Annotated in this window: 44 protein-coding genes (1 of these 44 running past the window's edge); 40 read left to right on the top strand and 4 right to left on the bottom strand. The window is 44.1% G+C overall.

What is annotated here, in order from left to right; translation table 11 throughout:
- On the bottom strand, positions 1–599 hold the 5' portion of the coding sequence (sufC, locus tag AC1DBT_RS05395) for a Fe-S cluster assembly ATPase SufC (protein ID WP_006303075.1). Its footprint begins 184 nt before the window's first position; the window shows 599 of its 783 coding nt (coding positions 1–599); it begins with the start codon at positions 597–599; its stop codon lies off the left edge, out of view.
- Positions 600–1,002: 403 nt separating this feature from the next.
- Between sufC and AC1DBT_RS05390 the strand changes: the two genes are divergently transcribed.
- From AC1DBT_RS05390 to AC1DBT_RS05340, 11 genes are all read left to right on the top strand, one after another.
- Positions 1,003–1,398, top strand: coding sequence for a Spx/MgsR family RNA polymerase-binding regulatory protein (locus tag AC1DBT_RS05390; protein ID WP_480018915.1), 396 nt, complete (start codon positions 1,003–1,005; stop codon positions 1,396–1,398).
- Between the two features lie 236 nt (positions 1,399–1,634).
- A complete protein-coding gene (locus AC1DBT_RS05385; RefSeq protein WP_480018914.1) occupies positions 1,635–4,841 on the top strand; it encodes a PD-(D/E)XK nuclease family protein in 3,207 nt (1,068 codons plus the stop codon).
- Positions 4,831–8,604, top strand: a complete 3,774-nt coding sequence (locus tag AC1DBT_RS05380; protein ID WP_480018913.1) for a UvrD-helicase domain-containing protein — start codon at positions 4,831–4,833, stop codon at positions 8,602–8,604. The genes AC1DBT_RS05385 and AC1DBT_RS05380 overlap by 11 nt, the downstream gene beginning before the upstream one ends.
- A gap of 43 nt (positions 8,605–8,647) precedes the next feature.
- Complete coding sequence (gene dnaE, locus AC1DBT_RS05375) at positions 8,648–12,556, top strand: DNA polymerase III subunit alpha (RefSeq protein WP_480018912.1); 3,909 nt, start codon at positions 8,648–8,650, stop codon at positions 12,554–12,556.
- Positions 12,557–12,660: 104 nt separating this feature from the next.
- Positions 12,661–15,375, top strand: coding sequence for an NAD synthase (locus tag AC1DBT_RS05370; RefSeq protein WP_480018911.1), 2,715 nt, complete (start codon positions 12,661–12,663; stop codon positions 15,373–15,375).
- Positions 15,376–15,460: 85 nt separating this feature from the next.
- Positions 15,461–16,111 (top strand): crossover junction endodeoxyribonuclease RuvC, encoded by a 651-nt coding sequence (ruvC, locus tag AC1DBT_RS05365; protein ID WP_006303082.1) that lies wholly within the window; start codon positions 15,461–15,463, stop codon positions 16,109–16,111.
- Entirely contained in the window at positions 16,111–16,755 is a 645-nt protein-coding gene (gene ruvA, locus AC1DBT_RS05360; protein ID WP_480018910.1) for a Holliday junction branch migration protein RuvA, read from the top strand. The genes ruvC and ruvA overlap by 1 nt, the downstream gene beginning before the upstream one ends.
- Positions 16,755–17,861, top strand: a complete 1,107-nt coding sequence (gene ruvB / locus AC1DBT_RS05355) for a Holliday junction branch migration DNA helicase RuvB (protein WP_480018909.1) — start codon at positions 16,755–16,757, stop codon at positions 17,859–17,861. The genes ruvA and ruvB overlap by 1 nt, the downstream gene beginning before the upstream one ends.
- A gap of 89 nt (positions 17,862–17,950) precedes the next feature.
- Positions 17,951–18,343 carry a hypothetical protein gene (locus tag AC1DBT_RS05350; RefSeq protein WP_480018908.1) on the top strand — a complete coding sequence of 131 codons (393 nt, stop codon included), beginning with the start codon at positions 17,951–17,953 and terminating at the stop codon, positions 18,341–18,343.
- Positions 18,344–18,544: 201 nt separating this feature from the next.
- Positions 18,545–18,748, top strand: coding sequence for a cold-shock protein (locus AC1DBT_RS05345; protein ID WP_006303086.1), 204 nt, complete (start codon positions 18,545–18,547; stop codon positions 18,746–18,748).
- A gap of 170 nt (positions 18,749–18,918) precedes the next feature.
- On the top strand, positions 18,919–20,115 hold the full coding sequence (locus AC1DBT_RS05340) for an MFS transporter (protein WP_480018907.1): 1,197 nt from the start codon (positions 18,919–18,921) through the stop codon (positions 20,113–20,115).
- Between the two features lie 84 nt (positions 20,116–20,199).
- Here AC1DBT_RS05340 and AC1DBT_RS05335 read toward each other — a convergent pair whose 3' ends face one another.
- Positions 20,200–23,007 carry a tetratricopeptide repeat protein gene (locus AC1DBT_RS05335; RefSeq protein WP_480018906.1) on the bottom strand — a complete coding sequence of 936 codons (2,808 nt, stop codon included), beginning with the start codon at positions 23,005–23,007 and terminating at the stop codon, positions 20,200–20,202.
- Positions 23,008–23,329: 322 nt separating this feature from the next.
- Between AC1DBT_RS05335 and AC1DBT_RS05330 the strand changes: the two genes are divergently transcribed.
- The 7 genes from AC1DBT_RS05330 (at position 23,330) to pepI (ending at position 33,738) form a co-directional block, all read left to right on the top strand.
- Complete coding sequence (locus AC1DBT_RS05330; protein WP_480018905.1) at positions 23,330–23,593, top strand: hypothetical protein; 264 nt, start codon at positions 23,330–23,332, stop codon at positions 23,591–23,593.
- Positions 23,594–23,719: 126 nt separating this feature from the next.
- Positions 23,720–25,078, top strand: coding sequence for a glutamine synthetase family protein (locus AC1DBT_RS05325; RefSeq protein WP_480018904.1), 1,359 nt, complete (start codon positions 23,720–23,722; stop codon positions 25,076–25,078).
- Between the two features lie 73 nt (positions 25,079–25,151).
- Entirely contained in the window at positions 25,152–25,826 is a 675-nt protein-coding gene (locus tag AC1DBT_RS05320) for a winged helix-turn-helix transcriptional regulator (RefSeq protein WP_480018903.1), read from the top strand.
- 185 nt (positions 25,827–26,011) lie between these two features.
- Positions 26,012–27,523 carry a S1C family serine protease gene (locus AC1DBT_RS05315; protein ID WP_480018902.1) on the top strand — a complete coding sequence of 504 codons (1,512 nt, stop codon included), beginning with the start codon at positions 26,012–26,014 and terminating at the stop codon, positions 27,521–27,523.
- 12 nt (positions 27,524–27,535) lie between these two features.
- On the top strand, positions 27,536–30,400 hold the full coding sequence (locus tag AC1DBT_RS05310) for a heavy metal translocating P-type ATPase (protein WP_480018901.1): 2,865 nt from the start codon (positions 27,536–27,538) through the stop codon (positions 30,398–30,400).
- Positions 30,401–30,468: 68 nt separating this feature from the next.
- On the top strand, positions 30,469–32,817 hold the full coding sequence (gene ligA, locus AC1DBT_RS05305) for an NAD-dependent DNA ligase LigA (protein ID WP_480018900.1): 2,349 nt from the start codon (positions 30,469–30,471) through the stop codon (positions 32,815–32,817).
- Between the two features lie 15 nt (positions 32,818–32,832).
- Positions 32,833–33,738: a proline iminopeptidase gene (pepI, locus tag AC1DBT_RS05300; RefSeq protein ID WP_480018899.1), complete on the top strand. Its 906-nt coding sequence runs from the start codon at positions 32,833–32,835 to the stop codon at positions 33,736–33,738.
- A gap of 422 nt (positions 33,739–34,160) precedes the next feature.
- Here pepI and AC1DBT_RS05295 read toward each other — a convergent pair whose 3' ends face one another.
- Entirely contained in the window at positions 34,161–35,081 is a 921-nt protein-coding gene (locus AC1DBT_RS05295; protein WP_480018898.1) for a 1-phosphofructokinase family hexose kinase, read from the bottom strand.
- 86 nt (positions 35,082–35,167) lie between these two features.
- A complete protein-coding gene (locus AC1DBT_RS05290; protein WP_480018897.1) occupies positions 35,168–36,019 on the bottom strand; it encodes a class II fructose-bisphosphate aldolase in 852 nt (283 codons plus the stop codon).
- A gap of 266 nt (positions 36,020–36,285) precedes the next feature.
- Between AC1DBT_RS05290 and AC1DBT_RS05285 the strand changes: the two genes are divergently transcribed.
- The 22 genes from AC1DBT_RS05285 to AC1DBT_RS05180 all read left to right on the top strand — a co-directional run bounded on the left by AC1DBT_RS05285 (position 36,286) and on the right by AC1DBT_RS05180 (position 57,542).
- Entirely contained in the window at positions 36,286–37,224 is a 939-nt protein-coding gene (locus tag AC1DBT_RS05285; RefSeq protein ID WP_480018896.1) for a hexose kinase, read from the top strand.
- Between the two features lie 335 nt (positions 37,225–37,559).
- Positions 37,560–38,339 (top strand): GntR family transcriptional regulator, encoded by a 780-nt coding sequence (locus AC1DBT_RS05280; RefSeq protein ID WP_480018895.1) that lies wholly within the window; start codon positions 37,560–37,562, stop codon positions 38,337–38,339.
- 301 nt (positions 38,340–38,640) lie between these two features.
- Complete coding sequence (locus AC1DBT_RS05275; RefSeq protein ID WP_480018894.1) at positions 38,641–39,345, top strand: triose-phosphate isomerase; 705 nt, start codon at positions 38,641–38,643, stop codon at positions 39,343–39,345.
- Positions 39,346–39,347: 2 nt separating this feature from the next.
- A complete protein-coding gene (locus AC1DBT_RS05270; RefSeq protein ID WP_480018893.1) occupies positions 39,348–39,869 on the top strand; it encodes a YjbQ family protein in 522 nt (173 codons plus the stop codon).
- Between the two features lie 170 nt (positions 39,870–40,039).
- Positions 40,040–40,324, top strand: a complete 285-nt coding sequence (locus AC1DBT_RS05265; RefSeq protein WP_061102989.1) for a PTS sugar transporter subunit IIB — start codon at positions 40,040–40,042, stop codon at positions 40,322–40,324.
- 79 nt (positions 40,325–40,403) lie between these two features.
- Positions 40,404–41,804, top strand: a complete 1,401-nt coding sequence (locus AC1DBT_RS05260) for a PTS galactitol transporter subunit IIC (RefSeq protein ID WP_480018892.1) — start codon at positions 40,404–40,406, stop codon at positions 41,802–41,804.
- A 173-nt stretch (positions 41,805–41,977) separates the two neighbouring features.
- Entirely contained in the window at positions 41,978–42,505 is a 528-nt protein-coding gene (locus AC1DBT_RS05255; protein ID WP_480018891.1) for a hypothetical protein, read from the top strand.
- Between the two features lie 40 nt (positions 42,506–42,545).
- On the top strand, positions 42,546–43,433 hold the full coding sequence (locus tag AC1DBT_RS05250) for a class II fructose-bisphosphate aldolase (protein WP_480018890.1): 888 nt from the start codon (positions 42,546–42,548) through the stop codon (positions 43,431–43,433).
- A 59-nt stretch (positions 43,434–43,492) separates the two neighbouring features.
- Positions 43,493–44,020 (top strand): PTS sugar transporter subunit IIA, encoded by a 528-nt coding sequence (locus tag AC1DBT_RS05245; protein WP_480018889.1) that lies wholly within the window; start codon positions 43,493–43,495, stop codon positions 44,018–44,020.
- 464 nt (positions 44,021–44,484) lie between these two features.
- Positions 44,485–44,940: a PTS sugar transporter subunit IIA gene (locus tag AC1DBT_RS05240; RefSeq protein ID WP_480018888.1), complete on the top strand. Its 456-nt coding sequence runs from the start codon at positions 44,485–44,487 to the stop codon at positions 44,938–44,940.
- Positions 44,940–45,242 carry a preprotein translocase subunit YajC gene (yajC, locus tag AC1DBT_RS05235; protein ID WP_480018887.1) on the top strand — a complete coding sequence of 101 codons (303 nt, stop codon included), beginning with the start codon at positions 44,940–44,942 and terminating at the stop codon, positions 45,240–45,242. The genes AC1DBT_RS05240 and yajC overlap by 1 nt, the downstream gene beginning before the upstream one ends.
- Before the next feature lie 200 nt (positions 45,243–45,442).
- Positions 45,443–45,925 carry a PTS N-acetylgalactosamine transporter subunit IIB gene (agaV, locus tag AC1DBT_RS05230; protein ID WP_311444298.1) on the top strand — a complete coding sequence of 161 codons (483 nt, stop codon included), beginning with the start codon at positions 45,443–45,445 and terminating at the stop codon, positions 45,923–45,925.
- A gap of 84 nt (positions 45,926–46,009) precedes the next feature.
- Positions 46,010–46,810 (top strand): PTS mannose/fructose/sorbose/N-acetylgalactosamine transporter subunit IIC, encoded by an 801-nt coding sequence (locus tag AC1DBT_RS05225; RefSeq protein ID WP_480018886.1) that lies wholly within the window; start codon positions 46,010–46,012, stop codon positions 46,808–46,810.
- Positions 46,800–47,867, top strand: a complete 1,068-nt coding sequence (locus tag AC1DBT_RS05220; RefSeq protein ID WP_480018885.1) for a PTS system mannose/fructose/sorbose family transporter subunit IID — start codon at positions 46,800–46,802, stop codon at positions 47,865–47,867. Before AC1DBT_RS05225 ends, AC1DBT_RS05220 begins: the two co-directional genes overlap by 11 nt.
- A gap of 71 nt (positions 47,868–47,938) precedes the next feature.
- The gene (locus AC1DBT_RS05215; protein ID WP_480018884.1) at positions 47,939–48,670 is read left to right on the top strand and encodes a GntR family transcriptional regulator; all 732 of its coding nucleotides are present in this window, start codon (positions 47,939–47,941) and stop codon (positions 48,668–48,670) included.
- Between the two features lie 47 nt (positions 48,671–48,717).
- The gene (locus AC1DBT_RS05210) at positions 48,718–49,887 is read left to right on the top strand and encodes an SIS domain-containing protein (protein WP_480018883.1); all 1,170 of its coding nucleotides are present in this window, start codon (positions 48,718–48,720) and stop codon (positions 49,885–49,887) included.
- 108 nt (positions 49,888–49,995) lie between these two features.
- A complete protein-coding gene (gene nagA / locus AC1DBT_RS05205) occupies positions 49,996–51,177 on the top strand; it encodes an N-acetylglucosamine-6-phosphate deacetylase (protein ID WP_480018882.1) in 1,182 nt (393 codons plus the stop codon).
- A gap of 23 nt (positions 51,178–51,200) precedes the next feature.
- Positions 51,201–52,013, top strand: a complete 813-nt coding sequence (locus AC1DBT_RS05200; protein ID WP_480018881.1) for an HAD family hydrolase — start codon at positions 51,201–51,203, stop codon at positions 52,011–52,013.
- 380 nt (positions 52,014–52,393) lie between these two features.
- Entirely contained in the window at positions 52,394–53,461 is a 1,068-nt protein-coding gene (gene pheS / locus AC1DBT_RS05195) for a phenylalanine--tRNA ligase subunit alpha (protein WP_480018880.1), read from the top strand.
- 40 nt (positions 53,462–53,501) lie between these two features.
- A complete protein-coding gene (pheT, locus tag AC1DBT_RS05190; RefSeq protein ID WP_480018879.1) occupies positions 53,502–56,012 on the top strand; it encodes a phenylalanine--tRNA ligase subunit beta in 2,511 nt (836 codons plus the stop codon).
- An 86-nt stretch (positions 56,013–56,098) separates the two neighbouring features.
- Positions 56,099–56,785, top strand: a complete 687-nt coding sequence (locus AC1DBT_RS05185; RefSeq protein WP_480018878.1) for a hypothetical protein — start codon at positions 56,099–56,101, stop codon at positions 56,783–56,785.
- A gap of 13 nt (positions 56,786–56,798) precedes the next feature.
- Positions 56,799–57,542 (top strand): GntR family transcriptional regulator, encoded by a 744-nt coding sequence (locus AC1DBT_RS05180; RefSeq protein ID WP_480018877.1) that lies wholly within the window; start codon positions 56,799–56,801, stop codon positions 57,540–57,542.
- Positions 57,543–57,671 lie beyond the last annotated feature (129 nt).

The following is a 57,671-nucleotide window of genomic DNA, read 5'->3' as shown; positions in this document are numbered from 1 at the left end:
ATCAACAAAGCACCGTCACACTGCGCGCGATATGCCTCGATACCTTTTGAAACAATCGCGAGTGCGTCAACGTCTAAGCCAGAATCGGTTTCGTCAAGGATTGCAAGCTTGGGGCGAAGCAATAAGAGCTGTAGCATTTCAACTTTTTTCTTTTCGCCGCCAGAAAAACCAACGTTAAGTTCGCGCGTTAAAAATGCTTCGTCCATATCAAGCTGTGACGAGATTTCAGAAACACGCTCACGGAACTTGCGTGCTGTTAATTTAAGCTCGGGACGCTTTTGGCAAATGGTGCGTAAAAAGCTATAAAGTGGCACGCCTGGAACTTCAACGGGAGCTTGGTAGGAGAGAAAAATGCCAGCAAGAGAGCGTTTGTCTGCGGTGAACTCGGTAATATCTTGATCTTCAAAATGAATAGAACCTTCTGTTACGTGATAAACAGGGTCGCCCATAATAACGTGACCAAGTGTTGATTTACCTGCACCGTTAGGACCCATCATCACATGGGTTTCTCCTGGCTTAATGGTGAGATTTATGTTATGCAAAATGGGTTTATCTTCTGTTCCTGCATGCAAATTTGAAACAGTAAGTAACTCGGACATGAGCGCCTCTTTCTTATATGCAAACGGCTAAACATCACTTATATGGACAATACTTGTATGTACATGGTGCGCGAATGTAATTGCACGCGCATAGTGCGTAAGCTTTTGCTTAAGCGTGATGTTTATGTGCGTAGTAGGTGACATATAGTTCTTCATCTATCGTACCCTTATCTGTAAACTTTAGTCGTGTTACATGTGGAGGTTCATTAAAGTTTTATAAGGCAAAGTCTGCAAAAGGAGCAACACCTGAAAATAAGGCGACGCCTGCAAAACTGAGTTTGGTGTGCAAAAAATTGTGGCGACATAATTGCTACAGGAAGGGTATCTATACAACGATGGACAAGCAATCCATAAACAAGCAAACAATAAACAATCATAGAGATATGAATTGAGGATGAGATATATGCAAACAGATTCAGCCCGTGTAACACTTCTTTGGTATCCAAGGTGTTCTACCTGCAAAAAAGCAAAGGCATGGCTTGATATGCATAAGGTAGACTACAAACTTCGTGATATTGTTGAGCAAAACCCCACGCCCGAAGAGTTGTCTTTATGGTTTGCGTGCAGTTCGTATGATAATCCGCGCCGTTTGTGCAATACCTCGGGTGTTTTATATCGCCAAATGAACCTTAAGGCACAATTAGATGCTGGTATGAGCACTCATGAATTATTTGAGCTTATGGGTACCGAGGGAAAACTGGTTAAACGTCCGTTATTAGTTGTTAGGTGCGATGAAAAAATAACGGCTGTTTGCGCTGGCTTTCGCGAAGAAGAATGGACGGGTGCGCTTAATTTGTAATTAAGGCTAATTTTGCTAAGACTACCGTTATGAGCTTATTTTTATGCGCAGCTTTGAGCTGCGCAATTTTTTTACGCGGAGCTTTTTACCCCACAAATTATCGTCACACAACTTTTTAAATAGCTAAATTCAATGTAGGTATAATTCTTGTCCGCCTCATGCGCTATCCTGTTACATAAAGAACAAAAATCATAACACGGTATTCAAGTGGTGCTGTGTATACATGAGGAGAACTTATGTTGCGTCCAACTATCTACAATGCTTTGCAACAACTTCTACGCGCGCAGCAAGACGTTGTTATTTTTGTGCCTTCGTTTACGATGCAAACAAAAGTTGAAGGTCTTATAGCTACATATCAGCAGCTGGCTTTAGGTATACGTATAACGCAACCTCGTGCGTGGGTTGAAGAACGCTGGAGTGTGTGGGGTAGCAAAGCATATCTTGCTATGCCTGCGTCTTTGCGTATGTATGCCATACGGTGTTTGCTTACAGGAAAAATTCCTTATGAACATACGCAAGATTTTGAGCTTGGCGCCAATAATGGTTTGGCAAGTGTGCTGGCAAAGCTTTTTGAGCGCGCCTTTGCACAGGTGGTTGCTTGTGATCCAAAAAATCCTGCATATACGCCTGCTCAACAAGAAATTATTACGCTTGCGCATGCATATCAAGCCTACATTCACGCACAAGGATATATCGAACAAACAGAAATGTTTGAATATCTCAGTGCGTCTTTTAAGCAGCACCATGTGCAGCTACCTCATATTTTTATGGTGGGTTTTGATACGCCCACACGTTTTGAGCAAGAACTTATGGCGCTTCTTTCACCGTGTACTCAGATAGAGTCTTTTACAACCGATGAATTTTTTGACGATGTGAGTGTTTGTGAAGAGTTGGCGCAGGTATCTCAACACATTTTTTCAAACGATGAACAAAGCGTTGCTTCAACGGGTGCGCTTGATTTTCTTTTTCCAACAGGTCCGCTTGCACGCCCGTCGCTTATTGCTAAGCGCGTAGAAGACCTTGCTCAAACGTGCAAAACTGTTGCAATTTCTGCTCCCGATGCATTCTATCTTTGGAAAGATTTAGCACCTCGGTTATGCAAGCAAGGAATTGGCGTTAAAGCCGAGCTTAGTTTTTCGGTGCTCGAAACGCAAACAGGGCGTGCAGTGTTTCAATTTTTACGCAGTGTAGCAACACTTATGCAAGCTGCAAAAACCTGGCCTGCTCCTACGCAGGGAGAAGAGGGAACATATCTTGCCATCCCACTTGATTCTATGTCGTGGTGGCCTCCAAAAGATCTTATAGACTTTTTAATGTCAGATTGTGCACATATGAGCATGTCAAACGTGTATCGTCTTGATAGGCTGATGCGTTCAAATCGGCTTCTTACACCAAGCGACGTATTAAAGTTGCTCCAAAATCCGCGCATGGTTTCTCAAAGTGTGGTAAGCGCTACGCATGAGCTGCTTAAAGGCCATGTTGCAGCTGCACTTGGAAAACTGGCACAGCCATACGTGCAATCGTTTGACGCGCGCACAACTGATGACTTCTATATTGATTCCATGAGCAATACCTGCACTATTTTTCAGCGAGAGCCTCATCCATTTGAGCAGAGTCTTGCATATAGCGTTCTTATGCACCTCAATGCACGTGTTAAGGAACTTAAAGAATTTTATGTATCAAGCGCCGCAGATTATTGTGTAGAAGATTTTCTTCCAAACTTTATCGAGGACGTACATCTTATTGCGCGTTCAATGACGTGTCGTGTGTATCCGTATATGCACCCATTAGCTAAGAAGGTGTCCAGCAACCATTCGCATAGTGATGAAAAAGCATCGTGCGATGACTCATCTACAAGCGAGCCTTTGTGTTGTGTGTATATTGCGCAGCCATCAGCGCTTGCGCTCCATCTTCCTGCTTCGTTTGGTGCAGTAGTGTTAAGTGGACAAACCTCACAGATGAGTCCGCTTCCTCGCCCGCTTGATCCACTTCAGCAACTTCTTATTGCATTTGATATCGAAAAACCTGTAACGCCACTTGCACGCGCGCGGCACGATTTTCGCGCGCTCTTAAGACTTGCCCAACATCATGTGGTTTTAGAGCGCACTTCGTTCGATGAATCTTCTCATAAGACGTATCCTTCGGTGATGTATACCGAGCTTTTAGCGTGTTATGGTCTTTCATCCTCTGAAGATAAGGATGTTCGTGCGCATTTTTCACATATGAGTATGAGTGAAACAGGCATTGCCCACATGATTTATTCCGGTGCGCGCCCCCAGGTGCTTGCTCAAGATGATCCTTTATGTGCAGGACAGGTAAGCAAAGACTATATTCCGTTGATATGTGTTTCGCCTATGGGTAGAAAAGCCGAGATTGCAGACAAACCTTTGCTTTCTGCGTCACAAATTGAGGCATACCTGCGTTGTCCGTATTTATGGTTTAATGAACGACGCTTAGGGCTAACCACACCTGATGCTGGATTTTCTCCTATGGAAGCAGGAACGTTTGTACATCGTGTGCTTGAGCTTGTTCATACCAAATTGCTTGATGAGGCGCAAAGTAAAAGCATGCATTCAGATGCGCTTTATACGATTGGAGCGCGTGCGAATGCACAGGTGCCAACGCGCGTAAGTAAGACTGCCGATGAGCATGCGCATACGCTGCTTGATCAGTTCTTTGATGAACATCTTCGTCATCAATACCTTAAGCAGAGTCAAAAAAGGTATAAACAACTGCAAATATTTGTACCGCATTGTTTGGAAGACGAGGGGCTGCTTAATCAAATACGTAAAGATTTACATTCGTTTCTTGATTATGAATCAGGGCTGTTTGAAGGGTTTGAGCCTAGATTTTTTGAACTTGGCTTTGGTAAAGGTGAGGCAACTGTTGAATATGCAGGCGTATATGTCAATGGTTCAATTGACCGCGTTGATGTAGATGCACATGGTAACGCGCTTATTATTGACTATAAGCATAAGTCAACCGATATGTTTTTACCGTCCTATGCGCTTTTTACTGCACATCCCTCTACAGATGGCACGTATGAACTGGCAGAACATATTCAAACGCTTATCTATGCACGCGTTTTACAAAAGCTCTATCCCAATTTGCATGTGGTAGGTGCGCTTTATGTTTCTACTAAAAGAAATCATGCGCTCTCAGGTGCTGTGGACGAAAACTTTATCGATCGTGTGTGCGGTTGTAATCGTGTGTCTCGCCAGCTTCGTCAAAGCATTGCGGTACCTGCCAATTTTTATAGTGAGTATAGTACGCTCACAGGTTTTCAAGGGGTTCTCGATGCAACCGAACATATGATTGCCCAAAAAATTACAGGCATGCTAGGCGGAAACATTGCGCCAGACATTAGCTCCCCCGAGCACATTCAAACATGTCCGTATTGTAAAATTGCTTATCAAAATGGAAGGATTCACCATGAAAACTAGCGGAGGCGTCACCGATGAAAAGAGATTAGACGAGCCCAACGATCAACAAAAACAGATCGTCACAACGCTTGCTTCTCCTTTATTTGTAGAGGCAGGTGCTGGATCGGGTAAAACTTATACGCTTATCAAACGCGTATTGTGGGCACTTACCAAGGGTTCAGGTCCAAACGGCACTGCATTTTTAGATGATGTATCGCAGGTATTAATTATTACCTTTACCCATGCAGCCGCTCACGAAATAAAAGAGCGCATTCGTTCTAGTTTACGCGAAGCTCATATGGTTCAACAGGCGCTTGAGGTAGATAATGCATGGATCAGCACGATTCACGGCATGTGTTCTCGGATACTTAAAACATATGCGCTTGACCTTGGCATAGATCCGCAATTTAGCATTGCGTCTGAAAACGATACCGTAAAGCTCATGCGTCGTGCTGTTGAAGATGTTTTAAGTGCTTATTATCATAAGCGTTTTGAGATTTCAGGTATGCGTTTATTGCTTGAGGTATATGAAATGGGAAGCATGGGCGATGCTTCCACGAAGTTTCAACCAACAGGGCTCTGCGCTGTAATCTCTACCATTTCTCGACAAGCAAAAATACACCCCCATGGGTACGACGATTTTACCAAGGTAGAGGATGTAACGCTTGAGCCACGAATTGATGACATCATAAGCGGTCTTACTACACTTTGTAACGCGGATGATATAACCGAAAAAGGTAAAGAAAAGCTTGCGCCTTGTATAGAATTTTGCTCGCGCGTGCAAAGCTGTTTTCAAAATCTTAATCAGACACTTGAGATTGACGCATCTGACGACGAAGTTATTGCCTCACGTAATGATATGTGCGCATGTTTGCAGGAGCTTAACACAAAGCTTCCCAAATCCGTTGGTAAGGCACATGCTCAAGAGCTTAAAACCCTTAAAGAAGATCTTGCATGCGCACATGATACCATACGGTTTTTGGTGCTTAACCGCGCGTTTGATTTGTGTGTGGACATAGCGCGGCATGTGGATGAGCGATATATGCAACTTAAGCGTGAATGTTCTATGCTCGATAATGACGACTTAATCCACGAAACCCTGCGCGTTATTAAACATAATTCTTACGTTGCAGAGCAGCTCACGAATCGCTTTAAGTTGGTTATGGTTGATGAGTTTCAAGATACCGATACGGCGCAATTAGAGCTTATTTCTTTACTGTCAGGAAAAAATGCTGAGCACCTTACCACAGTCGGCGATGCGCAACAGTCTATTTATGCATTTCGTGGTGCTGATGTTTCGGTATTTAGAAAGCGCGAAGCCACGTGTACGCACTCGCTTAAACTTAGTGTTAACTATCGAAGCCATAAAGATATTTTGTCTTTTGTTGATAAAGTATGCGATGCAGGAACTCCCAGCAATCCAAAACAAGGTCTTATTCAGCACTTTATGCACCTGGATGAGTATCCTGATCGTGAAGCTAAAGATAAAGATGGAGCTCCAGCTTATAAGGCCCATGATCTTCCTCGTTTGGATGTAGAAATGGTAAAAGCGCCTTTCAAACGCGATGTTTGTGCGCGTAAGGTGTTGGCCGCAGCGCTTGCACAGCGCATGTATACGTATGTAAAGCACGGTCAAAAGCCTTCTGATATGGCACTTTTAGTGCGCTCTGCAACAAATGTTGATGTATATTTAGATGCAATTCGTGCACGTGGTCTTAATTGTGTGGTAAGTGGAGGCTCTACCTTTACATCTGCTCCCGAAGTACAGGTTATGGCTCAGCTGCTGCATGTTTTAGCCAATCCGTGTGATACACAAAACGGACTTTTTGGTTTGTTGATTTCGCCGCTATTTGCTCTCGACGAACAAGACCTTTTGCTGCTTGCATCTATGAATCAGCCAACAAGTGATTTACCTGCAAAACGTCCGCTTGATCGTGGACTGGAGCATATGACATTTTACAAGGATATGCCTTGTTCTTTGCGTTTGCAGCGCGCTCACGATATTCTTATGCATGCACGTAATGAGCTTCCGTATAAAAGTGTTGCCGATGTATGTTTAGAGGTTGTTAAACAGTCGGGCTGGTTGTTGCGGCTCGAAAAAGCAGGTACGACAACTATTCCTGTACGTGCAAATATTATGGCTGCACTTAAATATATAGATGAACTTACCAAAGATTTGGGTTTAGGGGCAGCGCGTGCCGCTCAAGAGTTTGACATTTGGCTTTCTCGCTCAAAGATTGCGCCGGCGTCGCTTGCAGGCGATAATCAGGATTCAATTCAAGTTATGACGGTTCATGCTTCAAAGGGGTTGCAATTTCCGCTTGTCTTTTTAAGCGAATGGTATACCGAAGTGCCTGATGCTCCTCGTGTGATGTGTGTTCCTGTACCTAAGAGCTCAACAAAGCAGCCAGAATCTACAACAAAGCAACCACCGCACAGCGACGCACATTCCTCGTCTTTAGACACACAAGAGACCGCGGCACAGGTGGCGTGTATGTTGGTTCCGCCGAAATTAAAAAAAGCCAGCACACAGAACCATCAAAAATTTGATGAGGGGGTTGTAGAAGAACGTGCACCCAAGTGTTATAGTGAGTGGTTTGAGTATGGAAAACGTTTGGCTTCGCTTCGTGATCGCGAAGAAAGCGCGCGTATTCTCTATGTGGGCTTAACGCGTGCACGCGAAGCATTGATTGTTGGTTTGCCCCTTGTTTCGGTTAAAGATGGCTATCGTGATACGCTTGCTTTGCGCGTAGCTCAGGCTTTGGATATAGTGGATGAACAAGCAGGACTTCATCATAAGGCGTATGGTGGCTCTCAAGATGCTTCTGTTCGTGTGTTTGAGCTGCAACCCGATGATACAGATACGCTTGTTATTCGAGGAAATCATGCACTTGAAGAGCTTGAAGGCTATAAGATTCCTCTCAAACGTGAGCTTGTGAATAGCCTTAGTCTGCCGGTATCAGAAGCGTTCTCAACGAAGCACGATAAAAAGCAGGATTCACCGTGTGCAGACACACTTAAGATACAAGATGATAGAACGCATGCCAGCTCGATACCCTTTGAACTGTATGATACAAATTCTTCGCAGAAAATGTATGACATTATAATGCAGCGTGCGTCGGCTGATTTTTATAGTTTTTCTTCGATTAAAGACGCCATGGATCAAGATAAGCAGGCGTTTACCTCACGTGTTGATCAGCAAAAAGCAGATGTTGTGTCTGTTCAAGATGTATCGATGGATACTTCCGATGCCACACGCGCAACTGCACTAGGTTCGGCATTTCATCAGCTTGCACAAAGTATGGTAGAATCACACAACCTGTTTCCCTCAGATGAACACATTGCGCGCATGTGTGCGTATTGGAAGTTATCTGCTGCAAAAGAGAAACGGTTACGTGACGCGCTTTGGCGTTGGTGGAATTCTAACATTCGTCGTGAAGTTCTCACCTACGATACTATCCGTGCTGAAGTGCCGTTTTGTATCCAGCGTAGTTCTGTGTATGGGCGCTATTATCATGGTGCATTCGACTTATTAGCAACCTCTGCTTCGTCGCGTCATGCGCTTCTTATTGATTACAAAACAGGAGATTTGGGCTTGTCAAAAGAAGAGATTGCCGCACGTCACACATTGCAATCACAACTGTATGCCGATGTATTATTGCATGCTGGTTATACAAGTGTGACCTGTGCGTTTGTTTGCGTTGAGTTAGACGATGGGCATGGACAACCTTATGTAATTACAACAGATTACAGCAGTTGTGAGGGCAAAAACCTTTCTTGCTAAAAAGAAGGACATACAGCTACGATAGACGAAATTTGAGGAAATAATGGCTTTTGTTCATTTGCATAATCATTCGTTTTTTTCTGTTTTGGATGCATCAACTTCCATTCAGGATATGGTGGACGCAGCAGTTGCTCAACACATGCACGCGCTTGCGCTTACCGATCATGCATATATGTTTGGGATCCCAGATTTCGATTTAGCATGCAGAAAATATAACGATAATGCTGCCGATATGAAGCAGTACAAACACGACGTTGAATGCTATGAAAAACAGTGGGATAACAAAGAGCCTAAGGCAGATGACCCTGATGCTGCGCCTCACGATAGATGTCATGCACAATGGGAAAAAGATAAGCGCATTTGGGACGAAACGCATGATATTGAACGCGTTCGCGCGCAAAAGCCTGAGCCTCTCATTAAGCCTATTTTTGGATGTGAGGCAAACCTCATTCCTGATCAGTGTATCGAAAAAGGAACGCCACAAAAACGCTATCACCTAACACTTTTGGTAAAGAATGCTGTGGGCTACGTTAACTTAATGAAAATGATGTCACTTGCGGCAAACCAAATGATGTATTACAAGCCTCGTACTACGTTTGCCATGTTGGAAAAGTACCATGAAGGCCTTATCTGTTTAAGCGGTTGTGCGCATGGCATTATCGCTCAAATGATAGTTACGCAGCAATACGATGCCGCGCGCGCGTGGGCGCAAAAATTTAAAGCTTTGTTTGGTGATGATTTTTATCTCGAAATCCAAGATCACGGTGTTTCTTTGGATTCTTGGAACGGCATGTCCGAACAAATGATTGCACAACGCATTGTTCAACTGGGAAAAGAAGAAGGAATACCCGTTGTCGCAACTAATGACAATCATTATTTTCATCAAGATGACGTTGAAACGCGCGATATCTTAAGCTGTATTGGTGCCAACACCCACCTCGACGAAAATTACCAGTCAACGCTTCCTGGTTCAGAGTTTTATTTTAAGTCCGAAGAACAAATGCGCGCACTTTTTGCATGGGTTCCTGAGGCTGTAGACGAAAGCGTTCGCATAGCCGCAAAATGCTCGTTTGAACTTGACTGGACGCACATGTATCTACCTAAGTTTCCTGGTTTGCACGACGGCGAAACATCAGAGGAGCGTTTCCGGAGCGAATGCGAACAAGGTTTGGCGCGCAAATACGGCGAACAATGGCAAGACGTTACCATTAACGGCGTAAATGTAAAAGAGCGTTTTGAGTATGAATATGGCGTTATTTGTTTTAAGGGTTTTGCTGACTACTTTTTAATTGTTCAAGAATATGTTCGATGGGCAAAAGAGCATGGTATTGGTGTGGGCCCTGGTCGTGGTTCGGCGGCAGGTGCTATTGTTGCATATGCTATGGACATTACGGCATTTGACCCGCTTGAAAACGGCCTGATGTTTGAGCGTTTCTTGTCACTTGAGCGTACCGAAATGCCCGATATCGATATGGACTTCGACGATGAGCGTCGTCTGGAAGTTGTCCAACATGTTCGTGAACTGTATGGTTCTGATCGTGTTTGTCACGTTATTACGTACTCAACCATTAAGGCAAAACAGGCAATTAACGATGCTGCTCGTGTTTTGGGGTATCCTGTTGCAACTGCGCAAAAATTGTCGAAAATGGTTTCAAGTGACCCAAAGACTAAGTTAAAATTTGTGCTTTCAAAAACTGAAGGCAAAGAGGACATGTATAACCCCGATTTTGTGGACGCTTACCATAATAATGGTGATGAGCACCGCATTATTGATGCTGCGCGCTCTATTGAGGGCATCATTCGTGGCGAAGGCGTGCATGCCTGCGCTATTCTTATTGCACCAACACCTGTTAATGACCACGTTCCCACTAAGCTTGACACCAAAGGTGGCGTAGAAATTACCCAATACGAAGGACATTCCGTTGCGGATATGGGTCTGTTAAAGATGGACTTTTTGGGCTTGCGCACCTTAACCGTTATTTCTAAAGCACTTGATAACATTCGTGCTAGCTACCCCGACTTAAGCAAGCTTGATTCTTTGGGTGATGGAGTTAAAGCTTGCCTTAAACCAGGAGCTACTTGCATTGATATAGATCCGCAAAAAATACCTTTTACCGATCCGCGCATTTTTCAGTTGGTTGGTTCGGGACGAACTGCTGGCGTGTTCCAAATTGAATCGGAAGGCATGACAGCAACCATCAAAAATATGAAACCAAAAGAGTTTCGCCAAATTGTAGCTTTAATTGCCTTGTATCGTCCAGGACCTTTGGGTGCAGGCATGGTAACAAGCTATATTAACCGTATGAACGGTCGTGAACCTGTTGTCTTTTACGATGACAGACTTTCAGACATTTTGGACGAAACATACGGAACTATTGTATATCAAGAGCAGGTTATGCAGATTTCGGTAAAAATGAGTGGCTTTTCTAAAGGAGAGAGCGACTCTAAGATCAGAAAACCTGTTGCAAAGAAAAAAATCGCGCTTTTAACTAGTACCATTTTTCACTGGGAAAACGGTCGCGATGAAACAACGTATGACCATTGGATGAATGGCGCTTGTGCTAACGGCTATAAAAAAGAAGTTGCACAACGTATTTGGGACGACGTTTTGGAATTTGCGTCGTATGCGTTTAACAAATCTCACTCTGCAGGCTATGCTATTTTGGTTATGCAAACAGCCTGGTTAAAAGCATATTTTCCGCGTGAATATATGGCATCGGTGCTTACATCGTATATGGGTAAAACCAATAAAATTGTCCACTATATTAGTGCATGTAATCACGAGGGCATTAAGATTCTGCCTCCTGATATTAACGAGTCTGGTCGTGATTTTACGGCAACACCACAAGGAATTCGTTTTGGATTTGCTGGTATTCGCGGTGTTGGTGAAAATGTTGGTATTGTTATTATGCAAGAACGCAAGAAAAACGGACCATTTGCTAATTTGCATGATTTTGTAAAGCGCGTTAATTCTGCTCAGGCAAACCGCCGTGTTGTAGAAGCCCTTATCAAGGCTGGTGCGTTTGATTCGTGTGGATATCCACGCAAGCAGCTTATGGGATTTATTGATAAAAACAATCCTAAAAATATTATTGATGAAGCTGCACGTCACGAAAAAGATCGTTCGATGGGACAGTTGTCACTGTTTGATTATTTTGGAACGGTTGAAGGATCGGGATTTGAAGAAAAAATTCCTCCTGCAGATCCGCATGATCGCTGGGAAGACGGATTTATGCTTTCGCAAGAGCGTGAAGTATTAGGCATTTATGTTACCGACCACCCTCTGCGCCCGTATCAGGTTGCTTTGCGTCGTTCACGTGATTTTACCTTAAGTGAGCTGGAAGAAAGTAAAGAAGTTATTGATGAGCAAAGCGGCGCCACGCATTTAGAATATAAAGTTCCCGAAGGAAAGACAATACATTTAGCAGGTATGACAGCAACAGGTCTTATTCAGCGTCGCCTTACTAAAACGGGAAAACAGATGGCTATTGTTACACTCGAAGATATGGAAGGACAGATTCCTTTAGTTGTATTTCCTAAGGTGTTTGAAGATTCATCTGCGCTGCTTAAAGGTGAAGTTTTGGAGTCGCTTGACAGTAGTGGCGAAAATATTTTCATCAAAGTTACTGGTAAACTTGAGCGTGGCGAGCGAGGTAATCAAGTTATTGTAGAGACTTTGGCACCGCTTCAACTTTCGGGCGCAATTAACTCCATTCATGTTATAGAAGTCGGTCTTTCTACGTCCAAACTCTCTACACCTTATTTTGAAATGCTGCGAAGCGTGCTTGTGCGCTATCCTGGACTTGATAGGGTTGAGTTGCTGTACGAAAGTTCGGTACATGATATTATGCATATGGAGTTACCTCTTACGGTAGATGCGTGCGATCCGCTGCTCAAGGCCGAGATAGAGGATATGTTTGGTTCTGATTGTCGGGTGAGCGTGTTTATCTAAAGGGTTGTATGGGTGCTTGGTAAGAGTTGCGTAAGTTCAACGCATGATACCATGCTTACTCAAACGGTGTTATGCAGTGTTTGCATAAAGTTTTGGAGCGATTAATGAATATACTGATGGTACATACACGCCTTACTTGTTCAACAGTTGCCGAAATGCTCGCCAAGCTTGAAGAACTTGATACCTATGCCACACGTCATGCAGCTGATTTAATTATTGTTCCACGTAGTTTTACCAATGCATGCTTGAAAGTAGGTATAGCAGATCCATCTTCTTTGGCGCGATCTTCGCGCTGTGATGATTTAGATCTGCGTTTGCGCTGCTTGTATACCATGGCGCTCCATGTGAAAACACCTTTGTTAGCTCCTTGTGATTGGAGTTTTGTCTCGCGTGAGTATCCATGCGCATTTCTTCTTGAAGAGCGCTTGCCGCGTCGTGTTACTCGTTTTAGCTTGTGTCATCAAAGATTTGTGTGTACGTTTTCGCCGCGTAATTTAGATGCATACAAAAAATACGAGCCACATGGAATCATTGTGTTTGACGCACAACCACTTTCAACTGAGTCTGCGGATGAGTTTGTAAATGCGTCTGCACATACATCTTCAAGTGCGGCTGAAAATACGTCTTCATGTACGGCTAAAAACGAGGCTAAAAACGCTGCTACAGCCACGGTTGCAACTAAGCTCGCGCATGTAACGCCGTTTATGCAGGATGCTTCGATAACTCCTACCATATGTCCTGTATATGTAGTGCCAAGTATTGGTTGCATAAACAATAAACTTTATGCAGCACCAAGTTTTGTTTTGCAGCCACATGGAACAATGAGCGCGTATTGTGCACCCTTTGAACAGCGCATTTGTTTGTATAACACCAATCAATCGCCAACATCTAAAGACAAACTATCAACTCAAAAACTATCAACTCGTATTCAAAAAAATCCCGACTCTGCTTACATGCATATCTGGGATGCACTTTGTATGGGTATTCAGGATAAGTGCGCAACCTTTGGCACGCGCGAAGTTGTTTGCGTCATGGATGGTGGTCTTGCAAGTAGCGTGCTTGCTGCGTTATTAGTTGATGCACTTGGTGCTTTGCACGTGCACGCGTTGATTGCGCCTCGCGAATGCTCGTATGATTTTACATCTGCCAACACATTGGCAACTGCGTTAGGAATTGATGCTCGTACCTGCAACGATATGTCGTACGGTCAAGGTTTTAGAACGCTGCAAGAAAAAATACATGTTCGCGAAGGTGCGCTTGTTGGCTATGCACAAACATGGGCACAAACGCTTTCGGCTGTGTTGGTAAGTTCATGCGACAAGCTTTCGTATATGCTGGGTGCATACACACTTTTTGATACGTGTGCTCGTTTTGCTCCGCTTGCCGACCTCTTACGTTGCGATATCGAGCGTCTTGCGCGCGCACGCATGACTCGTTCGGTTCTTTTTTCAACCTGTGAATATAAAAATATTGAATATCAAAGGCTGCAAGAAAACCTGTCTGCGCTTGCTACCTGTGATGTTCGTACACTTGATAGTAACTTGCATGATTATCTTTACCGGCGAATATCAGCGTCTAAGCAGTCACACGCCACTCAACCTTGTGCTGCACAGCCCCGTGCTACGCAATCTTGCCCTACTCAAGAAGAAATCGACTTCTTTACGTTGTGTTTGAATAAACTTTCGAGTACGCTTGCCGCACCGTTTGATACATTCACGCTTTCTGATTGCCCCATCTCGGCATGCATTTTAACTGCTCAAGCCGATAATTTATCAGCTGCTCTGGTGCAAACAGGCCTGTCATCACAGCTGTTTCAAAAGATAGATCTGTCGTTGATAAAGGCTTTTCCTCGTTCACCTGAGTCTTTACTCAAATTGTTTGGAGCAGATGACGACGACGCAGATCCAGACGACGCAGAGGAAGATGACATAGACCCAGACGATCCATATCTCGATGATGACGACGATGATGAACTTGATGAGGACATCCTTTTGCGTCAAATTGGCGCGCGTGATGCGGATCCAAGCGCTGATAGGGATGTTATAAACCATGCACAATCCCTTAAAGCATGGCTTGAGAGCCATGGTTTTCAGACGCTTCCTGTTGCAGGTGGATTTATGACGGTGGGTAATGCGCGCGATATTGACGAAAACGAATTACGCAAGCTTTTGCAATCGCTTCCGGGCGATATAGATAGTCACATTATGCAGGCCAATATCGAAGTTCCAAGTGATTCTGTGAGCGACTTTGAAACATTTATGAAAGATATTCAGCGTGTGTTTGATAAAACGTCTGATGATTCACAAGAGCATACCTCAGACGACACTCAAAGCAATACATCGGATAAGACAATTGATAAATTTATCCGTGATCTGCAACATGCGTTTGGTCTCAAAAATAAGATGAACTCTCAAAAAGCAACTCGTGCACAGACGCGTCCGCAGGATCAGTCGATTCAAGATTTGGTGGATGATATTTTGAACGCGCGGCCGCTCTCACATGAAGAAAGCTTTTATATTTTAGATAACCAGCTTGATACGTTTGAAAATATGGAGTTTCGTGCTAACAGTACCCATCAGTCAAATGCACATGATGCCTCGTTTACCAAACTTATGAATAAAAAGCTTACCTCGGCGCATGCTGAGCGCCATTTGAAATTTATTTTGGGAACAGTGCGTGACTTTTGCTATGGTGGCGTGTTTTATAATCATGCGCAGCGTCCCACGCGTACATCTCATGCAAATGCATCATCTGTATCGGGTACGTCTTTGCAGATGACATATGAGTTAGATGACAATAATCCGTATTCCGAAAACTAAGTCCTTAAATCTCATCCACATTTTCAAAGAATCTGATATACTAGAACTAATGTTCCGGTTATCGGGATGATACTAAGGAGATAGCATGGTAATCCTAGGAATAGACCCAGGACTTGCACATACAGGATGGGGTATTGTGGAAACACGTGGGAGTGTATATCGCGCACGTGCGTACGATTGCGTGGTCACCACCTCTGCTCAGTCTTTGCCCGAACGTCTTGATGCTATTTATCAGGGAATTTCCTATGCTATTGAGCGTTATCAGCCAGTGCACGTGGCTATTGAAAAAATATTTTTTGGCGAAAATGTGCGTTCTGCCATAGATACGGCACATTCACGCGGTGCGGCACTTGTTGCGTGCGCTCGTGCAGGTGTTGTTTTGGGCGAGTATACTCCCATGCAGATTAAACAAGCTGTTGTTGGTACGGGTTCAGCCGATAAACGCCAAGTGATCTTTATGGTTAGAAATATTTTGAACCTCGATCACGACCCAAGACCCGATCACTGTGCCGATGCGTTGGCTGCGGCAATTTGCCATGCGAGTTTACTTCGTACGCAGCAAGCGGCATATCAAAGTGCTTCGGTAGAAATGCTTGAGCAGCAGCGCGCCGAAGCTCTTCAACACAAATTACAGGCTCGTGCGCTTACGGCAGCCGCAAGCAAGGCTCATTCCGATTATGCTCACGGCATTGGAAATGTTATGGATAAGACACGTCAGAGTAGGAGAAATAAATAATGATTGTTCAGCTTACAGGAACACTTGTTGAAGTCTTTCCAAACTCGGTGGTCTTAGACGTACAGGGCGTGGGTTATGAATTGGGAATTTCTGCTAATACGGCTGCCAATTTACCTGCATGTGGTCAAACGGCTGTTACGCTGTTAGTTAGAATGATCGTTAAAGAAAACGCTATGGAGCTCTATGGCTTTTCTTCACGCCAAGAACGAAACGCGTTTGATAGGCTGATTGGTATTTCGGGTGTAGGTCCTAAACTTGCGCTGGCGGTTTTGTCAACATATTCTTTATCAGATTTGGCAACAATTGCGCTGTCTGAAGACGTAACACGTATGGCACAGGTGCCTGGCGTTGGAAAAAAGAAAGCGCAACGTTTGCTTATAGAGTTAGCCGATGTGTTTGCAAAAGATGCCGAGCTTCGTATTTTGGCTTCTGCCGAGGAAAAGTCATCTGGCGCGTGCGCGCAATCACCGCAGCACAGCGTGCTTGATGACGCGCAATCGGCATTATTGGCTATGGGCTTTACACCTCAAGAAGTTGAGCTTGCTCTTAAACCGTATGATAAAAAAGAATGCAATGATAATTCATCGCTTACGGCACAAACCGTTATTACGCAAGCGCTTAAACGCTTAGGAGGCAGATTATAGTGTGGGTAGCAGACGAAGAAAACCTCTTTGCCGATAGCGCTTCAAGCATGCACTCGCATGCTTTACAGCACGAGCGCGAAACAGATATTCAAGCACATAACGCAGGAGCTTCGCGGAGCGTGGCGTGTGAACTTACCGAAGATGATTTAGATGTTGAGCGTAGTTTACGACCCGAGTCGCTAGGAGAATATTGCGGACAAACGCGTGTACGCGAAAACCTTCGTGTACTTATTTCTGCTGCAAAGGATAGGGGAGAAACCCTCGATCACGTGCTGTTTTCGGGTCCTCCCGGTTTAGGAAAAACAACACTTGCCTCAATTGTTGCTCATGAAATGGGCGCGCGCCTTAAAACAACGTCTGGTCCAGCAATTGCCAGAACAGGTGATTTAGCTGCTATTTTGACAAATCTTCAAGAGGGAGATGTCTTATTTGTCGACGAAATCCATCGCCTTAATCATCAGGTAGAAGAAGTTCTCTATCCAGCAATGGAAGATTTTTTCCTTGATATTGTTATTGGAAAAGGTCCGGCTGCGCGTTCGATTCGTTTAGATGTGCCTCACTTTACGCTCATTGGTGCCACCACCAGAACAGGTTTGTTAACAGGACCTTTGCGCGACCGTTTTGGAATTTCGTATCGCCTTGATTATTATACGGTGGATGAACTGACAGAAATTGTAAAACGCAGCGCGGGGATTCTTGAGGTTGGTATCGACGATTCAGGCGCACAAGAAATTGCATCACGCTCGCGCGGTACACCTCGTCTTGCAAACCGTCTTCTTAAGCGTGTCCGAGATTATGCGCAGGTAAAAGCTCATGGCGAAATATCTTGGGATGTTGCTTCACAAGCTTTATCCTTCTTTGAAATTGACGAAATGGGCTTAGACTGGATGGACAAAAAGATATTATCGGTATTAACGCAAACATTTAGAGGCAAAGCGGTTGGACTTACCACCATTGCTTCTGCGGTAGGAGAAGATCCTGCTACCCTAGAAGATGTCTACGAGCCGTATTTGCTTCAACGGGGGCTGTTAATTCGTACGCCACAGGGCAGACAGGCAACGTCGCTTGCGTTTACGCATTTAGGCTTGCATGCTCCAACTGCATAGATGGTAAGCTTAGATAGGCGCTGTGATATAGGTGCTGTGATATAAGTACTGCGTGAGATAGTTTTGTGTTCATAACGAAAGGAGAATCCATGATTCATAAGGATTTTCTTGAAGAAGCAATTAAAAAATTTGTAGAAGGCGTATCTAAGCCTTTGGAATATGCGCTTCTTAAGAAAGACATAACACATCTAGGTGATGTTGACGCAGCAATTGCAGAATTGCTTGAGATGAATTCAGCGGTTGTTATGCAGCTTGCTCCTGCTTCTTTGGTAACGATGATGAAACTTTCTCAAGTTGGTGCTGCTATTGCCCAATATGTTTCGTATGTTTTACGCCTTGAAGCGCGTGCATATCAAAGCGCACAACATGATGAGCTTAGCAGCTTACGATTAAACCAAGCGCGCGCAATTGAAGAAGCATTTGACTGCGAACCAGATACTATTCCGCCAGAATTTAGTGATCTAAACACAAAGCTGGGATAAGTCTTAAAGAAACAGTTATATTTTTCGACTCAATTGGCGCTGTTTTAGAGTATGATAGATAATGTTCTTGTAAAAAGCTGGTTTCTCTATGTTACAAGTTACGTATGTGGTGAAACGGTTTCTTTATAAGTGACAGTTAGTTTGCGCATACATGATGTATGCACCTATTTAGTCCAGTAGGACAAGAAAGAAAGGCACGACATGGCTCAGGGTACTGTAAAATGGTTTAATCCAGACAAGGGCTACGGTTTTATTTCTCGCGAAGATGGCGATGATTTATTCGTACACTTTAGCGAAATTAAAATGGACGGCTTTAAAACTTTGGATGAAGGCCAAGCTGTAGAGTTTGATATTACTACCGGTCAAAACGGTAAACTTCAAGCTTCTAATGTTCGCAAAGCATAACTCATTTGGAGTTATACGTATAAATTAGCTTTACCGTGAGTTCATTGTTTGTACTTATTTAGAAGGCTGATTGGAAAGAGAGTCGCATGTACGCGGCTCTCTTTTTGTCGTGAAAATTCATGTTTATATGCATATATATTTACCTATAAGAAGTTATAAAGGAAATTTTGGTGGACGCACAAAAAGAGATAACACAAGCTTGCAACGAAAAAACTCCTATGGCTCAAGCCACGCACAGTTCTCATCTTTCATCGCTGCTTTTAATGGCTTCAATAACATGTCTTGCCGTCTTGTCTGAACTTATGCCCTCAGGCGTTTTGCCTGCTATGATAGAACATTATTCAATCTCGCAAACACAGGCAGCAGGTCTTGTGGGTGCATATGCAGTGGCTTCTGCAATTTTTGGAATTCCTTTAGTTTCTCTGACGGTATCTCGCGATAGAAAAAAGCTATTAGGCGTGTTACTTATAGGCTTTGCCGCTTCAAATCTTTTGGTTGCTCTATCACCACAGTTCCAACTTGCGCTTGTTGGAAGAGCGCTGGGTGGTATGTGTGCTGGCACACTGTGGCCCATGATTACAGCATATGGCATGTCGTTAGTTCCTCGCTCATCTGCTGGAAAAGCTGTTGCTATTATCATGTCGGGCATAACGGTGGGCATGTCGGTTGGTCAACCCTGTATGACTTGGATTGGCCGTCAATTTGGTTTTCAGGTTGAATTTGCGGTTATGGCGATCCTTATTGTGGCAGTTATGGTGCTCTGCATGATGTTTTTACCTCACGTTAAAGGCGAAAAACGAAGCCGAGAAAATTCTCCGTTTACCATGCTTGCCAACCCAGGTATTTTGCTGGTCATTGCGCTAACATTTTTAGGAGTCGGAGCAAATTACGGTGTATATACGTTTATTACCACGCTTATTTCTACGTTTCATTATCCCAGTGTTGAGCTGGCACAAATTTGGTTTGGAATTGGCTCAATTATTTCGGTTATTCTTATTTTGAGGTTTATTGATACGCGGCTTCATCTCTTTTTAGTTTTTATGTTTGTGCTGGGTTGTGTAGCTATGCTTGTCTTTTATAGCTTACATATCGAAATGGTGCTCCACGGTGCATTCGTTCTTTGGGGTATTGCATTTGGCTCGCTGAGCAGTATTTTTCAAACTGCTACTGCGCGCCAGGTTCGTAGTGGTACTGCTGTTGCTAATGCGCTTCAATCCTGCTCGTTTAATGTTGCCATTATGTTTGGATCAACGACTGCTGGATTTTTACTCGAAACAGGAGGAATTGAACCTATTGTCTTAGGGGCATCGGCTATTTTCTTTGTTGGAATGGTGCTCTCAGTTTGTACGCGCTCATATTTTGCTTAAACTCATATATTGCGTAAGTTTATATTTTACTAGAACATACGTTTGTTTTGCAAGCGAAGCATTTCGAGCAAAGACGCACTGTGGTTATTCGCCCTCTTGGGGGCGTGTCTCTATCGAGCGTATAATTCCAACCATTACATCATCACCTGACAACAAGCCTAACAGCGTTGCAAAATTGCGTGCTACGGGAAATACCTCGGCATCAAGTGATGCTTTTGTTCCTTCAAGTACAAATGATGTGATCTCAGGAGTTGGCGCAAGGGGTATGTTGTAGGCTTTAAGCACTGATATAAGCTCTTGTGTATCCATCGCAGAAAGCGGATGCTCGGTGTTATCAGATTGAGATATACCTAATTCTGCACGTAATTGCGTAACAAGGCGTGGCATAAAATGCACCGCACATGCAAAACATGCTTGAGCAGATAACTTGTGGTTCTTTATCATTTCAAGGCGAGCCATATGATAGTACGCAAGCGCCAAGCTTTCGGGAGCGTACGCATAGTGCATGAAGTCGGTAAGCTCTTTTCGTGCTTGGTCGTAGCGCTCACACGCAATTAAGCATTTTATAAGCTGAATGTGAGCTTGCCCGTCAACAGGCGCAATGTTTACCAGCTTATAAGCATATGTTACGGCTTTTTTATAATCTTTTAAGGCAGCTGTGCACACCGATAATCCTAAAAGCATTTCATAATAAGCGTCAGGTACCAGCATTAGGGAAACACGATGCGAATCCCACATGTGCTGTTCGCGCTGCATGAATTCGCGCGCCGTATGTGTATGCGGCAACAGCGCGTCTTTATCAAGCTCACGGTCTTTGCGACGCCGTTCATATTCAATGCGCCCGTATTTGCTGTTATAAAGCGCACGATCTATATAGTTATTAAAGTAGCGCCATTTTACCGTTTGTGTATCACGATAGCTGCCTTTTTTCTCGATATCGGCATATACCGGCGTAAGCAAATCAAGTGCTTGTTGGTATGCTTCATTATTGCAGGCATTGATTGCTTGTTTGGCAATTTGATTAAGAGTATCTCCGCTTATGAGTTCTTCGGTGATTGCTTGAGTATTATCTGGTATCAAAGCAGCAATAAGTTTGCGTGCGCAGCGTCTGCACGCTTCCGTAATGCGCGGATCAACTTCATTTTTGGCACATTCCAGAATAATCTGCACTTTGTCTGAGCAGCTTAAAGCGCCAGTTGTTTCCTCGCGTGCGAGTTTTTCTGCAACACGTGCTGCAAGTTTTTCGAGGCATTCGTTTTCCTCGATTGCTAAACCCGAGGCATGTCGGCAACCAAATACGCGCTGTTGTTCTTTGGATAGGCGCGTATTATTGTTCAAGAGCACGTCGTAGCGTTTGGAAGGACAAAAACGCGTTTCATCCAACGAAAATGTCTGTTCGATTGGATGCAACATGTTGTCAGAAACATGAATTTCGGGCACAAACTGGTGGTAGATGTCTTGTAACTTTTTTGTATCACAAAGTTCGTCAAAGTCTATGGTCAAAAAGCGTGCTTTATCAAAATCTACCGAAAGCAAGCAAGAAGTGTTGCTGTTCTGCTTTTTGCGCGCGGCAATCCAAACATGTTCAATACGATCAGAACTTGCAAACGCAACACCTGCAAGCAGTAATGCAAGACGAAGTGTATAAGCACTTGCCAGACATTTTTTATCGGTGATTGAATTTTTATGAGGAAGATGGTTTACAAAACCATAATCGGGAAATACATGCGCGTCTGTGACGTCAAATTCAAGAGCAACGTTGCCATCTGCAACATTGGTACGAAAATCAACATGGAGACGATAGGGAAGCCGTAGTGCTTCAACAGCATAGGCTATACTTCGACGTACCACCCACTCAGTATTGGGTACCTCACCTTGGGATTTACCCAGCATCGGCTTGATACGTGCAAGTTCATGGGCAATTGAGTTGGTATACTTGTGTAAAACCTCATGTGCCTGTTCTTGGGTAAATTCCTTCTCTTGAAAATGCTCAGCTAAAATAAGTGTTGCGTTAAGCGCGACCTCTGCTTTTTCCACCGCACGTAAAGCTTGAGTAGTTAGATTTTTCCCAGACGTACGAATGTAGAAAAAGTTAGACGGCTGTGGACGAACAATACGCATTTCGGTAAGCGTAATTTGATCGGAAAAAATACCCGAATCCATAAGCTCACGCACTAAAAACCATGAAAGACAAGAAGGCTTTTGAGGTGAATTTGCTGGTGAATCGTCTTTAAGATAAGAGTTGTTTGAAAGCGTAGAGAGTTTGAGTAGTTGCGTTTCTTGGCCTGTTTCGTCGCAAATCACGGTTTTTTGGGCGGATGCACTTAGGCTATTTTGCAAGCGATCAGTTGCACGCTTTAATTGAGCAGAATCCCACAGAGCGCGCTTGTCTTTAGCATCTTGCGCAAATAGCCGCAATGCTGCAATTCCGTCGCCTGTATGTAAAAGCTTTGAGGTAAAGTCATCTAGATCAAAAGGTTCAATCTTTGCTTCGGTTACATCAATTTGTTGAGCCAGTTGCTTTGGTTGCTGCGTTTGAATCTGTGAATTTTCTTTGGCATCTGTGTTTGGTATAGCTGTGCTTGCCGCTATTGTTGCAAGCCCGTCCGCACCTGTTTTGGGGGAATCTGTCGTATGTTCTGTGCTTGTCGTAACTGCGCCATTAACATCGGCAGTTGTAGCAGCAGGAGTTGTTATAAGCGTATTGTGGGCGGCATCTTTGGTATTAGAAGTAAAATAGTATATCCAGCATGCAGCAACCAAGCCATAGCCGAGCGCTGCAATGTATCCGCATATCATGTTTTGTTCAAAAAGAGCGTCCGCTAAAAAGAGTAAACCACCAGGAAGAAATATTACACTTATGCAGATGCACATTTCTTTAGTTATTCTCATATAAAACCTTTCTTAGTTACTCTTTAGTATAGCTTGTTTATACCCATTATGTGATTTGGTCATCGAATTTTAAGGTATGTTCTGTGTCTTTGTAAAGATGATGGTGGAATTGTTGAGCTGCAGTGGAGTTGTAAAGCTGAATATATACTTAAAGAAAGATAACGATGATTTCTGAAAGTATAGTTATATGTTACTTTCAGATAATTCTCAGATATGTTTGATGGCTATGTGTCTACAAGGTAATGGTGAGACTCCCTGTAGATTGTGCGAGATATATGCGTCTCACCCGTGAGGGTATATTTGCCTGTGAGAGGGGCTTATAGTGCATAGTATAGATTACCTGCTTTTGTTGCTTATTGGCGTTTTTGTGGTACGTAGTGTGTATCACATTGCGCGCAGTATGACAGGTGCGTGCGGTTCGTGCGATGTTAAAAAGTCCTGCCCGGCGCATGCAGGTATCTTAAGAAAAAATACAGACCAAGTCCAATGTCCTGCCGCGCAAGCTATGCTTGATCATGCGGATAAAGCACTTGCGCTTCAACGCCTGAGCAAAGTTCAGCAGCATCCAACTTCGCACAAATCTTAGCAGTAACATTTTTGCGCTGCTATAAATTGTGTTATCTGTTTACTTTTTCAAAAAACGCAAGAAAATACGTTTCTTTCCCCGCATTATTGTGAGAAACTAACACAAATACCGATTGAGGAGGAACGTATGGGTGATGACCGCAATATCGATTTTGTCTTGCGTACGGTAGAAAAACGCGGTATTCGTTTTGTTCGCCTTTGGTTTACCGATGTGTTGGGAAAACTTAAGTCATTTTCCATTGCATCCGAAGACTTGGAAGAGGCTTTTGAAGAAGGCGTCGGTTTTGACGGATCGGCAGTTGAGGGCTTTGTTCCGCAAGAAGAATCTGATATGCTTGCGTTCCCCGATCCAACTACATTCCAAATTCTCCCATGGCGCCACTCCGAAAACGAAGGCGTAGCACGTATTATCTGCGACATTAAAACGCCTCATCGTGACCCCTTTGAAGGCGATCCGCGTTCTTGTTTGCGCAGAATTTTTGCCGAGGCAGAATCTAAAGGCTATATTTTAAATGTTGGTCCCAAGATCGAGTATTTCTATTTTGACCGTTCTAATGTCGACGGCTCTTTGCTTCCAAAAACGCTGGATACAGCTGGTTATTTTGATCTTACGGCATCCGATTCGTCAACCGATCTTCGTCGCTCAACTACGCTTATGCTTGAGCGCATGTCTATTCCTATTCAATATTCCTATCACGCGCCTGCTCCTTCGCAAAATAGCGTAGAGCTTCGCTATACCGAGGCTATAAGCTGTGCTGATAATATTATGACGGCACGGCTGGTCATTCGTCAGCAAGCCTTTGACAATAATTTAATTGCCTCTTTTATGCCTAAGCCATCTACCGAAATTTCGGGCTCGGGTATGTTTTTATATCAGTCGTTGTTTGATAAAGAGGGCAATAATCTATTTTGGGCTCCTAAAAAAGAAAATATTGCCCATTTAACGCCTCTCGCTCAGCATTATGTTGCAGGACTTTTAAGATATGCTCCCGAATTTATGCTTATCACTAACCCAACCGTTAACTCATATAAGCGTCTGGTTGCAAATGGAGAGGTTCCCGTGTATACAACATGGGGTCGTAAAAACCGTTCTGCTCTTGTGCGCGTTCCTACGCATAAACCTGGCAAGCATCAGTCAACGCGTGTTGAGCTTAGAAATCCCGATCCTACCGCAAATCCTTATCTGGCACTTGCGGTATCACTAGCGGCAGGTATGCGCGGTATCGAAGAAGAGCTTGAGCTTGCACCTGAGGCTCCCATGAAATTAGATACCTTAAGTTTTGAAGAAAAACAGGTAGCTGGTATTCGTCGTTTGCCTAAGAATTTGGGCGACGCTATTGAGCTTTTTGAACACAGCGATTTTTGTCGAAGCGTTTTGGGCGATCATCTGTTTGAATATTTGCTTAAAGAAAAGAAAAGCGAATGGGACGAGTATTGCTCTATTGTTACCGATTGGGAACGCAAAAAATGCTATGTAGGTGTTTAGCTGTATATGAGTGTGTAATGCATCGATAACACGGGTGCAACTACGGTGTAATAAAAGGTAAGGGGGATATTCAATGCATCATAAAAATGTCTTGCTGGTAGCTCATACTAAACGGTGTGTCATAAGTATGCAGGATTTAAAGCAGGCTTTAGATGTGTCCATTTTATCTTCTACGCCGGATACACTTAATCGAGCGTTTGCTTCGGGTCATGAGTTTGATCTTATTGTTATTGATACACTTGATTTGGATGCGCATTCAATTAAAAACATCGAATCCGATGCTGTTGATCGCGGTGTAAGCGCGTTACTCCTTGTTCAAGATCAGCGTAGTTTAGATAAGCTCTATGTACCTAAGCATATTAATTTTGATTTTATTTTACCTACTGCTTCAAGCTCTGAATTTCAGATCAGATGTGCGCTTTTGTTGTGGTCGGGCGAAGATATTGAACCAACAGACGAAGTGTCCGTAGACAATATGAACATCAACCTTGCTACATACCAAGTTTGCATTGATGATAGGCCTGTTGATTTAACCTTAATGGAGTATTCTCTTCTGTCGTTTTTAGCTACACATCCAGGGCGTGCATACTCGCGCGAAAAGCTGCTTCATCAGGTGTGGGGCTTTGAATATTGTGGTGGTACACGAACCGTTGATGTTCATATTCGTCGTGTGCGCTCTAAAGTGGGTCCGCAGATTGCGTCGCATATTGCAACCGTTCGTGGTGTAGGGTATCTTTTTAAATCGTAAGCATTAATGATTACCACATTTTGTACAACGTGTTATGTTTTTTGTGCAACGTACGGTGAGCGTGTGTCAGTTTTATATAAGCGTATAAAGTTTACCGATTGTGTTTATAGTTCATATGTACCGATGATTTCTTGAAGATAACATATATTCGTATACGTTTACTCGCGTAAAAGAAAGGTGTTGCAATGAATAATGAATTGGAGCATCCTCGTACGACAAAGGCCGATACTTCTCAAAATAGTACATCGCCTACAGCTGTTCTAGACCCTCTTATGGTAAATCCTACTACGGAACAAAATCCGCAGCAGGCTAGTGCGCCTGCTCAAAGCGCTGCAGGTGCCGCCGATGAAGTTTCTGCTACCGCAGTTACTCCTCGTGTAAACCTTAAGCAAACACCAAAAGACCCTCATAATCAGAGCAAATCTGGCACGTGTGCACAAATGAGTTCCAATAAAAAACGTTGTATGCGTGTGCGCGCGATGAGATTTGTTTTAGCTTTGGTGCTCATTCTTTTAGGTGCAGGTATCGATTTTGGCTTGCAACAGCTTCGCGCGAATATGCACCAAAACTCGCAAGGAAATCCTGCATCTCTTACCATTAATGCTCAAGATCAAGATGTCTCTGTTGCAAAGGCGGCGGCTGCTAAGGCTCTTCCTTCGGTTGTTTCAATTGGAGTCCAAAAAGCACAGGGTTCAGGCGTTGGTTCGGGTATTATGCTTGATAGCGATGGCAATATTCTTACCAACTATCACGTTGTTTCAAATGCTCAGGCTGTCTCTGTTACCATTGCCAATAAAACGTACTCAGCACAGGTGGTTGGATCGGATCCTTCAAGCGATATTGCTGTAATTAAAGCCGATTTGGAAGGTGACGAAGTAACCCCTATAGAAGTTGCCGATTCAGACAAGCTCTCTGTTGGCGACTGGGTTATGTCGGTAGGAAGTCCCTACGGTTTGAATCAGTCTGTTTCTGCAGGCATCATAAGCTCCCTTGCTCGAAATCAATCGTTGCGCACAAAGTCGGGCACAACCTTGTATACCAATTTAATTCAAACGGATGCATCTATTAATCCTGGTAATTCGGGTGGAGCCTTAGTAAATGCAGAAGGTAAATTAGTGGGTGTATGTACGCTCTTTTCTTCCTCATCAGGTGCTTTTTCGGGAATTGGCTTTGCTATTCCGTCTAATTACGCTATGAAAATTGCCCATAAAATTTTAAACGGCGAAAAAGTAACGCATGCCTATATTGGTCTTGCAATGCAAACGATTAATGCACAAAACGCATCTCATTATCGTTTGTCTGTTACTGAAGGCGCTTTTGTTGTTGATGTTGCGGCTTCTGGTCCTGCCGACAAAGCAGGTATCAAAAAGGGTGATATTATCACCGCCGTTGATGATAAAGAAATTACCTCGGCAGATGACATGATTTTGAATGTGCGCTCACATGAAATTGGCCAAACCGTGCATGTTACGGTTCAGCGCGGTAAAGAAAAGAAAACGTTTGATGTAACGCTTGCATCGGATGAGGCATTGCAGCAGCAACAAAACTCGTTATTTAAGCAGCAAGCACCCAATGGCGATCCATTTAATTCGGGGCGCGGTGATGATAATCCCGGTGATTCCGAACAAAATGGTCAAAATTCGCGCAAAAAGCTTCAGCGCTTAAAAGACTTCATTATGGATCTTAATGATTTATAAGCGAGAACTTGTATGTCTTTGTCTAATAACACGCGTTCGTATACATTTGACGTAGAAGGCATGACCTGTTCGGCATGTGTTAAACATGTGCAACAGGCAGCAGAGGGTATCACGGGCGTGCAGTCAGCAGACGTTAATTTGCTAACTCATACGCTGCGTATACAGGCTTATTCGCACGAAATTGACTCGTCTTTCTGCACAACAGTTGTGGATACCATTAAACGCGCAGGTTATGATGCTCAAATCAGTGATGTTGCTGCTGCCGCGCATGATGGTGTTGCCGATGCCACTGTTAACATTGCAGCCACCGCACCTGGTAGTGCTTCTGTCGATGCCGCCGCTGCTGCAAAGTCTTCGCATGTGCCCTCTGCTAACTCAACACCAAGCGAACTGTCACGTCTTGCGCATCGCCTTAAACTTTCAATTCTTTGTGCCGTGCCGCTTATGTATTTTGCTATGGCTCCTATGTTTGGATTGCCTTGTCTATTTTCAAGCACTTCTCGCGCTGATTACGCACTTGGTGGTCTCATCCAGTTCTTTTTGGCACTGTGCATTCTCATTATCAACCGCGTGTACTTCATACGTGGTTTTAAGGCAGCTCGCGCAGGTTATGCCACTATGGATACGCTTATTGCGCTTGGATCACTTGCTTCGTTTGTATATTCAACGTTTCTTGTGGGGCTTCGCTGGTTTGATGTGTTTGCGTTTCTGCATTATGCCGAACATGTGTTTTCCTTGCCCTCAGCACAGCAAAGCTTTGCAGAGACACTTCCTGCTTTCGTAAGCGTATCTACAGTTTTTCCCCTCGATCATCTTTATTTTGATTCGTGCGGCATGATTTTAGTATTTGTAAGTATTGGAACCTATTTTGAAACCAAAACCAAGCAACAAGCAACAAGCGCATTAACCGAGCTTATTAATTTGGCACCACCTTTGGTAACGGTGGTGACCCCTTTGGGCGAAAAGCTTTGTTCGCGCGATTCCGTGCAGGTTGGGCAAGAAATAATCGTTAAAGCAGGGGAGCGCATTGCACTGGACGCCACCGTGGTTGCAGGTTCGCTTGCAGTAGATGAGTCTGCCCTTTCAGGTGAGGCGTTTCCTCAAGACAAAACACTTGATTCCAAGGTTTATGCAGGAACTCACGTTCTGCAGGGTTGGGCTCGCTTGCGCGTGAACGCTGTAGCGTCTAAGAGTGTGCTTTCTCATATTATTACCCTTGTTGAACAAGCTACTTCAACTAAAGCTCCTATTGAACGCATTGCCGATACGCTTGCATCTTTATTTGTACCTGCCGTTATATTGATTTCTTTGGGTACCTTTGTCACATGGTTGTGTCTTGGCGGTGCAGTATCCGCGCTTCCTTGGGCAATAAATTGCAGCGTAAGCGTGTTAGTTGTTAGTTGTCCTTGCGCTCTGGGTTTGGCAGTACCAGTTGCGCTCATGGTTGCATGTGCTCGTGGTGCGCGTTTTGGTATTTTATTCAAATGCGCTTCTGCGCTTGAAAACTTGCGTCGTGTACGTGTGGTTGCTTTTGATAAAACGGGTACGCTTACCCGTGGCAAGCCCTGTGTTACGGCACATGTGGTACTTGATGAATTATCAAATAATCAGCAGGCATACGCATCGTTGTTGCGCGATGTGTGGACGCTTGAGCATAAAAGCGAACACGTGGTTGCCCGCGCTTTGTGCTTATATATTAAAACATTGGCAGATAAGCATGACATAGAGCTTAGCGGCAAAACGTGTGCTTCTGTTGTTGATACCTGTGATTTTACTCAAAAACCTGGTCTTGGTGTCACAGGTTATGTAGGAGGTAGACGCCTGGTAATTGGTAATGAGCGCCTTATGCACTCTTTGCATATTGATACAGCACAAGTTGGTGCTGTATTGCCTAAATCCGCGTTAAAATCGAGTGTTATATACGTTGCCTACGATACATGTGCCTGTGCCTGTTTTGAGTTTGAAGATCTTTGCAAGCCTTCAAGTATCGAAGCACTTGCCGCTTTGCGCATGCGTGCTCTTGAGCCAGTTATGCTTTCTGGGGATACGCCTGCATCATGTGAGCAGCTTGCGCGCCAGCTCAGCATAAACAAAGTACATGCAGGTTTGTTGCCACATGAGAAATACGCATGCATCAAGAATCTGCAAAATTCTGTGCACGCGCGCACGAATAGGCTTTCGCGTTTGGTAGGTTTTCGCAGCTATCCGTTAGTTGCAATGGTAGGTGACGGTATTAACGACGCGCCGTCTTTAGCACAAGCAGATATTGGTATTGCGGTGGGCGCTGGAACCGATATTGCCATTGATTCCGCCGATATCGTTTTAATGAATTCCAACGTATGCGATCTTGTGCATGCATACGATTTAAGCCGAAAAACAGCACGTATTATCAAGCAAAATCTTTTTTGGGCGCTAGTATATAACGTTATTTGTATACCGCTTGCAGCAGGCGTACTCCAACCGTTTTCCATAACGCTTAACCCTATGATGGCCTCGGCGTCTATGAGCATTTCTTCGCTCATTGTAGTGGGAAACGCGCTTCGTTTGTTGAGATGGAAACCGCGCGCGCTTTCTAAAATTACTTCGAGCTTGCGCGAACATTCATCTACAATAAAAGAAAAAACTCGTGTAGCGCATAAAGAAACGCATGTAGCGCAAAAGGAGAAAACTGTGATTATTAAGTTGGCAATTGAGGGTATGACCTGCGAACATTGCGTGCGTCACGTAACAGATGCTCTGTCAGAGATTGCAGGTGTTAGTAAGGTTGATGTGAACCTTGCCCGTAAATCAGCAGAAGTAACATGTAGCGATGTACACATGTCTCAGCAACTTATTGCTGCCGTAGAAAAAGCAGGATATAGCGCGCACTTGATGTAAGGGTGCACTGCAAGCAAACAGCAGACAGTACGAGAGTTTATTGTAGTTTGTGCTAATAAGGATCAGGTATGACACAGCAGAGTAAAACTAGAGAGAAAATATCAAACTCTTCGCTTAAGACAACCCAGATGACACAGCCTACGCTGTTTGACATGCTGTCTGAAACCAAGAGTCTAGATACACCTGTTCCTACACCGCATGAAACCCAGGAACTCGATACACCTGTTTCTACATCGCATAAATCGCTAGAAGCTGATGTTCCCGTTGATACGCATGCCAGCTTGCCCGCCGAGCGCGTGCGTGAGCTTAGAAAACTTTTGGACTATCACGCATATCGCTATTATGCTTTAGATGCGCCTTTGATAACCGATAATCAGTTTGACAGCTATCTCCAAGAATTGTTGCACCTCGAAAAAGCGTATCCATACCTTGACGATGAGCACTCATACACACATCGTATAGGTGGTTATGTTTCTCAGCAATTTCGTCGGGTTGCCCATGCTCAACGCATGTATTCTATGGACGACGCTATGAATTTGGAGGAGCTCGATGCCTGGCTTGAGAAAACCGATGAAGCGCTTGGATCTTCACCGGAAAATCATGTTGCATATACCTGTGAACTTAAAATAGATGGTTTAGGTGTTGCGCTTACCTATCACAACGGCCAGCTCTTGCGTGCGGCAACGCGCGGTGATGGTAGTGTTGGAGAAGACGTAACTGCCAACGTAGTTACCATTAAAGATGTACCGCACACCCTTTTACGTGATGGTTTGCAAAAAATTGCTAACACGGGGTTTGGTTCTGACATTGAGGTGCGCGGCGAAGTGTATATGCCCAAGCATAGCTTTGTCCGTCTTAACGAAACCGCCGACGACGAAGGCCGACCCACTTTTGCAAATCCGCGTAATGCTGCGGCTGGTTCGCTTCGTCAAAAAAATGCACGCATTACGGCACATCGTGATCTTGAAACATTTATTTATGCGCTTGCTTCGCGCGAATCTTTAGACGTCCACACTCAAACCGATTTTTTGGCATGGCTGTCTTCGTGCGGTTTTAGTGTCAATCCACATGCGCAGCGCTGCGTGTGTGCACAAGAGGTGCACGACTATTGCGCGCGTGCGCTTAAAAACCGCAGCTCACTTGATTACGACATTGATGGTGTTGTGGTCAAGGTTGATTCTTTTGCCTTCCAAGATCAGCTTGGGTTTACGGCTCGCGCGCCTCGGTGGGCAATTGCGTTTAAGTTTCCACCCGAGCAAAAACAAACCATACTTAGAGAAATTCGCATTCAAGTCGGTAGAACAGGCGTTCTTACTCCCGTTGCCGAATTTGATCCCGTTTTGGTTGCTGGATCAACCATAGCACGCGCTACGTTGCACAATATAGACGAAGTACGTCGTCGTGACGTGCGCGTAGGCGATACCATTGTTGTCCACAAAGCAGGCGATGTGATCCCAGAAGTAGTAGGGCCAGTTCTAGAAGGTGACCTTGCCGCGCTTCATTTTGCGCGCCCTGTGTGGGATATGCCGCGTACCTGTCCTGCGTGTGGCGCATCTGTTGTGCGCGAGGACGATGAAGTGGCGTATCGCTGTGTTTCGCTTGATTGCCCAGCTCAGGCATCTCAACGTCTTATCCATTGGTGTTCTCGAAAGGCCATGGATATTGATGGCTTAGGCTCTGAACTTATTACCAGGCTTACCGAACAAGGCTATGTTAAAGACGTTGCCGATTATTACGATAAACTGACCTTAGAAAATTTGAGCTCGCTTGATACGGGACGCACGTACGATACTACCAATAAATTGCACAAGCAGGGTGACGCCATTCGTGTTGGTAAAAAAATTGCGTCAAAAATTACGGCGCAGCTCAATAAGAGTAAACAAGCAGGTCTTGCCCGCGTTTTGTTTGGATTGGGTATTCGTCATGTAGGAGCAAGTGTTGCAGAACTTATCGTGGCAACATATCCTGATCTTGAAAGTTTACTGCGTGCAGATAAAGACGAAATTGCAGCTATAGATGGTGTTGGTCCCAAAATTGCTGCTTCATTGGTCGACTTTTTGCACATGCCACAAAATATGGAAGTGCTTATGCGTCTGCAAGCTGCAGGTGTGGTGCTTTCAGCTCCTGAACAGAAGGCTCTGCTTCCGCAATCGTTAACAGGATACACCTTTGTGCTCACCGGAACGCTTGAGGATCTGTCGCGCACTGCTGCAGGAGATGCGCTCAAAGCCTTAGGTGCAAAAGTTTCGGGTTCGGTATCTCGTAAAACAAGTTTTGTGATTGCAGGGGAGCAGGCAGGTTCAAAGCTAGACAAAGCGCGCGAGTTGGGTGTATGTGTTATTGGTAGAAAAGAGCTTGATGAGATCTTATCTACTCAAAAACTGCCGCAATATTTGCTTGAACAACTTAAGGAATAGCTCAAAGGAGAAGAGATGTCATTATCACAGTTAAACGACCATATAGAAGTTCACGAAAACACGATGGACTTTATGGGCTATAAAACGTACTACCGCATTGCGGGCGACATAACTTCTGGTAAAGCACCGCTGATCACGCTTCACGGAGGACCTGGTTCTACCCACAATTATATGGAACTCCTTGATCCTGTGGCTTTGTGTGGCCGTGCGGTTATCAGCTATGACCAGCTTGGTTGCGGAAAGTCGTATGTAGAAAACCGACCCGATTTGTGGAAACTTAGCACATGGGAAAACGAGCTTGAAGCCCTTATCAGCCATCTTGGTTTATCAAAATATTATCTGTTAGGCCAATCATGGGGCGGTATGCTGGCACAGAGCTTTGCACTGGATTGCAACGCACAGGGTTTGCAAGGGCTTATTTTGTCGTCTACTTTGCCGTCCTCACAACTTTGGGCGCGCGAGCAGCACCGTCTTGCGCGTATGCTTCCTGTGCTTGAATACAGTGCGCTTATGAATGCCGAAAAAACGCAGGACTTTTCTGGCCGTGCATATACCCAGGCCCTTGACCATTTTATGACCATGCATTGTTGCGACTTAACATACGACGAAACTGCGCCCGAATGCTTGCGCCGTCCTAAGAAAAGTGGCGAAGAATCCTATGTAGTTGCGTGGGGTCCTAATGAATTAACGGCAACGGGTACGCTTGCAGACTGGAACGTGATTGATCGTTTGCACCACATTAAGGTTCCAACGCTCATTATCAGTGGCACAGATGACGAGTGCACACCGCTTATTGCTAAGACTATGTTTGATCGTATTCCAAACGCACGCTGGGAATTATTTGAAGGTTGTAGGCACATGTGTTACGCCGAAAATAACGAGCATTATCTGAGTGTCATTTGTGATTTTATGACCAACTAGTATAATATGTAGCACGTGTTTGCCCTTGTTTGATCTATGTTTTTAACATCTTGGCATCGTGGCAAACCGATGGGATTTTGATTTTGGATCTGAAAAGAGGATATCATGATTGCCACAACTAATGATATTTTTAGCGGAACACAAGCACCGGTCATTATCGGTATTATTATCGCAATATGTTTAATCGTAGCTGGTGTGGTAATGCGCCGTCGTCGTAAATAATCAGCGGCTTTTTAGTCTTTGTATCTGTACAAATCTATCTTATGTGCAGAGGCTTTTCTTATGTGTAGAGGCCTTCAATCTAACTCATATAATAAACAAAAATAGTGAGAAAATCGGGTGTCCGCTTACAGCAGATACCCGATTTCTTATGCAACAAGCTATGAACTATAGCGCCTGAGCTAGCAGTATCAAAAGACAAGCTAGTCTACTTGCTTTACATGCACGTTTTCTTTGAGTTCGTCCATGCGCGAAAACGTGCCTAAACCTGCAGACATAGCAACATTTGCGCCACATGCCATTGCGTTTGTAAGTGCTTGTTCAACAGATGTTTTATGCACCACATATGATGCCAAAAAGCATCCAAGCGTAGCATCGCCTGCACAAACCGTAGAATAAGGCTTAATTTTTGGTGCGTTCGCATACCAAACATGTGTCCCATTATAAAAGTATGCACCGCGCGAACCAAGCGTCAGCAATACATTTTGAAAACCCTGAGTGCCCAAATCATGCAACGCACGAACAGTATCATCTTCGCCTGTAAGCGTATAGCCAAAAATGGCATGCAATTCGTCGTCGTTAGGCTTAATGAGAAGCGGCTTCTTTGCACCAAGCTGGCTGAGGTGAGAAGAGCTGGTATCAAGCACAATGTCTACGTGCTTAGCAGCAAGGGTATCAAAAATCTCATCATAAAAGGTAGGTTTAACTTCGGGAGGAAGCGAGCCCGATACAACAAGACAGGTTAAATCATCAAGCGAGCTCAGTAACTGTAAAAGTTCGTGTTGTTTATCTTCTGGCACACTACAGCCTGCATTAGGGAAGGTGTATTCTTGCGTAGGAGTTGAAATAAAGGGATTGATGCGTGTGATACCGTCTACCATAACGGGGTAAACGTCGCAACCTTTCTTTCGCGCTTCGTCAACAATATAGGTACCGCTAAATCCCCCAAAAAAGCCCAAAATAGGAGCGTGTACACCAAAATGTTGAAGGGTAAAGCTTACATTTAAGCCTTTACCGTTAGGGGTATATACCGCATCTTTGGTACGGCAAACACGATTAGGTACTACAACATCTGCGCTTACATTCATGTCAACGGCAGGATTGGGAGTGAGCGTATAAATCATGGATATGTCCTTAGGTTTGTGCTTGTTCAAAGTGACCAATAGTGTTTGTGTCTTAGGAGCAGATCACTATGCTTTGTTGGTAGACCTTATGCCTTGTTGGTTGATCCCAAGTTGTCCATATGCGATGCAACAATATCAAAAATTGCTTGTTGAGCTGGGATAAACGGTTTTTTAGGATCAAAGCATGCAGGATTTTCTCCCATATATTTCATAAAGCCAGCGGTAAAGACTTGTCGCAACTCGGTTGCATAGTTTACTTTGCAAATACCATTTTGAATAGCTTGCGCAACCTGATCGTCGGGAACACCCGATGTGCCGTGCAACACTAAAGGTACATTTGTGTGTGCTTTAATCTCTTTAAGAACGCCCTGTTCAATATGAGGTGTACCTTTATATACGCCATGAATGGTTCCAACGCCTACAGCTAAGGATGTGCAATGCGTTTTTGCAATAAATTCTGCAGCTTGTTCGGGGTCGGTGTAGGGGTTTTCGTCGGCAGCAAGTGGGCCATCGTCTTCTTTTCCGCCCACTTTACCTAATTCGGCCTCAACAGGAAGTCCAATAGGTTCAGCAACTTTGGTTACCGATGTAGTAATAGCAAGATTGCTTTGATAATCAACATGTGATCCATCGATCATAACCGAGGTATAGCCTGCTCGAATAGCCTGAACGCAGCGCTCAAACGTGTCGCCGTGGTCAAGGTGAAGTGCAACAGGAACATCCACCGACTCTGCTGCAACGCTGACCATTGCCTTAAAATAATCAACATTTGCATATTTAAGCGTTCCAGGCGTTGTTTGCAAAATAATAGGCGAGTGCTTTGCTTGTGCGGCACGCACTGCTGCCATAACAAACTCAAGGTTCTCTACATTAAATGCACCAACGGCATAATGTCCTTCGTAGGCTTTTTGCAACATTTCTTTTGTTGAAACGAGCATGATGACACTACCTCCTATAAAACGTGTATGAGCTTTGCTGTCAAAAGGCATAAAACAAGGTAACCATGATTTGATACTTCACTTGACAACAAAATATATTTTCATTGTAGAATACTTTGTGAATCTCGCGTTATCTTATGTATGCTTTGTCGTGCATAATACATAATTGACATGAGAAATTGTGTTGGCATCAAATATAGACCCTGACCTGTGCTCTTTTGGGTTTTTATATGCATACCACTTTCTTTAGAGAAAGGTATACTTTTATGATTTTAACCGTTACGCTTAATCCTTCTATCGATACAAGCTACGCGCTTGATAAGCTTTGTATAGACGATGTTAATCGTGTAGTTGCTCATAAAACAGCAGGAGGTAAAGGTCTTAATGTCACGCGTGTTTTGCACGAGTTGGGCGCGCGTGTTCTTGCAACTGGTTTTGTGGGGGGATATATGGGCTCTTACTTGCAGCAGCTCATGGATAACTCTGACTTGCCTCATGATTTTTTGCATATAAAGGGCGAAACACGTGTGTGCATAAGTGTACTGCACGAAGGCAAACAAACCGAGTTTTTAGAGGCTGGGCCTTGCGTGACACCACAGGATACGCAGGCATTTAAGGAAAAATTTACGCACCTTATACAAGACGTGTCATGCGTTACGATTTCGGGATCTATGCCACAAGGTATACCCGATGATTTTTATGCGCATCTTATTACGAGCGCTGCTGCAGCGCACAAACGAGTGCTTTTGGATACATCGGGTGCAGCCCTTGAGGCAGCTCTTTTGTCGTCGGATAAACCAACGCTTATAAAGCCCAATCTTTCGGAACTCAATGCTATGCTGCACACAAACTTTACCAGCGAAAATCCCCAAGCGCTTGTACATGCGCTTGAGTGCGATGAACGTTTTACGGGTATTGCATGGATTGTTATTTCTATGGGAAAAGACGGTTTGCTTGCATACCATCAAGGGAGCGTGTATCGCGTGCACGCTGCTCAGATTAGCTGCGTTAATGCAACGGGTTCGGGTGATTCTACAATTGCAGGATTTGCTTATGCGCTTTCGCAAAATATGAGCGCAGCTGACGTGTTGCGCTATGGAGCCGCGTGCGGTACGCTTAACGCGCTTGAAGCCCAAACTGGTCATATTAATATGGATAAATGGGACAACATATATAAAGACACCAAGGTAGAACGTATTAAATAAAAAAGTATTAAAGAAGTGTTGTCATGAGCATGGAGTTAGATAGCGCGGCCGCTCAAATTGTCACGTACGAACACGATATTGCTGCGTGGTGTAGCCTAGTCACCTATCAGATATTCAGAGAAACTAAAGTTTTATGGATTGACTAGAACATAAAACTCAACTGTTGTAGGATAACTACATGCTTATGTGTAAGTTTCACAGAATTGGCATATGCAAAGGTCTTAAAATCCTTGGTCATGTGGTTTGCGCGTTGGCATCTCGCCAATCCTTTCAGTTCAACTTTCACTTTGCTTATCAACACCATAAATTTTTATAGAAGATGTAGGTCGCTAGATATGTCAACTGATAAGGCCTCAACACTACATAGATATTCAAAAGGAACTCAAACATCGACATCCATGTCAAAATCATCTTTGCATGCACGGTTGACAAACTATCTGCGCGAAAAAATTTATTCACACGAATTAGTTCCTGGACAACGCATTGCCTCCGAGAACGAACTTGTCAAACAATACAGTCTCTCGCGCGGAACAGTGCGCAAGGCTATTTTGACGCTAATCGAAGAGGGTCTGCTTAAAAGCGTACAGGGGAGTGGCACTTTTGTTGCTGATCATGCACTTTCCCATCCTGCGGGCGTACGTCCCCTGTCATTCGCGGAGTCCCTGCATCAACAGGGCAAATCGTTCCAAACACATATTCTTACTAAAGAAGTGCTTGCTGCGTCCGTTGAAGTGGCGCGGCATTTGCATGTTCAGCCTGGCGAGAATGTTATGTTTTTGCGCCGTGTGCGTAGCGTGGATGGACAGCCCATAATGTGTCAGGAAAGTTGGTACCCGCTGCGAGAATGCCCTGGTATTGATAGGGTCGATTTTACACAAGCAGCTGCTTTTGACGCCGTTGAACAATGCTCGGGGCGTCGCATTAAAACTGCGCAGATGCGTTATGTGGCGCGTGTTGCTGGTAGACAATACGGTGGGTATTTAGCGGTTGACGAGAATGCGCCTGTACTCCTTTTGATCCAAACTATTTTTCTTGAAGATGGCGTTCCTATTGAGTGGAGCTTTACCTGGCTCAAGGCTGGTCAAGAAATTATTGGTACTGCCACTCAGGAATAATTTCAAACAGTTTTCCATACAGGTCTATCATGCGCAAGACCTGCCTCAAACCCACGTTTTTGCTGAATGAGCACACAGGCGCTGTCATTTTACCGTGCAATCAAATTTTGTATAAAAACCGATGAACGTTACAAAATTGTCGGCGAATGGTCTTTCATATATATACTTGCAATAAAGTGTTTGCTTTACTCACGGCTTTTTGATAAACTTGTTCATAAAAGTATGAACAAGTTGCGTTTTAACAGGCAAATTCAAGAGACGCATACCTCGAATAATCAAGGTTAGTGGTAAAGGAGTTATTATGGGGATTGTAGTTTTGCAGCGCCCTTTTTTTGTAGTCAATCCTAAGTCATATCTGTACGGACAGGAGTTGTACAAGCTTGCAAAAAAAGTCGACGAGCTCTGCGAGCGTTACAAGTTTCAGTCGCTGTTTACCGCGCAACTCATTGATCTGCCATGGGTTATCCATAATTGTCCGCACCTCATTCCCTGCGCTCAAACAATGGAGTCGCTTAAGCCAGGACGTGGTATGGGTCACGTATTACCCGAGGCATTAGCGGCAGCAGGCGTGCAAGCAACATTTTTAAATCATGCCGAGAATCCCATGACAATTAATGAGCTTGCATCGACGATTATGCGTGCTAAGGAGGTGGGGATTCTCACCTGTGTTTGTGCTGATTCAGTTGAAGAAGCTCGTGCTATTGCGCAGTTTAAGCCTGACATTATGACTTGTGAGCTCACGAGTCTCATTGGTACGGGACACATTGCTTCAGAAGATTACATACGTGAATCAACCAAAGCTGTTAAGGAGGCTTCTCCTGACACGATGGTCTTGCAAGCGGCGGGTATTTCGTCGGGGCAGGATGTTTATGATGCCATTATGTACGGCGGTGACGCTACAGGTGGAACGAGTGGTATTGTAGCGGCAGCGGATCCCTTCGCCACGCTTGACGAGATGTTTGAAGCATTGGATCGTGCTCGTCGTGACATAAAGAAAGGAATGTAGGCATGAGTGTATATAAAGGTTTAGTCACCGTACAAACTCTTGCAAATAAACCAACTTATGTTGATATTACTGATAAGGTTAACGAGATTGTAGTTGCTTCTGGCATTAAGGAAGGAACTGTCACGGTTATTTCGTGCCACACCACCTGCGCTCTCTTCTCGGATGAATATGATCATGATCGCACAGGTTCGGGCGATCTGTTTTTGCACGCTGACCTCAATGACGGTCTGCAAAAAATTTTCCCTGAGCAAAAGGATTGGTCGACTTATCGTTATCCTGGAGAGAAACATTTCGAAGCAGTGGAAAGCTGGCCTAATGCTGCAGCTTATTTGCCAGGTGGCGACCGCACGCTTTTGTGGAACGGCGATGCGCATCTGCGCGCAACTCTGCTGGGCGGTTCATGCGTTTTTGAAGTGGCCGATGGAAAGCTTCAAATGAACGGTTTGGCATCAATATTTTTTGTAGACTATGACCGTACGCGTGAACGTACGCGTAAGGCAAAAGTCATCGTTATGGGTGAGTAACTTTTGTCAAACCTTGCAATGACTTTATGATTTGAGTAGAGTTTTACTGTTACGTTATTCTTGGCAGCAAGAGTTCTATAGAACGATTGTGGTAGCCATCACGTTTCATTGTAGGTGGGCAATGCTCATAAAGTAATACAGAGCTTCAAATAATGTTGAAGGGAGGTAGTATGAAAAACATCATTTTGGCTTGTGGATCAGGAATTGCAACGTCAACAGCGGTTGCTGCAAAGATTAAAGATCTGCTCAACTCTAATGGGTTTGAAGGAACATTTAACATCACTACATGTTCCATTGCTGAGGCTGTTGATAAATCCAAGGACGCTGATCTTATTATCGCAACCACAGTTAAGCCAGCTGGTATTGAATGTCCATTTATTTCTGGCATTCCTTTCTTGACTGGTATGGGTCGCGCTGCTGCAGAACAGCAGGTTATTGATTTCATGAAGGCCTAAATTACATTCGTTTTGTTTGTTGCGGCGCAGCTAATTTGCTGCGCTCGCGATACGTATTTTTTTTGGAAGAGAGACATATATGGACGTAGTCGTTAGCTTCTTCTCGGGTTTGTCAAGTCTTGGCGTCTCGGTGGTAATGCCTATTGTGCTCACCATCATTGGCATGGCCTTTGGCGCAGGTTTTGGTAAATCTCTTAAAGCTGGTCTTACGGTCGGCATTGGTTTTATCGGTCTTAATCTTGTTATTAATCAGCTCATGGGTACCGACCTTGCTGGTGCAGTAACCGCTATGGTGCACCGCTTTGGTCTGTCTCTTTCGGTTATGGATGTTGGTTGGCCTGCAGCTTCTGCTATTGCTATGGGCTCCATTGTTGGAACCATCATCATCCCGCTGTCGTTACTTGTTAACGTTGTGATGTTGCTCACAAACACAACTCAAACGGCTGACGTCGACATTTGGAACTACTGGCACTTTGCCTTTACGGGTGCACTGGTTGCTATTGTGACAGGTAACGTCGCATTTGGTATTGCTGCAGCCGTAATTAACGAGGTTATCGTACTTATCATTGGTGACGTAACCGCTCCTATGGTTGAGAAGTCTCTCGGTCTGCCAGGCGTTTCTATTCCTCACGGCTTTTCAGGCGCCTATGCACCCATTGCTTTTGCTATGGACTGGCTTATCGATAAAATCCCTGGCTTGAACAAAGTTGACATTAATGTCGAGAGTCTCCAAAAGCGCTTTGGTGTCTTTGGTGATCCTGTGCTCCTTGGCTCCATCATCGGACTGGTTATTGGTGTTTTAGCAGGTTATGGCTTCCTCCCTTCAATAGGCGCTAACGGTAAGGCTACACCTAGCTTCTTAGCAACAGCCGTTTCGATGGGTGCTGTTATGGTGTTGATTCCAAAGATGGCCGCCCTTCTGATGGAAGGTTTGCTTCCCATTTCAGATGCTGCTTCTGCCTTCATTCAAAAGCATTTCCAAAGCCGCGGTAAGATTTATATTGGTCTTGACTCTGCCGTTGGTACCGGCCACCCCGTTACTTTGACGATGGCTCTGATTTTGGTTCCGTTTGCCATTCTTCTTGCCTTCATTCTTCCTGGAAACAAGGTTATGCCTCTGGTTGACTTGGCTTGCATTCCTTATATGTTGGTTTTGGTTACGCCCATCGTTCGTCAAAACGGTTTCCGCGGTATTTTGACTGGTATTGTTGTATTGGCTGTTGGCCTCTACATTGCAACAGATCTTGCTCCGCTCATCACTACCGCTGCAGCCTCTGTTAATTTTGATATGAATGGCGCTGCTGCTATTTCGTCAATCTGTGATGGTGCTAATCCTTTGACCTGGATTATTGTTCGCCTTGGTGCGCTAGGTGGAGGTATTGGTCTTGCAATTCCTGCTGTTGGTGCTTTGGCATTGGCTTTCTGGAACCGCGTACGCATTCTTAAAGAAGCAAAGGTTTTGCATAACGAGAACGAGTAGGTATTGAGGCAGAGAGCGGGAGTGTAGAAACGGTAAGCTCATGCGTATAAGCGTATATGCATGAGCCAGTTTATCCTGCATACTGCATCAAGGATATCAAGGATATAGATAATTTATAGAGCTCCATGATGAGACGGAACTTTCGTAAGGTGGTTCCGTCTCTGGAGGTTTTCATGAAGCAGTACATATATGAACCAAAACGTTTTTTTGTGTCAGTAACTTTTACGGGCATCTTTTGTATAGCTATTTGCATTGCATGTTTAGGCGCATTTTTCGGGCTTGTACCACTGCCGCATGGAATTGCTGCGATTGTAGGAATTGTTGCTGCATATCAGGTATGGAACACGTTTATAGCACGAGCAAATCCACAAATTGTAACTATCGACGATACTACTATTCGTTTTAGCGCCTATGGCCGTAGCGATATCTTTGAACTTTCAGAAGTTACGAGCTTTCTGGTGCGAGAATTTTCAGGCAAACGATACGTTCGTATCAATGGTGGGGGCATGCTTAAAGGTAGATACTGGCTTCAAACGATGTATATTGAAAATGGCGATGAACTTGAAGCATGGTTAGCTGATTTTGAATACAAGGTTGATCCCCATTCACTAAAATCACAGGCTCGACGACCGTATTGCATGCGTAGTTCGGACAAGTGTAAAACCAACAAAGGCGAAATCGATCGAGAAAAAGAACGATAACAACTAATAAATCACCCAAAAGCAATCAAAAGGAGAGAAAATGCTGATTAGTCTTCGTGACATCTGTGCGATTGCTGAACAAAATGGTATGGCGATCGCGGCATTTAATACACCAAGTCTCGAGGCCGTACGTGCGGCACTCGACGCTGCTGAACAGACAGGCTATCCTGTTATTTTGGCACACGCAGAGTGTCATGAGCACGCAGCTCCTTTGAAGTATATAGGTCCTGCCATGGTTGCACTGGCCGAACAGTCCAGCGCTATGGTATGCGTGCATTTGGATCACTGTGAACATCTTTCATATTTACGTCGTGCTCTTGATATGGGCTTTACGGGTGCCATGTTCGATGGTTCGTACATGCCCTATGAAGTGAATGTCGAGAATTCTGCACGAGCCGCTGAAATCTGTGCTCCGTTTGGCGTGGGTCTTGAGTGCGAGCTTGGAAGCATGGGCTCTCGTGAGGCAGGCTATCGCGACGAGGGTGGTACTGCTGAAGAATCAGGTGCTGTGTACACTGATCCTGATCAGGCGGAAGATTTTATTAGGCGTACGGGCTTAGATATTTTGGCGTGTTCGTTTGGTACCGTACACGGCATTTACAAGGGAGAACCTCATCTTAATCTGGATGTACTTCGTGATATTCGTTCACGAATTAAGTTACCCCTGGTTATGCATGGTGGTTCGGGCGTCTCGGATGAGGATTATCGCAAATCAATTGATGCAGGCATTCGTAAGATTAATTACTATACCTATGGTGCGAAGTTCGCAGGCGAAGCTGTGTGTAATCTTATTGCCGACCGCCGTCGTGACCGCAAGGATGCTCTTGTTTACTGGCATGACATGACGCCTGTTGCCTATGAACGCTTGCTTGAGGATTTTACTCAGGTTATTAAAGTCTTTGCCAATGGTGCTAAGCCCGTAGCTTAGATACAATGGCATAGACACATCTCATTATCTACTGTGCACACTACAAGAAGGAGTTACACGTGAGCGAAAACAACATCACTGAACCTACCGTCAACACTACCGAGACCACCACTGATGAGACTTGCCTCTACAGGCCAGAGCTTGTGTTTTTTGATTTTGATGCCGATAATTACATCGACTTTTTTGAAAAACTCTCTGATATTCTGTTAAAGAAGGGGTATGTAAAAGAGAGCTGGCTTCAGGCAATTACGGATCGTGAGCGCAATTTCCCAACGGGTCTTATGTTCGAAACTATTGGTGTGGCTATCCCTCACGTTGATCCACAGCACATAGTTAAGCCTTATATCGCTATTATCAAACCAAAAAAGAGTGTGAGCTTTGAGCCTATGGCGGGTATGGTGGATCATGCTATCGATACTAACCTTGTGGTGAACCTTGGTCTGCTGAAACACGCCGAAGATCAAGTTGAGGTGTTGCAGGCTATGATGGGTATGTTTATGAACGAGGACGCTGTCAATGATGTACAGTCGCAAACTACACCCGAGGGTATGGTTGAATGCTTTAAGCGTTACGCTAACGTTAAGTAGGTAGTAGACTGTAGCTAACAAGCATTGCATATAAGATAAATGGAAAAGGCGACTTTTGCTTAAAGCGAAGGTCGCCTTTTATAGATGAATCTCATCTTCCAAAAAAATTTCTTGTTCTATTTCTAACCGGTATCACTATCTAAAGACCTTTATGCATTTAACTTGTATTTTAAGGTATCCATATTCATCTATTCATTGCAAAATATGCTCGCAAATGAGGTATACATAGCAATTTTATACGTACTTCTCATGAAAAATAACCCTTGTGAACTGCTATTATCCGTTAACCTGAGTTTTTTATCCGTTCACCTAACATATTAACCTGTTTGGTGACTTTATGGATGTTCTTTTATACACTGTGTATAGCTGGTTGTAACCAGTTGGAATAACTGGTTGAGATAGCCAGTTGAAATATTCAGTGCGTGCGCTCAGTTTGCGGTGCAGCTCAAAGGTTAGGAAAACACATGGTAGGTTGCATTATTACAGGACACGGTGATTTTGCGCAAGGACTTATGTCTGCACTCGAAATGATTGCAGGTCCTCAAAATGCAACTCAAGCCGTTATTTTTCACGAAGACGAAGCCGCCACATTTGGAAACAGTCTTGCACACGCAATTGATGAAGCAATTGCACAGTTTGGTTCGGTTGTAGTTTGTTGCGATTTAATGGGTGGCACCCCATTTAATCAGGCAATGTTGGCCGCAGCAGATAAGCCAGTTGAAATTGTAACTGGTTGTAATTTAGGCATGTTGCTCGAGCTTACCTCTTCACAAAGCAGTGCCTCTTCAGCTCAAGAACTTGCCCAGCTCGCGCAAGATGCAGGCAAGGAAAGCGTTGCACACATTAGCCCATCTCAAATTAACACCCACACAGAAAATCAAGACTCTTTAGATCTATCTGATGAAGGAGATGGTATTTAATGAGCGAGATGTTTCTAAACGCTTTAGGTGCTTCTTCGTTGGTTATTGCCGTTCTTCTTACTTTAATTGCACTAGTTTTGTTTGTGTATATGACCGTTTTAAAACAACGCAAGCAGCACGAATTCAAAGAGCTTCATAAGGAGCTCGCGGTTGGCCAAAAGGTTTCTGTTATGGGTGTTATCTTTGGCGAAATAGTTGCGCTGCGTACAGATACCTGTGATCTCAAGGTCAAGTCGGGTGCTGTATTAGAAGTTTCGCGCTATGCAATTCAATATATCGATTCACAAACTTTTGGCAAATAGTCGTTCGTTTTTAGGTAATGGTTAAAGTGTGTTGCCGCGCACAAATCTGCACGCATGAGTATTCACGCGTACGCATATGGGCTTGGTAACTATGAGATTTTGTTGTGTGAGCAGTCGTAGGCGTTTGTGCATACGGGTTGCGTTTACTGAGGAAATGATGCATTAGCATTCATAGGCATACAACCGAAAGGGTGAGCGGTATGGGTGAACCAAATATTGTACTTGCACGTATTGACAATCGTCTTATTCACGGGCAAGTGGCAACTCAATGGACAGGTAGCGTAGGCGCTAATCTTATTCTGGTTGCAAACGATGAAGTTGCAAGCAATACCATGAGACAACATCTTATGGATATGGCTGCTCCGCAAGGTGTTGCAACGAGATATTTTTCGCTTCAAAAAACAATTGACGTTATTCACAAAGCTGCTGCTCGTCAGCATATTTTCCTCGTGCTGGAAACACCTGAAGATGCTTTAAAGCTGGTAGAAGGTGGCGTTCCCATTAAAGTTTTAAATATCGGTAATATGCATATGTCTGAAGGCAAGCGTCAAGTTGCAACTTCGGTTGCGGTAGATGATGCCGATGTAGCAGCATTCAAAAAACTTGTTGACCACGGCGTTAAGCTAAGCATTCAGCGCGTTCCTACCACAGCTGTTGAGGATTCATCAAAGCTGTTTAATTAATCGGATTTTACGTGCATATATGTGGGGTATATGCACGATAAAAAGGGATATGTATGTTCTTATACATTGAAAGGAGGAGCAAAGATGGAATATTCAATTATTCAGGTTATATTGGTCTTTTTGGTAACGTTTGTTGCCGCAATCGACCAATTTAGTTTCCTTGAGTCACTGTATCAGCCGCTGGTTACTGGTCTTGTTATCGGCCTTATCTTGGGCGATGTTCAAACTGGTCTGATTGTTGGTGGTACGTATCAGTTAATGACAATCGGAAACATGCCAATCGGAGGTGCACAACCACCTAATGCTGTAGTAGGTGGTATTATGGCGGCAGTTATTGCTATTTCTTTGCATCTCGATCCAAATATTGCAGTTGCAACTGCAATTCCATTCTCTCTGCTCGGCCAATACGGCGTTACGTTGATCTTTACGCTTATGTCCCCACTCATGAGTAAGGCAGATCAATATGCTCACGATGCCAATCCACAAGGTATTGTTAATCTTAACTACCTTTCAATGGGTCTTTTAGGCCTCGTATTTGGTATTGTTGTTACCCTGTTCTTTGTTGGTGGTGCAACGGTTGGTCAGTCTGTTGTAGATTCAATTCCACAATGGTTAAGCAATGGTTTAAGTGCCGCTGGCGGTATGATGCGCTTTGTTGGTTTTGCAATCCTTCTTAAGTTCATGATGACCAAAGATATGTGGGGATTCTACTTCCTTGGCTTTGGTCTTGCACTTATCGTTACCAACATTGCTGCTCTTGCAACACCTGCTCTGCTTATTCTTGCTCTTATTGGCTTTGGTATTGCATATTGGGATTATCAACAAAATACCGAGCTTAAAGGTAGTGTTGTTGTAAATGCGGGAGGTGAAGAAGATGGCATCTAATGAGCAAACAAGCTATAAAAATTTGAACGAGGGCGCACAGCTTGATCAAGCTACCCTTAACAAAATGGCATGGCGTTCATGCTTCTTGCAAGCATCGTTTAACTACGAGCGTATGCAGGCTGCAGGTTGGCTTTACTCTATCTTGCCCGGTTTGGAAAAGATTCATACCGATAAAGATGACCTTGCTACTTCTATGACCCACAACATGGAGTTTTTCAACATTCATCCATTTTTGGTAACGTTTGCAATGGGTGTAATCCTTTCCATGGAGCAAAAGAAGGTTGATATTCCTACCATCCGTGCGGTCCGCGTATCGCTTATGGGACCTCTTGGTGGTATTGGTGATGCCTTGTTCTGGATGACGCTTGTTCCTATTACCGCAGGTATTTGCTCTAATATGGCAATTAGCGGCAGTATCTTTGGCCCTATTTTATTCCTGCTCATCTTTAACATTGTTCAATTTGCGCTTCGTTTTGGCCTTATGAACTGGTCGTATAAGATGGGAACTCAGGCCATTGATTCTATGATGGCTAACATGAAGGCATTTACTCGTGCAGCTTCTATTTTGGGTGTATTTGTTGTTGGTTGCTTAACGGTTGCTATGGGCGGAACGCAAATTAAGCTTTCGGTACCTAATGGTTCAACTCAGTCATACGTTTCGCATGTTGCCGTTGTTAAAACCGACGAAGTTAAAAGCTTTGACGTCATTAAAAAGACCGACGAAGGCGTTACACTTTCGGGTACTAAAGACGCAGCTGGTAAGCCTCTTAAAACAGTTGATGACAAAGGCCAAACCGTTGTTGCTGGTGCTAAAGATCTTGGAAATGGCATGAGCGAAGTTACCTACATGGAAATGGTTCAAAAACCGGTCAATGTTGATATCGCTAAGGTACTTGATAGCATTTGTCCTAAACTTGTTCCATTAGCTATTGTTATGCTTTTGTATTATTTATTTGCACGTCGTCGCTTTACTCCTATGAAGGGTATCATTCTTGTTTTGATTATTGGTATCCTAGGTGCAGGACCATTTGGTATGTGGCCAAGTATTTGGGGTTAACCTCGTGTTATAGCATTTCAAAGGCGTGCGGTGCCTTGTACACGGCACGCCTTTTTTGATAGGGGGCATATATGACCGCGGCAAGTAAAAAACAGCCTCTGTATCGTACGCTTGTCGATACATTGCGCGAAAAGATCGATAACGACATGACGCCTGGCAGTCTTTTGCCCTCTGAGCGTGAACTTGCTTCTAAATATGGCTTATCGCGTACAACGGTAAGGCTTGCGTTAGATGAACTTGAAGGATATGGCATAGTGGTTCGTCGACATGGAAAGGGAACATTTGTTTCTGAGTTTTCGAGTCACGCAGCCAATCTGATTTCGGCATACAGTTTTACCGAACAAATGAAAGAGCTTGGTCGTGTTCCTTCTACCAAAATTTTGAGTTTTGACGTCATAAAAGCAACGCGCAATGTTGCCGAAAATATTCATATTCCCATAAACAGTGATGTATATGTTATTAACCGTTTGCGCCTTGCAGACGGCGTTCCTATGATGGTAGGTGCAACGTATTTACCCGTTTCGCTTTTCCCAAATATTAACTTAAACTTGTTGACCGATAAACCCTTGTACGATGTGCTTGAAAAGCATTTTGATCAGCGTATTGCTGTTGCAAATGAAGAGTGTTTTGCAAGCACATGTCGCATGGATGAAGCGGCGTTTTTGAACATTGGCGAAGGTGTTCCCGTTTTAAGAATTTGGCGTACCACCTATAATGACAAGCATCAAATTATTGAGTATACCAGAAGCGTTGCACGTGGTGACAGCTTTAAATACGTTGTATCTCACGTGCGAAATAAATAAGTAAGTAAAACCATATGAGCGTATGCTCAAGAAAGAAGGCGGATGGCATGTTTAAAAAATCATCTGAGGAATTAACACAACTAGGTGCGCATATTACAACTCATGAGATTTTTCAGCAAAGTGATTTATGGAAACAAACCTATGATGTGTATACGCAGCACAAACAGGAGATAACCGCATTTTTGAACGGCGTCGTTGCTGGCAAAGGAAACCACGAGGCCGTTCGAGTTATTTTTGCAGGTGCTGGAACCTCGGCTTATGTGGGAGATACGCTTGTACCGTATTTGCGTCGCTCGGCGCAGACGTCTCCGTATGAGTTTTGCGCACGCGCAACCACCGATATTGTGTCTGCTCCTTATGATTTTATTCGCCCCGATGACCCTACGCTGTTTGTTTCGTTTGCTCGTTCAGGCAATAGTCCCGAGAGCCTAGCGGCAATTGAGCGTGTAGAACAGGTTGCAACCAATGTTCATTTTCTTAATATAACCTGTGCCCCCGAGGGTAAGCTTGCAGTGCAAAGTGCAAACAATCCACGTGCATATACCGTGTTGCTTCCGTTTGCAAATGATCAGGGTTTCGCAATGACAGGTAGCTTTACCTGTATGTTATTGCTTGCTGCGCTTATTTTTGATCCATTAGAAGATGTTCGCAAACAAAAACTTGTTGAGCAAATTGCTCAACTTGGTAAAAATATTACCGATCGCGAGGAAGAGATCTGTAAATTCTTACAAGACGACTTTACGCGTATCACCTATTTGGGTTCAGGAGCCCTAGGAGCTCTTACACGCGAAGCGCAACTTAAAATTCTTGAGCTTACTGCTGGTAAAATTGCAACTTCATTTGATACTTCAATGGGTTATCGTCATGGACCAAAGTCTTTTGTTGATGCACACACGCTGGTATTCGATTTTGTTTCAAACGATCCTTATACGCGTCAATATGACCTTGATATTCTTAACGAAATTGCAGGCGATGATATTGCACTTCACACCGTTGCAATTCAGCAGCTTCAAACCAGCAATTTTGAGGGCGAATCGTTTAACCTCAGCGCGCAGGAAGCACTGCCCGAACTTTATCTTGCTTTGCCGTATATTTTGGTTGCTCAGACTATTGCGCTTAATACATCTGTTAAAGTTAACAATACCCCCGATACACCCTCTCCATCTGGTACGGTTAATCGTGTGGTCAAAGGTGTAACTATTCACCCTCTGCCATAGTACGTTCGTAAATATAAGCTAACGCTTTGCTACAGTTTGTATACGTGGTGAGATGTGTGTAAGCATATGCGTATGGAGTTTTGAATCAAATAGAAGAGGTAAACAGCAATGTATGCGGTACAAGTTGGAAAAATTGTTCTTCCCGGACGCGTTGAAACTCACGGGTATCTTCTGATCGATCAAGGTGAATTTATAGGTTTTACCCATGAGAAGCCTTCAGAAGATATAAACGTTGTGGACCGATCAACGTATTGGGTAGCACCTGGATATGTAGATACACACATTCACGGTTTTATAGGACACGACGTTATGGACGCTAACGCCAAAGGTTTAGACGAGGCGTCTCGTGCCTTGGTAAAATTTGGTACTACTACCTGGGTACCAACTACGCTTACACAAACGGTTGAGCAAATTGGTCGTGCATGTGAAAGTGTATATGAGGCACGTTCAAATCGTTCAGACGATTTTGTGGGTGCGCGCATTGAAGGAATCTTTTTGGAAGGCCCATTCTTTACCGAAAAGCATAAAGGCGCGCAAAATCCTGCGCATATGATCGACCCCAACATCGAAATTCTTGAAGGTTGGCAAAAGCGCGCACATGGTTTGATTTGCAGAACTGGTCTTGCGCCCGAGCGAAGTGGTGCTGCGCGTTATTGCGCACAGGCACGTGATTTAGGTGTTGTTTGCGCACTTGGACATTCAGATGCAACATGTGCAGAAGGTTTTGCATGTATAGAAGCCGGCGCTACAACATTCATACATGTGTATAACGGTATGAGTGGCCTTCATCATAGAAATCCAGGCCTAGTTGCATGCGCCATGACGTCGAGTAACACCTATGGTGAGCTTATCTGCGATGGCATGCATATTGTACCCGATGCATTAACTGCATTTATTAAAGCAAAAGGTTGGGAGCATACGCCCCTTGTAACCGATTGTCTGCGCTGTGGTGGTATGCCCGAAGGTAACTATATGTTAGGAGATTTGCCTATTCGTATGCAGGATAATCTTGCTCATCTTATTATGCCAGACGGTTCTTTAGGAAGCATTGCAGGTTCGGTTCTCACTCTTAACCAAGCGGTTAAAAATGTTGTTGATTGGAATATAGTAACCGCTGAGCAAGCAATACGTATGGCAACAGAAGTTGCAGCTCAGGCATCGGGTATTGATGATGTGTGTGGACAAATTTTGCCGGGTCGTCATGCAGACTTTAATATCCTTGACAACAACCTCAATGTTATGGAAACATATTTATCTGGTACTTGTGTGCAAACAGCTTCACAGTTGTAATATGCAAAGTTTTGGATGAGGGTATGATTAAATTAATTCTTTCGGATATCGATGGTACGCTTTTGCCTTTTGGCGAACATGTTGTGAGCGAGCGTACCAGACGCGCTCTAGCGTTGGCAAACGAAGCAGGAATTATATGTGGTCCGTGTACGGGCCGTATATATGGACAACTACCTCCCTTGTTTGGCAATGAAAGTGCCTGTACAGAAAGCGCGGTTGCAACTAATGGGTCGCAGGTCTTTTTGCGTGGCAAAAAAATCGAAGAAATTATTATTCCTTATGAGCTTCTTTGCGCGCTTAAGAGCGAGGTTGAACGTATTCCTCACTGTGGCATGTTGGTGTTTAAGGGCACAACTCCTTATTTGGTTGCAGGAAAACGCGAGGATTTAGGTCTTCATTTTCCTTCATATGCAGATATCTGTATTCCAATATCTCAGATGCCAACGCATCCTGTTGTAAAAACAAATGTGTTCATGGCTGAGCCCGAGCAAGGCACCCGCGCTGTTATAGATCATCTTAATCGCTGCGTAGATGGTCTTGATTTTGACTATCCGCGTGTTGGTTTTTCTAATGTCATGCTCAGCGGTCATAATAAAGCTACAGGTATTGACACTATGGTCAAGGCGCTTGGTATTAGCTATGACGAAGTAGTTGTTTTTGGTGACGCAGGTAACGACCTTACCATGTTTTCAAAAGTACCTGCTTCTGTTGCCGTTGCAGGTGCAACTCCAGAAGCTGCAGCTGCCGCGCGTTATCACATCGGTGCGTGCGAAGACGATAGTGTTGCATGTGCAATTGAGATGCTTGCACAAAATATTTGGCCCTTTTCTTCCTAAGCTGTGCTATGATGCATACATATGCAATGACGGAGAGGGTATGCCTTTGCCATTGGTCGGTGTAGTTAAGAGATAAAATCCTTGGCTGAAAGATTTTACGTCATCGAGGCATACGTTCACTCTATCAGCAGCTATCTGAAAGCTTTTGAGTTTGGTTTAACACAAATGTATAAAGCAAGTAGGTGCGCCGTTTTCTCACGAGACGAGATTTTAAGTGGGCAAAACAAAAGCTATACGTTTTGTCAAACAAGGTGGTACCGCGGAATATTATCCGTCCTTGTGTGTGATACACGAGGACGGTTTTTTTATATAGAAGTTCGTTTTATACACAAAGTTGTATGGATTTCTAACTATGTGTACAGTTTGAAAGGGGAGCTTATATGTCAATGGCAGAAAGCCTTGAAGCTATTCAACACGAAGTAGAACAAGGTCTTGCACAAGCATCTTCTCCAGAAGAGATCGAGGCTATTCGCGTACAAGTTTTGGGTAAAAAGGGCTCGCTTACGGCAGTTATGCACATGATGGGTAGTGTGAGTAAAGAAGAGCGTCCTCATATGGGAAAGCTTGCAAACGATGTGCGCGAACGGGTAAGTACACTTATTGCCAAGCGTAAAAGTGAGCTTATGGACGCGTGCATGCTCAAACAGTTTGAATCCCAAAAAGTAGACATAACGCTTCCAGGACGCGCCTATCCAAAAGGCACACAACATCTGATCTCATCTATTCGCGAAGAAATTGAGGATATTTTTACGGGTCTTGGATACACGGTAGAAGATGGCCCTTATGTTGAAACCACGTATTATAACTTTACAGCGCTTAATGCTCCTGAGGATCATCCCTCACGTAGTGCAAAAGATACCTTCTATTTGGTAGATCGAGCACCCGAAGGAAAAGAGCATCATGTTTTGGGTGAGTCCGATGTTTTGCTGAGAACTCAAACATCAGGAGTGCAAGTACACGTAATGGAACATACCAAGCCTCCTATTTATATGATTTGCCCAGGTACCGTATTTCGTCCCGATACAGCAGACGCCAATCATCTTCCACAATTTACGCAGGTAGAAGGTCTTGTTGTTGATAAGGGAATTACGTTTGGCGACTTAAAAGGTACGCTTGATTATTTTTGCAAAGAGATTTTTGGAAAAGACAGAAAAACACGCTATCGTCCACACTTTTTCCCATTTACCGAGCCAAGCTGCGAAGTTGATGTATCTTGTGGTGTTTGCAAAGGTAGTGGGTGTCGTTTTTGCAAATATACAGGTTGGTTAGAGATTTTGGGTTGCGGTCTTGTAGACCCCAACGTCTTTGGATATGTAGGAATTGATCCCGAGGTATATTCTGGTTTTGCCTTTGGTATTGGTGTTGAGCGCGTTGCTGCATTGCGCTACGATTTGCCAGATTTACGCATGCTTATGGCAGGCGATATGCGCTTCTTGCGCCAATTTTAGCATCATCTAATACAACTGCTGTTACGTTGAAAGGTTTATAATGCGTATCTCGTATGAATGGTTAAAAACTTTAGTAGATATACCCGATGATCCAAATGATTTAGTACGTGAATTTATTCGTACTGGAACCGAAGTTGAGGCGGTGGATACAACGGGTGCCGATATTACCCATGTGGTAACATCGCAAGTTCTTTCAAAAACACCCCATCCCGATTCCGATCATATGTTTGTATGCAAAATGGACGTTGGCACATATCATACAGATGATAAAGGTAATCCCATACCGCTTCAGGTTGTTTGTGGTGCCCAAAATTTTAACGAAGGCGATAAAACCGTAACCGCACTGGTAGGAGCCACGCTTCCTGGTGATATTCACATTAAAAAAGGTAAATTGCGCGGCGTTGAATCCTGTGGTATGAACTGTTCAGCGCGTGAATTGGGCTTAAGTTCAGATCACACAGGCATTATGATTTTAGACCCCACAGCTCCTGTAGGAGTAGATTTTTGCACGTGGAAAAACTTGCGCGATACCGTTATCGACTGCGAGATTACGCCTAATCGTCCCGATTGTTTAAGTATGCTCGGCATTGCACATGAAGTAAGCGCTATGTATAACGAGCCGTGTCATATCTCGCTTGAAACTGTTAAACACGAATCCGCGCACTCTACGCAAGACCTTGTTGATGTGCGTATCCAAGACGATACATTATGTCCTCGTTATACGGCGCGCGTGCTACATAACGTGGTAATTAAAGAGAGCCCCGAGTGGCTTCGCAAGCGTTTAATAGCTGCAGGCACCAGACCCATTAATAACGTGGTAGATATTACCAATTACGTTATGTATCTTACCGGCCAGCCACTGCACGCGTTTGATCTCGCTAAGCTGTCAGCTGACGAGAATGGCAAACGCCATATTGTTGTGCGTGCTGCACACGCAGGCGAAACCTTGGTTACGCTTGACGACCAAGAGCGTACGCTTACCGATGACATGATCGTTATTAGCGATAACGGTCAAACACCTCTTGCGCTTGCAGGTGTTATGGGCGGTAAAAATTCTGAAATTGATGAATCAACACAAGATGTTTTGCTTGAAAGTGCGGCATTTTCTGCAGGTCATATTTCACGTACTAGCAGAAACCTCGACCTTATGAGTGAAGCTTCTATACGCTATGAGCGTCAGATTGATGTTAATGGCTGCGCGCGTGCCTCTGAAATTGCTGCTGCATTATTTGAAGCATATGCATCGGCTGAAGTTTCCAAAGGTTTGCTTGATGTGTATCCACATGTTGTAGAGCCTGTATGCATAAAATTGCGCTCTAAGCGTGTGTGCGAGCTTGCCGGAGAAACTATTCAACCAAACTTTATGAAAGAGCGTCTTGAGCGTCTTGGGTGTACGGTAAAGCCTTGTAACTCGTCTGATACCCAAAACGCTGATGCGTGCGCACAACCTTCGGATAATGCGTGCGAATATCTTGTGTATGCACCAACTAATCGTCCCGATTTAACGCGCGAAATCGATCTAGTAGAAGAAATTGTTCGTCTGTGGGGCGAAGGTGATATTACGCCAACGCTTCCTGCAGCACGCAATCATGCAGGTGGTTTAAGCGAGGAGCAGCGATATCTGCGTTGTATAGGCGCTACGTTGCGTGCAAGTGGCCTGAGCGAGACAACTACGTATAATTTTGCCGATCCAGCCGATTTGGAGCGTTTAGGCATGTCTAGCGAGGGTAGAGGCGTTCCCATTCAGATTATGCGTCCTTTGGTTGCCGATCAAAGCGAAATGCGCCGCGATATTATCCCTGGACTCTTACGCAGTGTTGCTTACAATCTTGATCATGGTGTTAAAAATGTACATTTGTACGAGATTGGCCGTGTGTTCTTTGGTCATGAGCACAAAAGTCAGCCTACCGAGAGTGTCTATGTAGCAGGCGTTATGTGTGGCTCATGGGCCGATGACGCGTGGTGTGCCAGCTATCCCGCGTTTGATTTCTTTGATGTTAAAGGTGTTGTTGAGCAGCTTTGCGAGCGCTTGCGCCTTACCAAAGTTCGTTATAAAGTTGCCGATCCACAAGCATTTGGATGGTTACAGCCTGGTTGTGCAGCTGAGCTCATATGCTCAGGCGAGCACATTGGCTGGCTTGGCGTGTTACATCCAAAGAGTTGCAAAAACTTTGGTGTTTCTGAACCCGTTATGGCGTTTGAATTATCGTGTGCTGCTCTTCTTCGTCACGCGCACCACGAACTGCCTTACCAAGATGTTCCAACGCTTCCAGGTGTATCTATTGACCTTGCCCTTGTGGTAGACGAAGATTTAGATGCCGAAAGCATTATGCAGCGTCTTGCGTCTGCTGGTGGAAAACTCTTAACTGATGTTCGCCTTTTTGACGTTTATCGTGATGAGGAGCGTGTTGGCGCCCATAAAAAGTCAATGACCTTCTCGCTGACGTATCGCTGTTATGATCATACGCTTACCTCAGAAGAAGTTAACAAAGCTCATACAAAATTGATTGCCAAGATAACAAGAAGTTGTAAAGCAGAAATAAGAAGCTAAACTGTATACGGTATACTATTTCTCGTGTGCGACCAATTAAGGCGCACACGAGATTTGTATCGAGTTTAAGCTCAAAGAAGGTCTATATGCCAAGCTGGAATGTTCATATAGCACATGCCTTGCGTGTGTTGAGCGCACATCGTAAACAAGAATTAGGTATTCATGACGAACAAGCGTTTGTCTTTGGCTGTTTGTTGCCCGATTTGTATGTTGGCTATATGGTTAAACCGCTTACCAAAAAGATTGCATATATGAAAACGCATTTTGCCGATCCAAGTCAGGTACCGCTTCCCGATTATGATCGTTTTGAAAGCGAATATGTGCCTCATGACAAGGCTTTATATACCCACGAACACCCACAAGACGTGGTTTTAGGCGCGTGGTGCCATCTTATGGCAGACCATACCTATAATGCTGCAACACGGGTATTTTTAGCCGAGCATCATATTCCGCGAGGCGAGCGCGCACGTATTGGCAAACAAGGTGATCTTGACTTATTTGGTAAAACAATGGATATTGATATTCATATTGAGCTCACGCAAGCCCTTATACAGCAATGTCAGGCTTTTAAGCAGTATCAAATAGATATGGTTGATGCCAAACACGCTTGTGAAGTGGTTGATGATATTGTTGCTTCCAATAAGCGTGAGCACATATATGCCGTACCGCACTATGCAATGTTGAATCAGGAATTTTTTGATACAACATTTGAGCGTGTACATAATTTGATGGAACAAAAATTACTTGAGTACGCCCAAAAGCGCTATTCGTAAAGAAAGGTCTTTCATGCCAAAGTTTGAAAAATCTACAGGTGATTTATATTATGCGCAGGTTTCAGACTATGTGCGTGAAAAGATTTATTCTAAAGAATGGGGCGTAGACGAGCCCATTCCTTCTGAGCACGAATTGATGTCTATGCTCGATCTATCGCGTGGAACCGTGCAAAAAGGCATTAGACAGTTGGTAGACGAGGGTTTATTGGTTCAGCAGCGCGGGCGTGGCACTTTTGTTGTACAACCAGTTATGGCAAGCCCTACCTCTAATAAATTGTTGTCGTTTGGCGAATCTATGACCGATTTAGGTGTTGACTATACAACCTGTGTTGTTACCCGTGAGGTGCGTTCAGCCGATGTTGTGTGTGCCGAAAATCTACAAATTGACGTAGGAGATCCCTATTTGTTTTTGTGTCGTGTTCGTTATGTGCGAGCGCGCCCTGTTATGTTTTTAGAAAGTCATGTCAATATTAGCGTGTGTCCAGGTCTTGAAAACGAGGATTTTACCGAGCATACCTTATTTTATCAGGTAGAAAAAACCAGTGGCCGAAAAATTGGTCGTTCTGAGCTTGTGTACAATGCTCGTGTTGTAGGGAAAAAACGCGGTGCTTATTTGGATTCTGATGAACATGCGCCTGCGCTTGAAATAGACCAGCTGGTACGCCTTGATAACGGCGTTCCCTTTGAGTGGGGAAGCGTGTGGCTTCCTGCTAACAGGTGTGTTATTTCAAATGCAACACAGCGTACAGGCAATTAACATCGTACAAGTAGCTCAACATAAAGCCTAACAAACAACCCCCTCTACATCCTGATATGTACCCAGAATACTGGACACATATTTATGAACTAGGCTGGACACATGGATGCTATTCTGTACTTTACAGGT

The sequence above is a fragment of the Fannyhessea sp. C0108B2 genome, assembly GCF_056583915.1.
This window is presented reverse-complemented; position numbering and strand designations above follow the sequence as displayed.

Excerpts from the sequence above, each read along its gene's own strand:
- AC1DBT_RS05380 (WP_480018913.1), top strand. The coding sequence starts at position 4,831 with ATGAAAACTAGCGGAGGCGTCACCGATGAAAAGAGATTAGACGAGCCC.
- AC1DBT_RS05265 (WP_061102989.1), top strand. The coding sequence starts at position 40,040 with ATGAAAAACATCATTTTGGCTTGTGGATCAGGAATTGCAACGTCAACA.
- pheS (WP_480018880.1), top strand. The coding sequence starts at position 52,394 with ATGTCAATGGCAGAAAGCCTTGAAGCTATTCAACACGAAGTAGAACAA.
- AC1DBT_RS05250 (WP_480018890.1), top strand. The coding sequence starts at position 42,546 with ATGCTGATTAGTCTTCGTGACATCTGTGCGATTGCTGAACAAAATGGT.
- AC1DBT_RS05315 (WP_480018902.1), top strand. The coding sequence starts at position 26,012 with ATGAATAATGAATTGGAGCATCCTCGTACGACAAAGGCCGATACTTCT.
- AC1DBT_RS05385 (WP_480018914.1), top strand. The coding sequence starts at position 1,635 with ATGTTGCGTCCAACTATCTACAATGCTTTGCAACAACTTCTACGCGCG.
- AC1DBT_RS05290 (WP_480018897.1), bottom strand. The coding sequence starts at position 36,019 with ATGCTCGTTTCAACAAAAGAAATGTTGCAAAAAGCCTACGAAGGACAT.
- pheT (WP_480018879.1), top strand. The coding sequence starts at position 53,502 with ATGCGTATCTCGTATGAATGGTTAAAAACTTTAGTAGATATACCCGAT.
- AC1DBT_RS05180 (WP_480018877.1), top strand. The coding sequence starts at position 56,799 with ATGCCAAAGTTTGAAAAATCTACAGGTGATTTATATTATGCGCAGGTT.
- AC1DBT_RS05310 (WP_480018901.1), top strand. The coding sequence starts at position 27,536 with ATGTCTTTGTCTAATAACACGCGTTCGTATACATTTGACGTAGAAGGC.
- pepI (WP_480018899.1), top strand. The coding sequence starts at position 32,833 with ATGTCATTATCACAGTTAAACGACCATATAGAAGTTCACGAAAACACG.
- AC1DBT_RS05200 (WP_480018881.1), top strand. The coding sequence starts at position 51,201 with ATGATTAAATTAATTCTTTCGGATATCGATGGTACGCTTTTGCCTTTT.
- AC1DBT_RS05345 (WP_006303086.1), top strand. The coding sequence starts at position 18,545 with ATGGCTCAGGGTACTGTAAAATGGTTTAATCCAGACAAGGGCTACGGT.
- AC1DBT_RS05275 (WP_480018894.1), top strand. The coding sequence starts at position 38,641 with ATGGGGATTGTAGTTTTGCAGCGCCCTTTTTTTGTAGTCAATCCTAAG.
- AC1DBT_RS05225 (WP_480018886.1), top strand. The coding sequence starts at position 46,010 with ATGGAATATTCAATTATTCAGGTTATATTGGTCTTTTTGGTAACGTTT.
- ruvC (WP_006303082.1), top strand. The coding sequence starts at position 15,461 with ATGGTAATCCTAGGAATAGACCCAGGACTTGCACATACAGGATGGGGT.
- AC1DBT_RS05370 (WP_480018911.1), top strand. The coding sequence starts at position 12,661 with ATGAATATACTGATGGTACATACACGCCTTACTTGTTCAACAGTTGCC.
- ligA (WP_480018900.1), top strand. The coding sequence starts at position 30,469 with ATGACACAGCAGAGTAAAACTAGAGAGAAAATATCAAACTCTTCGCTT.
- AC1DBT_RS05335 (WP_480018906.1), bottom strand. The coding sequence starts at position 23,007 with ATGAGAATAACTAAAGAAATGTGCATCTGCATAAGTGTAATATTTCTT.
- AC1DBT_RS05210 (WP_480018883.1), top strand. The coding sequence starts at position 48,718 with ATGTTTAAAAAATCATCTGAGGAATTAACACAACTAGGTGCGCATATT.
- AC1DBT_RS05215 (WP_480018884.1), top strand. The coding sequence starts at position 47,939 with ATGACCGCGGCAAGTAAAAAACAGCCTCTGTATCGTACGCTTGTCGAT.
- AC1DBT_RS05390 (WP_480018915.1), top strand. The coding sequence starts at position 1,003 with ATGCAAACAGATTCAGCCCGTGTAACACTTCTTTGGTATCCAAGGTGT.
- ruvA (WP_480018910.1), top strand. The coding sequence starts at position 16,111 with ATGATTGTTCAGCTTACAGGAACACTTGTTGAAGTCTTTCCAAACTCG.
- AC1DBT_RS05325 (WP_480018904.1), top strand. The coding sequence starts at position 23,720 with ATGGGTGATGACCGCAATATCGATTTTGTCTTGCGTACGGTAGAAAAA.
- AC1DBT_RS05285 (WP_480018896.1), top strand. The coding sequence starts at position 36,286 with ATGATTTTAACCGTTACGCTTAATCCTTCTATCGATACAAGCTACGCG.
- AC1DBT_RS05270 (WP_480018893.1), top strand. The coding sequence starts at position 39,348 with ATGAGTGTATATAAAGGTTTAGTCACCGTACAAACTCTTGCAAATAAA.
- AC1DBT_RS05255 (WP_480018891.1), top strand. The coding sequence starts at position 41,978 with ATGAAGCAGTACATATATGAACCAAAACGTTTTTTTGTGTCAGTAACT.
- AC1DBT_RS05220 (WP_480018885.1), top strand. The coding sequence starts at position 46,800 with ATGGCATCTAATGAGCAAACAAGCTATAAAAATTTGAACGAGGGCGCA.
- AC1DBT_RS05240 (WP_480018888.1), top strand. The coding sequence starts at position 44,485 with ATGGTAGGTTGCATTATTACAGGACACGGTGATTTTGCGCAAGGACTT.
- AC1DBT_RS05320 (WP_480018903.1), top strand. The coding sequence starts at position 25,152 with ATGCATCATAAAAATGTCTTGCTGGTAGCTCATACTAAACGGTGTGTC.
- dnaE (WP_480018912.1), top strand. The coding sequence starts at position 8,648 with ATGGCTTTTGTTCATTTGCATAATCATTCGTTTTTTTCTGTTTTGGAT.
- AC1DBT_RS05295 (WP_480018898.1), bottom strand. The coding sequence starts at position 35,081 with ATGATTTATACGCTCACTCCCAATCCTGCCGTTGACATGAATGTAAGC.
- AC1DBT_RS05350 (WP_480018908.1), top strand. The coding sequence starts at position 17,951 with ATGATTCATAAGGATTTTCTTGAAGAAGCAATTAAAAAATTTGTAGAA.
- AC1DBT_RS05185 (WP_480018878.1), top strand. The coding sequence starts at position 56,099 with ATGCCAAGCTGGAATGTTCATATAGCACATGCCTTGCGTGTGTTGAGC.
- AC1DBT_RS05260 (WP_480018892.1), top strand. The coding sequence starts at position 40,404 with ATGGACGTAGTCGTTAGCTTCTTCTCGGGTTTGTCAAGTCTTGGCGTC.
- AC1DBT_RS05280 (WP_480018895.1), top strand. The coding sequence starts at position 37,560 with ATGTCAACTGATAAGGCCTCAACACTACATAGATATTCAAAAGGAACT.
- yajC (WP_480018887.1), top strand. The coding sequence starts at position 44,940 with ATGAGCGAGATGTTTCTAAACGCTTTAGGTGCTTCTTCGTTGGTTATT.
- nagA (WP_480018882.1), top strand. The coding sequence starts at position 49,996 with ATGTATGCGGTACAAGTTGGAAAAATTGTTCTTCCCGGACGCGTTGAA.
- agaV (WP_311444298.1), top strand. The coding sequence starts at position 45,443 with ATGGGTGAACCAAATATTGTACTTGCACGTATTGACAATCGTCTTATT.